This is a genomic window from Mycolicibacter kumamotonensis (genome assembly GCF_002086285.1).
GTDB classification, from domain to species: domain Bacteria; phylum Actinomycetota; class Actinomycetes; order Mycobacteriales; family Mycobacteriaceae; genus Mycobacterium; species Mycobacterium kumamotonense.
Genome location: NZ_MVHU01000028.1, coordinates 1 through 57,671, shown reverse-complemented (window position 1 = coordinate 57,671; position 57,671 = coordinate 1). Strand labels below are relative to the sequence as shown.

General features: G+C 68.4%; 51 protein-coding genes, 1 tRNA gene and 1 pseudogene (1 of these 53 running past the window's edge). 17 read left to right on the top strand and 36 right to left on the bottom strand.

All coding sequences use genetic code 11. The annotated features are described in order from the left end of the window. From BST28_RS17065 to argS, 20 genes are all read right to left on the bottom strand, one after another. Positions 1 to 265 carry the 5' portion of a F0F1 ATP synthase subunit epsilon gene (locus tag BST28_RS17065; protein WP_019735411.1) on the bottom strand. It extends 101 nt beyond the left edge of the window, so the window shows 265 of its 366 coding nt (coding positions 1-265); its start codon is at positions 263 to 265; its stop codon lies off the left edge, out of view. A gap of 34 nt (positions 266 to 299) precedes the next feature. Beyond that, complete coding sequence (gene atpD / locus BST28_RS17060; RefSeq protein WP_065289000.1) at positions 300 to 1,730, bottom strand: F0F1 ATP synthase subunit beta; 1,431 nt, start codon at positions 1,728 to 1,730, stop codon at positions 300 to 302. Between the two features lie 33 nt (positions 1,731 to 1,763). Beyond that, positions 1,764 to 2,687, bottom strand: coding sequence for a F0F1 ATP synthase subunit gamma (locus tag BST28_RS17055; RefSeq protein ID WP_065289001.1), 924 nt, complete (start codon positions 2,685 to 2,687; stop codon positions 1,764 to 1,766). Positions 2,688 to 2,694: 7 nt separating this feature from the next. Continuing rightward, positions 2,695 to 4,344, bottom strand: coding sequence for a F0F1 ATP synthase subunit alpha (gene atpA / locus BST28_RS17050; protein ID WP_019735414.1), 1,650 nt, complete (start codon positions 4,342 to 4,344; stop codon positions 2,695 to 2,697). A 60-nt stretch (positions 4,345 to 4,404) separates the two neighbouring features. Beyond that, positions 4,405 to 5,742 (bottom strand): F0F1 ATP synthase subunit B/delta, encoded by a 1,338-nt coding sequence (locus tag BST28_RS17045; RefSeq protein ID WP_083082069.1) that lies wholly within the window; start codon positions 5,740 to 5,742, stop codon positions 4,405 to 4,407. Positions 5,743 to 5,750: 8 nt separating this feature from the next. Further along, positions 5,751 to 6,272, bottom strand: coding sequence for a F0F1 ATP synthase subunit B (locus BST28_RS17040; protein ID WP_019735416.1), 522 nt, complete (start codon positions 6,270 to 6,272; stop codon positions 5,751 to 5,753). A gap of 8 nt (positions 6,273 to 6,280) precedes the next feature. Further along, a complete protein-coding gene (locus BST28_RS17035) occupies positions 6,281 to 6,541 on the bottom strand; it encodes a F0F1 ATP synthase subunit C (protein ID WP_019735417.1) in 261 nt (86 codons plus the stop codon). 61 nt (positions 6,542 to 6,602) lie between these two features. After that, positions 6,603 to 7,358, bottom strand: a complete 756-nt coding sequence (gene atpB, locus BST28_RS17030) for a F0F1 ATP synthase subunit A (RefSeq protein ID WP_083082068.1) — start codon at positions 7,356 to 7,358, stop codon at positions 6,603 to 6,605. After that, on the bottom strand, positions 7,351 to 7,797 hold the full coding sequence (locus tag BST28_RS17025) for an ATP synthase subunit I (RefSeq protein WP_083082067.1): 447 nt from the start codon (positions 7,795 to 7,797) through the stop codon (positions 7,351 to 7,353). Before BST28_RS17025 ends, atpB begins: the two co-directional genes overlap by 8 nt. Before the next feature lie 115 nt (positions 7,798 to 7,912). Next, entirely contained in the window at positions 7,913 to 9,091 is a 1,179-nt protein-coding gene (locus tag BST28_RS17020) for a glycosyltransferase family 4 protein (protein ID WP_083082066.1), read from the bottom strand. After that, the gene (locus tag BST28_RS17015; RefSeq protein ID WP_083082064.1) at positions 9,088 to 9,747 is read right to left on the bottom strand and encodes an L-threonylcarbamoyladenylate synthase; all 660 of its coding nucleotides are present in this window, start codon (positions 9,745 to 9,747) and stop codon (positions 9,088 to 9,090) included. The genes BST28_RS17020 and BST28_RS17015 overlap by 4 nt, the downstream gene beginning before the upstream one ends. Before the next feature lie 2 nt (positions 9,748 to 9,749). Beyond that, the gene (prmC, locus tag BST28_RS17010; protein ID WP_083082062.1) at positions 9,750 to 10,601 is read right to left on the bottom strand and encodes a peptide chain release factor N(5)-glutamine methyltransferase; all 852 of its coding nucleotides are present in this window, start codon (positions 10,599 to 10,601) and stop codon (positions 9,750 to 9,752) included. Then, positions 10,598 to 11,674, bottom strand: coding sequence for a peptide chain release factor 1 (gene prfA, locus BST28_RS17005; RefSeq protein WP_083082059.1), 1,077 nt, complete (start codon positions 11,672 to 11,674; stop codon positions 10,598 to 10,600). The genes prmC and prfA overlap by 4 nt, the downstream gene beginning before the upstream one ends. Positions 11,675 to 11,746: 72 nt before the next feature. Then, positions 11,747 to 11,992 carry a 50S ribosomal protein L31 gene (gene rpmE / locus BST28_RS17000; RefSeq protein WP_083082057.1) on the bottom strand — a complete coding sequence of 82 codons (246 nt, stop codon included), beginning with the start codon at positions 11,990 to 11,992 and terminating at the stop codon, positions 11,747 to 11,749. 140 nt (positions 11,993 to 12,132) lie between these two features. Beyond that, entirely contained in the window at positions 12,133 to 14,118 is a 1,986-nt protein-coding gene (gene rho, locus BST28_RS16995; RefSeq protein WP_083082055.1) for a transcription termination factor Rho, read from the bottom strand. Between the two features lie 261 nt (positions 14,119 to 14,379). Next, positions 14,380 to 15,336 carry a homoserine kinase gene (gene thrB, locus BST28_RS16990; RefSeq protein WP_083082053.1) on the bottom strand — a complete coding sequence of 319 codons (957 nt, stop codon included), beginning with the start codon at positions 15,334 to 15,336 and terminating at the stop codon, positions 14,380 to 14,382. Next, positions 15,336 to 16,418, bottom strand: coding sequence for a threonine synthase (gene thrC, locus BST28_RS16985; RefSeq protein WP_019735427.1), 1,083 nt, complete (start codon positions 16,416 to 16,418; stop codon positions 15,336 to 15,338). The genes thrB and thrC overlap by 1 nt, the downstream gene beginning before the upstream one ends. Then, positions 16,415 to 17,740, bottom strand: a complete 1,326-nt coding sequence (locus BST28_RS16980) for a homoserine dehydrogenase (RefSeq protein ID WP_083082051.1) — start codon at positions 17,738 to 17,740, stop codon at positions 16,415 to 16,417. Before BST28_RS16980 ends, thrC begins: the two co-directional genes overlap by 4 nt. A 2-nt stretch (positions 17,741 to 17,742) precedes the next feature. After that, positions 17,743 to 19,161 (bottom strand): diaminopimelate decarboxylase, encoded by a 1,419-nt coding sequence (gene lysA, locus BST28_RS16975; protein ID WP_083082049.1) that lies wholly within the window; start codon positions 19,159 to 19,161, stop codon positions 17,743 to 17,745. Next, positions 19,158 to 20,804 carry an arginine--tRNA ligase gene (gene argS, locus BST28_RS16970; RefSeq protein ID WP_083082047.1) on the bottom strand — a complete coding sequence of 549 codons (1,647 nt, stop codon included), beginning with the start codon at positions 20,802 to 20,804 and terminating at the stop codon, positions 19,158 to 19,160. Before argS ends, lysA begins: the two co-directional genes overlap by 4 nt. Positions 20,805 to 20,914: 110 nt before the next feature. On the opposite strand from argS, the gene BST28_RS16965 reads away from it, so the two are divergent. From BST28_RS16965 to BST28_RS16955, 3 genes are all read left to right on the top strand, one after another. Further along, positions 20,915 to 20,987, top strand: a tRNA-Arg gene (locus BST28_RS16965). Positions 20,988 to 21,151: 164 nt separating this feature from the next. After that, positions 21,152 to 21,922: an emopamil-binding protein gene (locus tag BST28_RS16960; protein WP_083082045.1), complete on the top strand. Its 771-nt coding sequence runs from the start codon at positions 21,152 to 21,154 to the stop codon at positions 21,920 to 21,922. 149 nt (positions 21,923 to 22,071) lie between these two features. Next, positions 22,072 to 22,989 (top strand): LLM class F420-dependent oxidoreductase, encoded by a 918-nt coding sequence (locus BST28_RS16955; RefSeq protein ID WP_019738554.1) that lies wholly within the window; start codon positions 22,072 to 22,074, stop codon positions 22,987 to 22,989. Between the two features lie 24 nt (positions 22,990 to 23,013). Here the strand turns inward: BST28_RS16955 and BST28_RS16950 are convergent, their stop codons facing one another. Then, a complete protein-coding gene (locus BST28_RS16950) occupies positions 23,014 to 23,655 on the bottom strand; it encodes a TetR/AcrR family transcriptional regulator (protein ID WP_083082043.1) in 642 nt (213 codons plus the stop codon). Positions 23,656 to 23,815: 160 nt separating this feature from the next. Here BST28_RS16950 and BST28_RS16945 point away from each other — a divergent pair, with 160 nt between their 5' ends. Together BST28_RS16945 and BST28_RS16940 are read left to right on the top strand one after the other, a co-directional pair. Next, positions 23,816 to 24,898 (top strand): DUF6670 family protein, encoded by a 1,083-nt coding sequence (locus BST28_RS16945; RefSeq protein ID WP_234808311.1) that lies wholly within the window; start codon positions 23,816 to 23,818, stop codon positions 24,896 to 24,898. Between the two features lie 36 nt (positions 24,899 to 24,934). Next, positions 24,935 to 28,018, top strand: coding sequence for an MMPL family transporter (locus BST28_RS16940; protein WP_083082039.1), 3,084 nt, complete (start codon positions 24,935 to 24,937; stop codon positions 28,016 to 28,018). Here the strand turns inward: BST28_RS16940 and BST28_RS16935 are convergent. Together BST28_RS16935 and BST28_RS16930 are read right to left on the bottom strand one after the other, a co-directional pair. Next, entirely contained in the window at positions 27,982 to 29,421 is a 1,440-nt protein-coding gene (locus BST28_RS16935) for a glycoside hydrolase family 183 protein (protein ID WP_083082037.1), read from the bottom strand. The two genes, BST28_RS16940 and BST28_RS16935, sit on opposite strands and share 37 nt — an antisense overlap. A 139-nt stretch (positions 29,422 to 29,560) precedes the next feature. Then, the gene (locus BST28_RS16930) at positions 29,561 to 30,457 is read right to left on the bottom strand and encodes an LLM class flavin-dependent oxidoreductase (RefSeq protein WP_083082035.1); all 897 of its coding nucleotides are present in this window, start codon (positions 30,455 to 30,457) and stop codon (positions 29,561 to 29,563) included. 46 nt (positions 30,458 to 30,503) lie between these two features. On the opposite strand from BST28_RS16930, the gene BST28_RS16925 reads away from it, so the two are divergent. After that, positions 30,504 to 30,893, top strand: coding sequence for a VOC family protein (locus BST28_RS16925; RefSeq protein ID WP_083082033.1), 390 nt, complete (start codon positions 30,504 to 30,506; stop codon positions 30,891 to 30,893). Positions 30,894 to 31,019: 126 nt separating this feature from the next. On the opposite strand, the gene BST28_RS16920 is transcribed toward BST28_RS16925, so the two are convergent. The 5 genes from BST28_RS16920 to BST28_RS16900 form a co-directional block, all read right to left on the bottom strand. Further along, positions 31,020 to 31,493 carry an Rrf2 family transcriptional regulator gene (locus BST28_RS16920; protein ID WP_019737053.1) on the bottom strand — a complete coding sequence of 158 codons (474 nt, stop codon included), beginning with the start codon at positions 31,491 to 31,493 and terminating at the stop codon, positions 31,020 to 31,022. 37 nt (positions 31,494 to 31,530) lie between these two features. Continuing rightward, positions 31,531 to 32,259 carry a 3'(2'),5'-bisphosphate nucleotidase CysQ gene (locus tag BST28_RS16915; RefSeq protein WP_083082031.1) on the bottom strand — a complete coding sequence of 243 codons (729 nt, stop codon included), beginning with the start codon at positions 32,257 to 32,259 and terminating at the stop codon, positions 31,531 to 31,533. Continuing rightward, positions 32,256 to 34,109, bottom strand: coding sequence for a sulfate adenylyltransferase subunit CysN (gene cysN / locus BST28_RS16910; RefSeq protein WP_083082029.1), 1,854 nt, complete (start codon positions 34,107 to 34,109; stop codon positions 32,256 to 32,258). Before cysN ends, BST28_RS16915 begins: the two co-directional genes overlap by 4 nt. After that, positions 34,109 to 35,047, bottom strand: coding sequence for a sulfate adenylyltransferase subunit CysD (cysD, locus tag BST28_RS16905; RefSeq protein WP_019737056.1), 939 nt, complete (start codon positions 35,045 to 35,047; stop codon positions 34,109 to 34,111). The genes cysN and cysD overlap by 1 nt, the downstream gene beginning before the upstream one ends. A 238-nt stretch (positions 35,048 to 35,285) precedes the next feature. Beyond that, positions 35,286 to 35,777 carry a beta-class carbonic anhydrase gene (locus tag BST28_RS16900; RefSeq protein ID WP_029249205.1) on the bottom strand — a complete coding sequence of 164 codons (492 nt, stop codon included), beginning with the start codon at positions 35,775 to 35,777 and terminating at the stop codon, positions 35,286 to 35,288. Positions 35,778 to 35,950: 173 nt separating this feature from the next. Here BST28_RS16900 and oppB point away from each other — a divergent pair, with 173 nt between their 5' ends. The 4 genes from oppB to oppA are packed head-to-tail and all read left to right on the top strand — an operon-like array spanning position 35,951 to position 41,347. After that, positions 35,951 to 36,928, top strand: a complete 978-nt coding sequence (gene oppB / locus BST28_RS16895; protein WP_083082026.1) for an oligopeptide ABC transporter permease OppB — start codon at positions 35,951 to 35,953, stop codon at positions 36,926 to 36,928. Beyond that, positions 36,925 to 37,806, top strand: a complete 882-nt coding sequence (gene oppC, locus BST28_RS16890; RefSeq protein WP_083082024.1) for an oligopeptide ABC transporter permease OppC — start codon at positions 36,925 to 36,927, stop codon at positions 37,804 to 37,806. The genes oppB and oppC overlap by 4 nt, the downstream gene beginning before the upstream one ends. Beyond that, positions 37,803 to 39,632, top strand: a complete 1,830-nt coding sequence (gene oppD / locus BST28_RS16885) for an oligopeptide ABC transporter ATP-binding protein OppD (RefSeq protein WP_083082022.1) — start codon at positions 37,803 to 37,805, stop codon at positions 39,630 to 39,632. Before oppC ends, oppD begins: the two co-directional genes overlap by 4 nt. Continuing rightward, the gene (oppA, locus tag BST28_RS16880) at positions 39,629 to 41,347 is read left to right on the top strand and encodes an oligopeptide ABC transporter substrate-binding protein OppA (RefSeq protein ID WP_083082020.1); all 1,719 of its coding nucleotides are present in this window, start codon (positions 39,629 to 39,631) and stop codon (positions 41,345 to 41,347) included. Before oppD ends, oppA begins: the two co-directional genes overlap by 4 nt. Positions 41,348 to 41,354: 7 nt before the next feature. Here the strand turns inward: oppA and BST28_RS16875 are convergent, their stop codons facing one another. Together BST28_RS16875 and BST28_RS16870 are read right to left on the bottom strand one after the other, a co-directional pair. Then, entirely contained in the window at positions 41,355 to 43,970 is a 2,616-nt protein-coding gene (locus BST28_RS16875) for an AAA family ATPase (protein WP_083082017.1), read from the bottom strand. Further along, positions 43,967 to 45,112 carry a metallophosphoesterase family protein gene (locus BST28_RS16870; RefSeq protein WP_083082014.1) on the bottom strand — a complete coding sequence of 382 codons (1,146 nt, stop codon included), beginning with the start codon at positions 45,110 to 45,112 and terminating at the stop codon, positions 43,967 to 43,969. Before BST28_RS16870 ends, BST28_RS16875 begins: the two co-directional genes overlap by 4 nt. 227 nt (positions 45,113 to 45,339) lie before the next feature. Here BST28_RS16870 and BST28_RS16865 point away from each other — a divergent pair, with 227 nt between their 5' ends. Continuing rightward, entirely contained in the window at positions 45,340 to 45,846 is a 507-nt protein-coding gene (locus BST28_RS16865; RefSeq protein ID WP_083082012.1) for a SixA phosphatase family protein, read from the top strand. Positions 45,847 to 45,879: 33 nt separating this feature from the next. Here the strand turns inward: BST28_RS16865 and BST28_RS16860 are convergent, their stop codons facing one another. The 3 genes from BST28_RS16860 to BST28_RS16850 all read right to left on the bottom strand — a co-directional run bounded on the left by BST28_RS16860 (position 45,880) and on the right by BST28_RS16850 (position 47,295). After that, complete coding sequence (locus BST28_RS16860; protein WP_109560722.1) at positions 45,880 to 46,086, bottom strand: excalibur calcium-binding domain-containing protein; 207 nt, start codon at positions 46,084 to 46,086, stop codon at positions 45,880 to 45,882. Positions 46,087 to 46,258: 172 nt separating this feature from the next. Next, positions 46,259 to 46,801, bottom strand: a complete 543-nt coding sequence (locus BST28_RS16855; protein WP_065288673.1) for a DUF3558 domain-containing protein — start codon at positions 46,799 to 46,801, stop codon at positions 46,259 to 46,261. After that, the gene (locus BST28_RS16850) at positions 46,798 to 47,295 is read right to left on the bottom strand and encodes a DUF3558 domain-containing protein (protein ID WP_065288688.1); all 498 of its coding nucleotides are present in this window, start codon (positions 47,293 to 47,295) and stop codon (positions 46,798 to 46,800) included. The genes BST28_RS16855 and BST28_RS16850 overlap by 4 nt, the downstream gene beginning before the upstream one ends. Before the next feature lie 173 nt (positions 47,296 to 47,468). Between BST28_RS16850 and BST28_RS16845 the strand changes: the two genes are divergently transcribed. Next, positions 47,469 to 49,211, top strand: coding sequence for an ABC transporter ATP-binding protein (locus BST28_RS16845; protein ID WP_065288690.1), 1,743 nt, complete (start codon positions 47,469 to 47,471; stop codon positions 49,209 to 49,211). A gap of 11 nt (positions 49,212 to 49,222) precedes the next feature. Continuing rightward, positions 49,223 to 51,094, top strand: coding sequence for an ABC transporter ATP-binding protein (locus BST28_RS16840; protein ID WP_083082071.1), 1,872 nt, complete (start codon positions 49,223 to 49,225; stop codon positions 51,092 to 51,094). 16 nt (positions 51,095 to 51,110) lie between these two features. Here BST28_RS16840 and BST28_RS16835 read toward each other — a convergent pair. From BST28_RS16835 to BST28_RS16825, 3 genes and pseudogenes are all read right to left on the bottom strand, one after another. Further along, positions 51,111 to 52,476 (bottom strand): annotated as a pseudogene (locus BST28_RS16835) (HNH endonuclease signature motif containing protein). Between the two features lie 269 nt (positions 52,477 to 52,745). Next, positions 52,746 to 53,723 carry an Acg family FMN-binding oxidoreductase gene (locus tag BST28_RS16830; protein WP_083082004.1) on the bottom strand — a complete coding sequence of 326 codons (978 nt, stop codon included), beginning with the start codon at positions 53,721 to 53,723 and terminating at the stop codon, positions 52,746 to 52,748. Positions 53,724 to 53,811: 88 nt separating this feature from the next. Next, positions 53,812 to 54,933, bottom strand: a complete 1,122-nt coding sequence (locus tag BST28_RS16825) for an adenylate/guanylate cyclase domain-containing protein (RefSeq protein WP_083082001.1) — start codon at positions 54,931 to 54,933, stop codon at positions 53,812 to 53,814. A gap of 32 nt (positions 54,934 to 54,965) precedes the next feature. On the opposite strand from BST28_RS16825, the gene BST28_RS16820 reads away from it, so the two are divergent. From BST28_RS16820 to BST28_RS25135, 4 genes are all read left to right on the top strand, one after another. Further along, entirely contained in the window at positions 54,966 to 56,117 is a 1,152-nt protein-coding gene (locus BST28_RS16820; RefSeq protein ID WP_083081999.1) for a MalY/PatB family protein, read from the top strand. Between the two features lie 17 nt (positions 56,118 to 56,134). Continuing rightward, positions 56,135 to 56,572 (top strand): HIT family protein, encoded by a 438-nt coding sequence (locus BST28_RS16815; protein WP_065288676.1) that lies wholly within the window; start codon positions 56,135 to 56,137, stop codon positions 56,570 to 56,572. Between the two features lie 4 nt (positions 56,573 to 56,576). Continuing rightward, the gene (locus tag BST28_RS16810; RefSeq protein WP_083081997.1) at positions 56,577 to 57,035 is read left to right on the top strand and encodes a nitroreductase family deazaflavin-dependent oxidoreductase; all 459 of its coding nucleotides are present in this window, start codon (positions 56,577 to 56,579) and stop codon (positions 57,033 to 57,035) included. Between the two features lie 130 nt (positions 57,036 to 57,165). Next, the coding region (locus BST28_RS25135) for a PGRS repeat-containing protein (RefSeq protein WP_337339092.1) at positions 57,166 to 57,671 on the top strand (506 nt) is incomplete at its 3' end.

Below are 57,671 nucleotides of genomic sequence, written 5' to 3'. Positions count from 1 at the left end.
CTTCGACGAAGTCCACCGACTCCGCCAGGATGCTCACCCCTTCTTCGGTGACCGACAGGAACCCGCCGTGGATGGCGATGCGCAGGTCATCCTCGTCCTGGCGCTCCACCTTCACCATTGCGTCGTCGACCAGCTGGGCGACCAGCGGAATGTGCCGCGGGTAGATCCCGATCTCGCCGACGGTGGTCCGGGTGAAGACGAACGTCGCCTTGCCCGCCCACACCTTGCGATCGACCGCGACGATGTCGACGTCAAGCTCGGCCACTACCCACCGCCTTTCGCCGCCACAAGATTCCGGGTCACAGCTTGGCGCCCAGGCTCTCGGCCTTCTTGGCCAGGTCGTCGAGGCCACCGATGAGGAAGAACGCCTGCTCGGGCAGGTGGTCGAAGTCGCCCTTGGTCAACCGGTCGAACGCCTCGATGGTCTCCTTGAGCGGCACCGTCGAGCCGGGCTGGCCGGTGAACTGCTCGGCCGCCATCATGTTCTGGCTCAGGAACCGCTCGATACGCCGCGCCCGGCCGACCAGCTGCTTGTCCTCTTCGGACAGCTCGTCGATACCGAGAATGGCGATGATGTCCTGCAGGTCCTTGTACCGCTGCAGGATCCGGATGACCTCCTGGGCGACGCGGTAGTGGTCTTCACCGACGATGGCCGGGTCCAGAATGGTCGAGCTGGAGGCCAGCGGGTCCACCGCCGGGAAGATGCCCTTGGAGAACACCGCACGGGACAGTTCGGTGGTGGCGTCCAGGTGCGCGAACGTGGTCGCCGGCGCCGGGTCGGTGTAGTCGTCGGCGGGCACGTACACGGCCTGCATCGAGGTGATGGACCGGCCGCGGGTCGAGGTGATCCGCTCCTGCAGCTCACCCATCTCGTCGGCCAGCGTGGGCTGGTAACCCACGGCCGAGGGCATGCGGCCCAGCAGGGTGGAGACCTCGGAGCCGGCCTGGGTGAACCGGAAGATATTGTCGATAAACAGCAGCACGTCCTGGCCCGCCTCGTCGCGGAACCACTCGGCCATGGTCAGCGCCGACAGCGCCACGCGCATACGGGTGCCCGGCGGCTCGTCCATCTGACCGAACACCAGCGCGGTGTCCTTGAGCACGTTGGCGTCGGCGAGCTCGACCCACAGGTCGTTGCCCTCACGGGTGCGCTCACCCACGCCGGCGAACACCGAGGTGCCTCCGAAGTTGCGGGCGATGCGGTTGATCATCTCCTGGATCAGCACCGTCTTGCCCACACCGGCACCACCGAACAGGGCGATCTTGCCGCCGCGCACGTACGGGGTGAGCAGGTCGACGACCTTCAGCCCGGTCTCGAGCATCTCGGTGCGCGGTTCCAGCTCGTTGAAGGCCGGCGGCTTGCGGTGGATGCCCCAGTGCTCGAAGTCCTCACCGTAGCCCGGCTTGTCCAAGCAGTGGCCGAGGGCGTTGAACACGTGGCCCTTGACCTCGTGGCCGACCGGCACCGAGATCGCCGCGCCGGTGTCGGTCACCTCGACGCCGCGCACCAGGCCGTCGGTGGGCTGCATCGAGATGCAGCGCACCAGGTTGTCACCCAGGTGCTGGGCCACCTCAAGGGTCAGCGTCTTCGCCAGCTCCTCGAAAGTGATGTCGGCGTGCAGCGCGTTGAACAGCTCGGGCACCGCGCCCCGGGGAAACTCGACGTCGACGACGGGGCCGGTCACGCGCACCACGCGGCCGGCGGTTGTCTTGTCAGCGGTAACAGTCATTATCTTCTTCGCTTCCTAGTGCTTAGCGGGGGCTTACCGGGCGGCGTCGGCGAGCGCGTTCGCACCACCGACGATTTCGCTGATTTCCTGGGTGATTTGGGCCTGGCGCTCGCGGTTGGCCTCCAGCGTCAACGCCTTGATCAAATCGTCGGCGTTGTCGGTCGCCGACTTCATTGCGCGCTGGCGCGAGGCCAGCTCCGATGCCGCCGAGTCGAGCAGCGCCGCGTACACGCGGGTGGTCAGGTACCGCGGCAGCAGCGAGTCGAACAGCGTGGTGGCGTCGGGCTCGAACGAGTACAGCGTCCGCGGACCGGTCTCCTCGCCGACATATTCCACCAGCATCGGGGCGATCCGGCGCGCCTCCGCCGACTGCGACAGCATCGAGCGGAAGTCGGTGGCGACGACGTGCAGCTCGTCGACGCCCAGCACCCCGTCGGCACCCGGATGGCTGCCGTCGTCGTCCACTCCGGCCAGGAACGCACCGACCAGGGTCGAGGCGATCGTGGCGGCGTTCTCATACGTCGGCTGCTCGGAGAAGCCGGTCCATGAGTCGGTGATCGTCCAGTTCCGGAAGCTGTAGTAGGCCAACGCTTTGCGGCCCACGACGTAGAGCACCGGGTCCTTGCCCTCGGAGCGCAGCAGGGCGAACAGCTCCTCGGCCCGGCGGAAGACGTTGGCGTTGTACCCGCCACACAGACCACGGTCGGACGACACGACCAGGACACCCGCCCGCTTGGGCTCGCTGCGCTCGACGAGCAGGGGGTGGTCCAGGGCCGCCTCGGCGGCCAACGTCGTGAGCATCCGGGTGATCTCGGTGGCGTACGGCCGCGCCGTCTCGAGCCGGGCCTGCGCCCGGCCGATACGCGAGGTGGCGATCAGCTCTTGGGCCTTGGTGATCTTCTTGATCGACCCGGCCGAGCGGATCCGCCCGCGTAGTTCCCGAAGTGTGGCTGCCATGGCGGAGTTACTTCTTCTTCGCCGGCGCGGCCTTGCGGACCTGCACCGCTTCCTTGCCGAGCTCGTCCTCGTCAAGCGCCTCAACGTGTTCATCGGGCACCACCGAACTTCCGTCGGTGGCGGCGAAGCCCTTCTTGAATTGGCTGATGACCTCGACCAGCTTCTCGCTGGCTTCCTCGGAGAGCTTCTTCGAGTCGCGGATACCGCTCAAGATGTCGCTCTCGGAGGCCCGGATGTGGTCCAGCAGCTCGGATTCGAAGCGGCCCACGTCCTCGACCGGCACCGAGTCCAGGTGCCCCTCGGTACCCAGGAAGATCGAGACCACCTGCTCCTCGACGGGCATCGGCGCGTACTGCGGCTGCTTGAGCAGCTCCACCAGTCGGGCACCGCGCTCCAGCTGCGCCTTGCTGGTGGCGTCCAGGTCGGAGGCGAAGGCGGCGAAGGCCTCCAGCTCGCGGTACTGCGACAGGTCCAGACGCAGCGAGCCGGCCACCTCCTTCATCGCCTTGATCTGTGCGGCGCCACCGACACGAGACACCGACACACCGACGTTGATGGCCGGACGGACACCCTGGTTGAACAGGTCGCTCTCCAGGAAGCACTGGCCGTCGGTGATCGAGATGACGTTGGTCGGGATGTAGGCCGAGATGTCGTTGGCCTTGGTCTCGATGATCGGCAGACCGGTCAGCGAACCACCGCCGAGCTCATCGGAGAGCTTCGCGCAGCGCTCCAACAGCCGGGAGTGCAGGTAGAACACGTCGCCGGGGTAGGCCTCGCGGCCCGGCGGGCGGCGCAGCAGCAGCGAGATGGCGCGGTAGGCCTCGGCCTGCTTGGTCAGGTCGTCGAACACGATCAGCACGTGCTTGCCCTGGTACATCCAGTGCTGGGCGATCGCCGAACCGGTGTAGGGGGCCAGCCACTTGAAGCCGGCGGAGTCCGACGCCGGGGCGGCGACGATCGTGGTGTAGTCCATGGCGCCGCCCTCCTCCAGCGCACGGCGCACGCTGGCGATGGTGGTGCCCTTCTGGCCGATCGCGACATACACGCAGCGGACCTGCTGGTTGGGGTCGCCGGTCTCCCAGTTCTGGCGCTGGTTGAGGATGGTGTCCACACACAGCGCGGTCTTGCCGGTCTTGCGGTCACCGATGATCAGCTGACGCTGACCGCGGCCGATCGGGGTCATCGCGTCGACGGCCTTGACACCGGTCTGCAGCGGCTCGCTCACGCTCTGGCGCTGCACCACCGAGGGCGCCTGCATCTCCAACGGACGGCGGGTCTCGGCCTCGATCTCGCCGCGCGCGTCGATCGGCTGCCCCAGCGGGTTGACCACGCGGCCGAGGAAGCCGTCGCCGACCGGCACCGAGAGCACCTCACCGGTGCGCTTGACCTGCTGGCCCTCTTCGATGTTCTCGAAGTTGCCCAGGATCACCGCACCGACGTTGTGCTCGTCGAGGTTCAGTGCCACGCCCAGCACCCCGCCGGGGAACTCCAGGAGTTCCTGGGTCATCACCGAAGGCAGGCCCTCGACGTGTGCGATGCCGTCGCCGGCGTCGATGACGGTGCCGACCTCCTCGCGCGCGGTGTCGGCGCTGAAGGAGCTCACGTACTCCTCGATCGCCCCCTGAATGTCGTCAGAGGAGATTGTCAACTCTGCCATGGCTTTTCGTCTTCCTGCCTTCGAAATTGGTTGTGGGCTCTGGGACCGGGTAGGTCTTGGTCAGTCGGGCAAGTGCGTCTTCGCGGCGGCCAGGCGCGACGACAGCGTCCCGTCGATCACCTCGTCGCCGACCGAGATCGTCAGCCCGCCCAGCAGTGCCGGGTCGACGCCGACCTGCACCCGCACCGGGTGGCTGTAGATCCGGCTCAACACGGTGTTCAGCCGGGCGCGCTGGGCGTCGCTGAGTTCGGCGGCGGCGCCGACGTTGGCGACCACCTCGCCGCGGCGCGCCACCGCGATCTGGGCGAGTTCGGTGACCGCCTGGTGGGCGGACTGGCCGCGCAGCAACTGGACCGTCTGCTCCAGCAGCGCGGTCGTGATCGAGTTGGCGCCGCTGCCACCGCCGATGACGTTGCGCAGCAACCCGACCCGGCTGGCGGCCGGTGTCGCGGTGTCACTGAGCAGGGTGTCGAGGCGGGGTTGGGCGTCGAGCACGCGAGAGAACCGGAACAGCTGGTCCTCCACCTCGTCGGCCGTGCCTTGATGCTCGGCGGAGAGCAGCAGGGTCTGCCGGGCGAGGTGTTCGACGGCAGCGATCAGGTCGGCCTCACTGGACCACCGGGTGGAGGCCGCGTCGGTCACCAGCTTCAGGGCGGGGGCGCCGATCTTGCCGGAGAACAGCCGCTGCACCAGGCGCACCTTCGGCGTGGCGTCTTCGGTCGGCGTGGTCAGGTGCCGGGTCACCACCGTCTCGCGTGCCAGCAGTTCGGCGACCGCGGTCAGGTCACCGGCCAGAGCGGACAAGCCCTGCTCGTCCAGGCCGCCTGCCGCCTCGCCGAACTTGTCCAGCAAGCCTGTCAGTGCCTCCCGGCTCGCGGAGCGCATCCGGGCCAGGATCGGCGATTCGACCTCGACCGACTTCGGGGCCATCGCGTCGAGTTCGTCGAGGAACCGGTCGACGGTGCTGGCCTGCCGTTGCGGGTCGGCGACGTAGTCGCGAACCAGGTCGGCCGCCCGCTGCACCGCTTCCGCGCCGAGGCCGGACCGCAGCTCACGGACCAGCTGGGCGCGCATCAGACCGACCTGCTGGCCGCCGGCGGACTTGACGCGTTCGGCCTCGACCTCGGCCTGAGAGCGCAGTTGCTCGGTGATCCGCTCGGCATCGGTGCGGGCTTCGGCGGTAACCCGCTTCGCCTCGGTCTCGGCCTTGGCCAGCGCGGTGGAGTGCGCCTGGCTGGCCTCGGCCAGTCGAGCGGACGCGGCCGCAGCCTCTTCCAGCTGCCTGCGCACCGACTCCTGCTGGTCGGCCATCAGCTTGCGCACCGGCGGAACCACGAACTTGACCAACAGCCAGACGATGACCGCAAAGCCGACCAGCTGCCCGATGAAAATCGACATCTCTGTTGCTACCGCCCCGTACTCGCCGCGGAAAGTGCCTCGACCTCAACGCCGAGGATCCGGCTGGCCAAGGTGGCAGACAGCGTCTCCACCCGGGCCTGCAGCTGCTCACTCACCGCATCGCCTTCTTGCTTGAGCTTGTCGGTGGCGGCCTGCAATGTCGAGGCCACCTCCGCCTCGGCCGCCGAGCGCTGCTCGTCGATCACCTTGCGCCCCTCGGCACGAGCTTCGTCGCGTGCCGTGCTGGCCTCAAGGCGCGCCGCCGCCATCTGCTTCTCGTAATCGGCATCGGCGGCCGCGAACTGCTCGGCAGACTCCCGGTTGTCGGCGAGCGTCTTGGTGACCATGTTCTCGCGCTCCCGCAGCACCTTCATGATCGGCGGCACCACGAAGGTACTGATCACGCCGAGCACGATCACAAAGATCGCGAGCACGACGAAGAAGGTGCCGTCGGGAATGAGGAAGCTCTTCTGCGGGCCTTCCTCAGCCGCCTCGCTCATAGCGAGAACAGCAACGCTCATGTCACCCATCTTGTGCGTTACTGCTGCGCGGCGATCGGGGTGGCGAAGACGAACAACGCCATGAAGGCCAGGTTGATGAAGTAGGCCGCCTCGACCAGACCAACGGTGATGAAGAACGGGGTGAACAGGCGACCCTGCGCTTCGGGCTGACGGGCGATGCCGGCGATCAGGGCGTTACCGGCGATACCGTCACCGATACCGGCGCCGATGGCACCGCCGCCCATGATGAGACCGCCGCCGATGAGGGCACCGAGTCCGATCAGATTGGGATCTGCCATTTCATTCCTCCTTGCTAGCTGGTAGTGCTCTACCAGGTCTGATGTGGTCGTGCAGGTACTACTAGTGGTGGTCTTCTTCGAGCTCCATGGCCTGGCTGAAGTACAGGATGGTCAGCAGCGCGAAGATGAACGCCTGGATCAGGCCGACGAACAGGTCGAAGGTCTTCCAGATCGCGTTCGGCGCCACCATGAAGTAGGGGCCGAGCAACGCGATCAGGCTGACCAGGATGCCGCCGGCGAAGATGTTGCCGAACAGACGCAGAGAGAGCGAAACCGGCTTGGCGACCTCTTCGACCAGGTTGATCGGAGCCAGGATCGCAACGTGGCCCTTGAGCAGCCGCAGCGGGTGGCCGAGGAAGCCACGGCGCCAGAACCCGGCCAGGTGGTAGCCGCAGAACACGAAGAGCGCCAGGGCCAGCACGAAGTTGATGTCGCCGGCCGCCGAGGTGATCAGCTCATGGATGCCGTGCTCGTCGGCGTACTGCACCGGCAGCACCGACAGCCAGTTACAGACCAGGATGAAGACGAAGATCGTCACCGCCAGGGGCAGCACGAACGGGGCGATCTTCATCCCGATGGCACCCTCGATCTGGTTGCGCATCTGAATGGTGATCGCCTCGAAGAACAGCTGCACGCCGCTGGGGACCCCGGTCGAGGTGACTTTGGCGCGCAGGAAAAGCGCCAGGGCGATCACGATCACCGCTGCGATCGCGGTGGAGGTGATGGTGTCGATGTTGACCTCACCGACCAGCGGCCATACCGCGGTCTCGTGGTGGCCGACCTCGATGGCCCCCTCAGCCAGGATCGACTCAGTCATTATTCGTCCCTTCAGCGCCGGACTCTGACGCTTGCGCGCGGAGCTTTTTTACCACTGGCAGCATGGTGGTCAGCACCAGCACTACCTCGAACAAGGCCAATCCGAACAGCGCGCCGAGGCCCTCTGGACGGAACTGGTAAGCGATCGCCAGGCCGATCACGCTGATGACCAGCAGACGAGACGCCGAGTTCAGCGCCATCTTCTTCTTCAGCGGATGGTCAGAGGCGGTGATCTTCAGCGCGGACCGGCGGATCAGCAGTGCATTGCCCAGGCCGAGCGCCAAGCCCAGCCCGAAGAACACTCCGAAGAGCGGTCGGCCGAATTGAGCGGCCGCAGCGATTGCGGCAGCGGTCAGAGCGACACAGATCAGTGACAGCCGAATCGGCTGGAACACCACCGACGGCAACACCAACGGCGCATCCTGCGCTGGTGTCGTCACCGCCTCACCCCAATCTCGACTTGCCCTGCGTCACTGTCGTGAAGTTGCCCGCCGAGCGTATCGGATGCCCGAACGCGCTACGGAACCACCTACAACACCATCGTAGACGGTGCTACTACCGCGCGTCGTAGGGGCTGTCTTCCAGGCCGTCCTCGCGACGCAGCAGCGGAATGAGCGTAACCACAATCGCGATGAGCATCGCGCCCAGCATCACCGCCCCGGTGTAGCGCGGGTCGAAGAAGATGGTGCCCGCGGTGCCGAACGCGACTATCGCCACCCACAGGTAGATCAACAGCACCACCCGACGGTGCGAGTGGCCGATCTGCAGCAACCGGTGGTGCAGGTGCATCTTGTCGGGGCTGAACGGGCTGCGTCCGGCGCGGGTGCGACGGATGATCGCCAGCAGCATGTCCAGCGCCGGCACACACACCACCGCCGCCACCAGCAGGAACGGAGACAGCAGCGCGAACACGTCGCGAGCGCCGTACGCGCTCTGCGAGATCGGCCCCGCCGCGGTCGTGGAGGCGGCGGCCAGCATCAGCCCGATCAGCATCGAGCCGGAATCGCCCATGAAGATCTTGGCGGGATGAAAGTTGTGCGGCAGGAAGCCCAGACAGGCCCCGGCGAGCACCACCGAGATCAGCGCCGGCGGGTAGAAGAGCACGTCGCCGCCGTGATCCTGCAGTAGGCCCACGGAGAACAGGCAGATCGCCAGTGCCGTGATCAGACCCAGCCCGGCCGCGAGCCCGTCGAGGCCGTCGACGAAGTTCATCGCGTTGACCACCGACACCGTCAGCGCCAGGGTGAGCAGGATCGACGACACCTGATCCAGCACCACCGTGCCGACGCCGCCCATCGGGATGTAGAGCACGCTCCAGGCGACGCCCATGGTGACCAGCACGCTGGCCGCGGTGATCTGGCCGGCGAACTTGGTCAGGGCGTCCAGGCCCCACTTGTCGTCGAGCAGGCCGATCCCCATGATGACGCCGCCGGCCAGCACCACCGCCGGCATGCCGGTGGAATAGACGAAGCCCCGGGTGAGCGCAGGCAGCTGGGATGCCAAGAAGATCGCGGCGACGATTCCGACATACATCGCCAGCCCGCCCATCCGGGGGGTCGGCTGCACATGAACGTCGCGTTCGCGCGGATAGGCGACCGCACCGAACCGCGTGGCGAGCCAGCGGACCGGCCCGGTAGTGAAGTAGGTGATGATCGCGGCGGTCAACCCGACCAGCGCGAGCTCACGCAGCGGCACTCCGGCGCCACGGTCGGCAAGCGCGAGCAGGCTGGTCACGGCGCCCCTGTCAGCGCGGCCGGGTCCAGCCCCAGCACCGCCCCGATCTGCTCGGCCGAGACCGGCCCGGCCCGGACGATGCGCGGCGCGGGCCCGGTCAGATCGACGATCGTCGAGGCCTGCCCCTGCTCGGCCGGGCCCGCGTCGAGGTAGACGTCGACGGCCTCGCCGAGTTGGCGGCGCGCCTCTGCGGCGTCGACGGCCGGTGCGCCGCCGGAGACGTTGGCGCTCGACACCGCCATCGGGCCGACGGCTTTGAGTACCTCAAGCGCCACCGGGTGCAGCGGCATGCGCACCATGACGGTGCCTTGGGCCTCCCCGAGGTCCCACTGCAGTGACGGAGCCTGGGTGACGATGATGCTGAGCGCCCCCGGCCAGAACGCCCGGATCAGCTCGCGGGCGGTATCGGGCACCACCAGGGCCAGCCCGTCGATGGAGTTCCACGACCCGACCAGCACCCCCACCGGCATCTCACGACCCCGCGCCTTGGCTGCCAGCAACGCGGTCACCCCGGCGGCGTTGAACGCATCGGCGCCGATACCGTAGACGGTGTCGGTGGGCAGCACCGTCAACCGGCCGCTGCGGACCGCGTCGATAGCCGCCGCGATACCCGCCGCGCGCTGATCGACGTCTGCACAGTCGAAAACCTCTGTCATGGTTAGCCGTTCCTGACCGCCGTCACGAACCGGGGCCGGCCGGTCAGGTCCGATCGGGACACCACGTGATCGAACGATCCGGTGCTGCACACGGTTTCGACCGTCGCCGCCGCGGTGGTGTCGTCGTGTTCGACAGCGAACAGGCCGCCGGGACGCAGCAGGCGTGCCGCCAGGGCCGCCAGCGGTGTGATCACCGACATGCCGTCCGGGCCGCCGAATAATGCATGCGCCGGATCGTGCTGAGCTACTTCAGGATCCAACTCCGCGCCTTCGGGGATGTAGGGCGGGTTGCTCACCAGTAGGTCTACCCGGCCGGCCAGCTCCGAGAGCACACCGGGCGCGGTGACATCCGCGCGGATCAATTCCACCGAGGTGTCCGCGCAGTTGCGTTGCGCGTAGCTCAGCGCGGTTAAGGAGTCATCCACGGCGAGTACCCGGGCGTCGGGAAGACTGGCGGCCAACGCGATCGCCAGCGCACCCGAACCGGTGCAGGCGTCGACGATCACCGAGGGCGGCGGAAATCCTTGGGTCCTAGCCGCTTTCAGCACCCATTCCAGCATCGCCTCGGTTTCCGGCCGCGGGATGAACACTCCCGGACCGACGTGCAGCGTGACCGGGCCGAACGCCGCGGTCCCGACCAGATGCTGCAACGGGATCCGGGATCGGCGCGCGGCGACCAATTCCCGGTAGCGGCCGAAGAAGACGTCGCCGGGTGGATCCAGCAGCGCCAGCCGGCCGCGATCGGTACCGGCGGCATGCGCGGCCAGTTCCTCGGCGTCGTATCGGGCCGAGTCGATTCCGGCATCGGCGAAGACCGCTGTGGCGGAGTCGATCGCGTCCCGGAGTGCGTTCACGACGTCCCCTGCAACCGGGATTCTTTGTCGGCGGCGGCCAGCGCGTCGAACAGCGCATCGAGGTCCCCGTCGAGGACCTGGTCGAGGTTGTGCGCCTTGTAGCCGATGCGGTGGTCGGTGATCCGGTTTTCCGGGAAGTTGTAGGTGCGGATGCGCTCGCTGCGGTCCACGGTGCGGATCTGGCTGGCCCGATCGGCCGAGGCATCCGCCTGGGCCTGCTCCTCGGCAACCGCCTGCAGCCGGGCCGCCAAAACCTGCAATGCCCGGGCCTTGTTCTGCAGCTGCGACCGCTCGTTCTGGCAGGTCACCACGATCCCGGTCGGCAGGTGTGTGATACGTACCGCGGAGTCGGTGGTGTTGACACCCTGGCCGCCCTTGCCGGAGGACCGGTAGACGTCGATACGCAGATCCGACTCGTCGATCTGGACCTCGCCGACCTCTTCGGGCTCGGGGTAGACGAGCACGCCGGCGGCGGAGGTGTGGACGCGGCCCTGGGATTCGGTCACCGGCACTCGCTGCACGCGGTGCACCCCGCCCTCGAACTTCATCCGCGACCACACGCCGTCGGCGCTGTCGCCCTTGCTGGCGATGGTCAGGGTGGCGTCTTTGTATCCGCCGAGGTCGGAGGTGGTCTCGTCGAGGACGGTCACCTTCCAGCCCTGACGTTCTGCGTAGCGGATGTACATGCGGGCCAGATCGGCGGCGAACAGTGCCGATTCCTCGCCGCCTTCGCCGGATTTGACCTCGAGCACGATGTCGTCGGCGTCGTGCGGGTCGCGGGGCGCCAGCATGTCGGTGAGGGCGGTGTCCAGTTCGGCGACACGGGCCTCGAGTTCGGGTACCTCGGCGGCGAACGACGCGTCGTCGGCGGCCAGTTCCCGGGCGGCCTCGAGGTCTCCGCGGGCCGACTCGAGCTTGCGGTGGGTGGCGATGATGGGGGCCAGTTGGGCGAAGCGCCGACCGGCGCGACGCGCCTCGACCGGATCGTTGTGCAGTTCAGGATCCGACAGCTGCGTTTCCAGGGCGGCGTGCTCGGCCAGCAGGGCGTCGATCCCCTGAATGCTTTGAGTCATCTCACCTCCATCCCCGAACGCAAGCCGACGCCCGGATGACGTGCTGGCACGTTCCGGGCGTCGGTGAGGGAGCTACTTGTCGTCGGCTGCTGCAGTTGCAGCGGCACCGGCGTTGCGCTTGCCGTAGCGCTTCTCGAAGCGTGCGACCCGGCCGCCGCTGTCCAGGATCTTCTGCTTGCCGGTGTAGAACGGGTGGCACTGCGAGCAGACCTCGACCACGATGTGGCCGCTCTCCTTGGTGCTGCGGGTGGTGAAGCTGTTGCCACAACCGCAGACCACGGTGGTCTCGCCGTAGGCAGGGTGAATGCCAGATTTCATGATGTCCTCTTCGATCGTGGGTCGCCGGGTCGCCCGCCTGTGGGCTGGACGTGAACCGGAACCTGAGGTGTTCGATTATGCCAGCTGCGCTGTCGGCTCCCAAAACGCCGGGAGCCTCCCCCGCTATTCCGTGCGCTCGGTCAGTCGTTGTCCATGCCCGGCGTGGTCTTGGACACCTGGACCAGGAACTCGTAGTTGTTCTTGGTCTTGCGCAGCTGACTCATCAGCAGGTCGATGGCCTGATGCGAATCCAGGCCCGAGAGCAGCCGACGCAGCTTGTGCACGATCGCGAACTCGTCCGGCGAGAGCAGCAGCTCGTCCTTGCGGGTGCCCGACGGGTTGACGTCGACGGCCGGGAACACCCGGCGCTCGGCGATCTTGCGGTCCAGCTTGAGCTCGGCGTTGCCGGTGCCCTTGAACTCCTCGAAGATCACCGTGTCACCGGTGGAGCCGGTCTCGACCATCGCGGTGGCGATGATGGTCAGTGAGCCGCCGTCCTCGATGTTGCGGGCCGCGCCCAGGAACCGCTTGGGCGGGTACAGCGCGGTGGAGTCCACACCACCGGACAGGATGCGGCCCGACGCCGGCGAGGCATTGTTGTAGGCACGCCCCAGCCGGGTGATCGAGTCCAGCAGCACCACGACGTCCTTGCCCTGCTCGACCAGGCGCTTGGCCCGCTCGATGGCCAGCTCGGCGGCCTGGGTGTGGTCCGACGGCGGCCGGTCGAAGGTCGAGGCGATGACCTCGCCCTTGACCGAGCGCTGCATGTCGGTGACTTCCTCGGGCCGTTCGTCGACCAGCACCACCATCAGGTGGCATTCCGGATTGTTGCGGGTGATCGCGTTGGCGATGTCCTGCATGATCGTGGTCTTACCGGCCTTGGGCGGCGACACGATCAGCGCACGCTGCCCCTTGCCGATCGGCATGATCAGGTCGATGACGCGGGTGGTCAGCTTCTCGCTGGTGGTCTCCAGCCGCAGCCGCTGGTTGGGGTACAGCGGGGTCAGCTTGGAGAACTCGGGGCGCTTCTTGGCGTCCTCGACGGGTCCGCCGTTGACGGAGTCCAGCCGCACCAGCGGGTTGAACTTCTGCCGCTGGTTGGGCTGTTCGCCGTCGCGGGGCACCCGCACCGCGCCGGTCACCGCGTCGCCGCGGCGCAGCCCGTTCTTGCGCACCATGTTCATCGACACGTAGACGTCGTTGGGTCCGGCCAGGTAGCCCGAGGTGCGCACGAACGCGTAGTTGTCCAGCACGTCGAGGATGCCGGCCACGGGCTGCACGACGTCGTCTTCGCGCAGTTCGGCGTCGCCGCCCTCCCCGCCCCGTTCGCCACGGCGGCGACGGTCCCGGAAGCGCCGGCCGCGTCGGCCACCGCGTCCGTCGTCGTCGTCGGCGTTCTGCTGGCCGCCGCCCTGCTGGCCCCGGTTCTGCTCGTCGCCCTTGGACTGAGACGAGTCCTCGGACTTGGCGCCCTCACGGCGGCCACCGGCCTGGTCGGCCTTCTCGTCGGGCTTGTCCTGCTTGCGGGACTCGTCCTGCTTGCGGGACTCGCCCTTGTCCTGGTCTGCGCCGCCGTCGACGGAGGGCGCGCCGGTACCGCGGCTGGCGCTGCGCCGCTCGCGACGCGGCGGCGCCTCGGGCGCTCGGGCCTCGCCGGTCTCGGCGGCCTCGGCGCGCGCCGGCTCAGCACCGTTGGCCGCGCCGTTGGCAGCGGACTCGGTGCGGGTGGCCTCGGCGTTCTGGGCTTCGGTGTTCGGGGCTTCAGCCTTCGGGGCTGCGGCGTTGCCGCCATTGCCACCATTGCCGCCGCTGCCGCCGACCTCGCGGATCGCGGCGATCAGCTCGCTCTTACGCATCCCGGAGGTGCCTTTGACGCCGACGCGGTTGGCCAGCGCCCGCAGCTCGGGCAGCACCATCGCCGACAACGAGGGCTCCGGCGTGGTTGTTGCGGCACCGTTGTCCGGCGCCGCAACGGGGGCCGACTCGGTGGTGGGCGCAGCGACGCCGCCGCTGGTAGTGGAGGCCTCAGCGGCCACCTGGCTCGGGTTCTCGGGAGCGCTCTGGGCAGTCGGCAGTGAAGCCTGCCCAGTGCCGCCTTCAGCCGTGAAGAGGTCCGTTTCGGTCACGGATTTCCTTTCTTCCCTCGTCGGTTTTGTCACGCGAGGGGTTGGGTGCATTCAGCGGAGTCGCCGAGTGCGTGTCACCGTCGACGGTGTAACGGTGATACCCGTATCGACGGCATCGAATCGCAAGCCGTCAGCTACGGGAAGAATTTGGTGGCATCCCAGTGACATCGCAGTCTGATCCAGGTGCTGATGCCGCGAATGCGGGACGGGACCGAGGATAACGCGCTTCGGAGCCTGACGCAACAAGAACCGCGGCGTGCCTCACCCGGGCACCACCACCCCGCTGTTCCACTTGACCGCGTCGCCGACCCGCATCTCGGCCACCGTGAACGCCCGCGCCGCCGGAGCCTCGAGCACCTCAGCGGGCAATTCGGCCGCGGTGCTCAGCGCGATCACCGCCGGCCCGGCGCCGGAGAGCACCGCGGCGATTCCATGCTCGCGCAGCAGTTGCAGGAACTGCGCCGACTCGGGCTGCGCCGTGGCGCGCTGCGGCTGGTGCAGCAGGTCCTCGGTGGCCGCCATCAGCAGGTCCGGCCGCTCGGTCAGCGCCACCACCAGCAGCGCGGCGCGACTGACGTTGAATCGGGCGTCGCGATGACTGACCTGCTCGGGCAGCAGCATGCGCGTCTCCGCGGTCGACGATCGCAGTTCCGGTATCGCCGGGAACAGATGGATGTCGGGGTGCAGGCGCAGCCCTGCCGCCGCATAGGTCACCTGTTCTGCCGCACCTTCGCCGCTGCTCTGGGTCCAGGAGACCACCGCACCGCCGAGCACCGCGGCCGCGGCGTTATCGGGGTGGCCCTCGAACTCCGAAGCCAGCTGGATCAACTGGGATTCCGACAGCCCGGGCCGATCAAGTTGCGCGACAAGGCCGTTGACCGCGGCCAAGCCCCCGACCACCGCGGCCGCCGACGAGCCCAGCCCACGCTGGTGCGGGATGGCGTTGCGGCAGCGCACCACCATCCCGGGGACATCGACACCGAGTTCCCGCAGACCCCGCTGGATGCCTTGGACCACAAGGTGATCCGACGTCAGTGGAACCTGGCCGGCGCCCTCCCCCTCGACGTGGACCACCAGCCCGGACTCGACCGTCTCGACGATGACCTCGTCGTAGAGGCCCAACGCCAAGCCGAGACTGTCGAAGCCGGGACCCAGATTGGCGCTCGACGCCGCCACCGCGACGCTGGCCGTCAACCCGGTCGGCAACAACTGAACCACTAGGCCAGCCCCAATTCGGCGACCACCGTGGCCGCATCGACGGGAACCGCGGTGACCTCGGGCAGATCCCTCAGCGCGGTGTCGGGATCCTTGAGCCCATTTCCGGTGACCGTGCACACGATGGTCGACCCACGCGGCACCCAGCCGTCCTGCACGGATTTGAGCAACCCGGCGATGCTGGCCGCCGACGCCGGCTCGACGAAGACGCCCTCGGACTGGGCCACCAGGTGGTAGGCGGCCAGGATCTCCTCATCGGTGGCGGCCAGGAACCGTCCACCGGAGTCCTGCTGTGCTTCGACGGCCTGCGTCCACGACGCCGGCGAGCCGATGCGGATCGCGGTGGCGATGGTCTCGGGGTTCTTGACCGGTTCGCCGAGCACCAGCGGCGCGGCACCGGCGGCCTGGGTACCCAGCATCTTCGGCAGCTTCTCGGTCAGGCCGTCGGCGTGGTACTCGCGGTAGCCCTTCCAGTACGCGGTGATGTTGCCGGCGTTGCCGACCGGCAGCGAGTGGATATCGGGTGCGGTGCCCAGCGCGTCGACGATCTCGAAGGCCGCGGTCTTCTGGCCCTCGATGCGCACCGGGTTCACCGAGTTCACCAGGGAGATGGTCGGGAAGTCGGTGGCCATCTTGCGGGCCAACTCCAGGCAGTCGTCGAAGTTGCCGTCGATCTGGATGATCCTGGCGCCGTGCATGACCGCCTGCGCCAGTTTGCCCATCGCGATCTTGCCCTGCGGGATCAGCACCGCGCAGGTGATGCCGGCGCGTGCGGCGTACGCCGCCGCCGAGGCCGAGGTGTTTCCGGTCGAGGCGCAGAGCACCGCCTGCTGGCCGCGGGCCACCGCTTCGGTGACAGCCATCGTCATGCCGCGGTCCTTGAACGAACCGGTCGGGTTGAGCCCCTCCACCTTCAGGTGCACCGTGCACCCGATCTGTTCGGAGATCCGCTTGGCATGTATCAGCGGGGTGCCGCCCTCGTGCAGGGTGATGGCCGTCCAGTCGTCGCCGACGGGAAGACGGTCACGGTAAGCACCGATCAAGCCGGGCCAGGGGCGATGGATCGGTGTCCGGGTGGAGCTCACTGGTCTGTTCCTTCCAGTCGTAACACGCTGGCGACCTGCTGGACCGCATCCAGTTCGGCCAGCGCCGCAACGGTTTCCGACAATGCCGATTCGGCGGCGCGGTGGGTGACCACCACGATGCGGGCACCGGTCAATTGGCCCTCGTCGTCGGACACGCCTTCCTGGCGCACCTCGGCGATGCTCACCTCGTGGGCGGCGAATTCGGCTGCCACCGTGGACAACACACCCGGCTTGTCGGCGACGTCCATGCTCACGTAGTAGCGGGTCTGCACGTCGCCGATCGGCGCGATGGCCAGTTGGGCGTACTTGGACTCGCGCGGCCCGCGACCGCCCTGCACCCGGTTGCGGGCGGCCATCACCAGATCGCCCATCACGGCCGAGGCGGTCGGCGCACCGCCGGCGCCCTGGCCGTAGAACATCAGCCGGCCGGCCGCCTCCGCCTCGACCACCACGGCGTTGAATGCGCCGTTGACGGTCGCCAGCGGGTGCTCCAGCGGTACCAGAGCAGGGTAGACCCGAGCCGAAACCCGCTGTTGGCCATCACGTGTGGTGATGCGTTCGCAGATCGCCAGCAGTTTGATCGTGCAGCCCAGGGCGCGCGCCGCGGTGAAGTCTTCGGGGGTGATGTTGGTGATGCCCTCGCGGTAGACGTCGTCGGCGGTGACCCGGGTGTGAAAGGCGATCGACGCCAGGATCGCGGCCTTGGCGGCGGCGTCGTAGCCCTCCACGTCGGCGGTGGGGTCGGCCTCGGCATAGCCCAGCGCGCTCGCGTCGGTCAGGGCGCTGGCGTAGTCAGCGCCGGTGGAGTCCATTTCGGACAGGATGTAGTTGGTGGTGCCGTTGACGATGCCGGCCACCCGCAGCACGGTGTCCCCGGCCAGCGACTGGGTCAGCGGCCGGATCACCGGGATCGCACCGGCGACACTGGCCTCGAAATACATGTCCACGCGTGCCGCCTCGGCCGCCTCGGCCAGCGCCCCGGTGGACCGCGACAGCAGGGCCTTGTTGGCGGTGACGACCGACTTGCCGTGCGTGATCGCCCCCAGGATCGCTTGGCGGGCGGGCTCGACCGGCCCCATCAACTCCACGACGATGTCGACGTCGCTGCGCGACACCAGGCTGTCGATGTCGTCGGTCAGCAGTTCGACCGGCACGCCGCGATCAGCGGCCACCCGGCGCACGCCGACGCCGCGCAGCACCAGCGGAGCACCGATCCGGGCGGCCAGGTCATCAGCACTGGCCTCGATGATCCGGACGACTTCACTGCCGACGTTGCCCAGCCCGAGGACGGCGACGCCCACCGGACTCGCGGAATCGGACACGCTTACCTCACCTCCAGGCTGATCAGGTCATCGACGGTTTCCCGGCGCAGCATAAGGCGAGCCTTCCCGTCACGCACCGCCACCACCGCCGGGCGGGTGAGCAGGTTGTAGCGGCTCGACATCGAGTAGCAGTAGGCGCCGGTGGCGGCCACGGCGATCAGATCGCCGGGAATCAGGGTCTCGGGCACCCAGGTGTCGCGGACGATGATGTCGCCGGTCTCGCAGTGCTTGCCGACGACACGCGCCGGCACCGGGCCGGCATCTGTCGTCCGCGACACCAGCCGGACGTCATACTGCGCGTCGTAGAGCGCGGGGCGGATGTTGTCGCTCATGCCCCCGTCGACGCTGACATAGCGGCGGTGGGCGGTGGCGCTGACATCGACATCTTTGACGGTGCCGACCTCATAGAGCGTGACGGTGCCCGGCCCGGCGATGGCACGGCCGGGTTCGACGACCAGGGTCGGGGTGGGCAGGCCCACGGCGGTGGACTCCTCGCGCACGATCGCGGTGAGTTTCGCGGCGAGCTCGGCCATCGGCGGCGGGTCGTCCTGCGGCAGATAGGAAATACCCAGTCCCCCACCCAGGTCGATGACCGACAGCTGGGCGGTCTTGTCGACACCGAACTCGGCGACCACGTCGCGCAGCAGTCCGATGACCCGGTGGGCGGCCAGCTCGAAGCCGTCCACGTCGAAGATCTGCGACCCGATGTGGCTGTGCAGGCCGATCAGCCGCAGATGGTCGGCGGCGAACACCTTTCTGATGGCCTCCATCGCCGCACCGCTGGCCAGCGACAGACCGAACTTCTGGTCCTCGTGGGCGGTGGAGATGAATTCGTGGGTGTGGGCCTCCACGCCGACGGTCACCCGGACCAGCACGTCCTGGGTGACACCGGCCTCAGCCGCCACCGCTTCGAGGCGTTCGATCTCGATCATCGAGTCCAGCACGATGTAGCCGACGCCGGCCTCGACCGCGGCGGTCAGCTCTGCGACCGATTTGTTGTTGCCGTGCACCGTGATCCGCTCCGCCGGGAAGCCGGCGTGCAGCGCGACCGCCAGCTCTCCCCCGGTGGCGACGTCCAGACCCAGGCCCTCCTGGTCGATCCAGCAAGCAATCTCGCTGCACAGGAAGGCCTTGGCGGCGTAATGCACGTTGTCGCCCCCACCGAACGCCTCGGCGATCTCGCGGCAGCGGCTGCGGAAGTCGTCCTCGTCGATGACGAACAGCGGGGTGCCGTACTGCTGCGCCAGGTCGGTGACGGCCACACCGGCGATCCGCACCACGCCGCCGTCGTCGCGAACGGCGTTGCGCGGCCACACATTCGGTGCCAGTTCCAGCAATTGCTGCGGGGTCTGCGGCCGCGGCGGCAGACCGTCGTGGTGAATCCCCTCGGCGTGGCGCGGCCCGGCGGGGTGGACGTTCACATCCGCTCCGGTGCGCTCACACCCAGGATGCCCAGGCCGTTGGCGACGACCTGGCGGGTGGCCTGGCACAGCGCCAGCCGGGCGGTGTGCAGATCATTGGGCTGCTCGTCACCCTGCGGCAATACCCGGCAGCTGTCATAGAACCGGTGATAGTCACCGGCGAGGTCTTCCAGATACCGGCACACCCGGTGCGGCTCACGCAGCGCGGCAGCGGTTTTCAGCACCCGCGGAAACTCCCCCAGGCTGCGGATCAGCGCGCCCTCCTTCTCGTGGGCGAGCAGCCCGAGATTGGCGGTGTCGGCGCTCATGCCTAGTTCGGCGGCGTTGCGGGCCAGCGCCGAGAGCCGGGCGTGGGCGTATTGCACGTAGTAGACCGGGTTTTCGTTGCTCGCCGAGGACCACAGCGCCAGGTCGATGTCGATCGGGGTGTCCACCGAGGAGCGGATCAGGCTGTAGCGGGCGGCGTCCACGCCGATGGCCTCGACCAGGTCGTCGAGGGTGATCACGGTGCCGGCCCGCTTGCTCATCTTGACCGGTTGGCCGTCGCGCACCAGGTTGACCATCTGGCCGATCAGCACCTCGACTGCTGCCGGGTCGTCGCCGAAGGCGGCCGCGGCGGCCTTGAGCCGGGCGATGTAGCCGTGGTGGTCGGCGCCGAGCATGTAGATGCACAGGTTGAAACCGCGCTCGCGCTTGTCCAGGTAGTAGGCCAGGTCGCCGGCGATGTAGGCGGGCTTTCCGTCGCTTTTGATCACGACGCGGTCCTTGTCGTCGCCGTAGGCGCTGGTGCGCAGCCAGGTGGCGCCGTCTTTCTCGTAGATGTTGCCGTTGGCGCGCAGCCGCTCGATGGCCTGCTCGACGCGGCCGGAGGTATGCATCGAGTCTTCGTGGGTGTAGACGTCGAAGTCGGTGCCGAACTCGTGCAGCGATTCCTTGATGTGGGTGAACATCAGGTCCACGCCGATGGAGCGGAACGTCTCCTGCGCGTCGGGACTGTTGAGCGCGTCGGGCACCTTGGCCTGGATTTGTGCCGCGATATCGGTGATGTAGGCGCCGGCGTAGCCGTCCTCGGGGGCCGGCTCGCCCTTGGCGGCGGCGATCAGCGATTTGGCGAACCGGTCGATCTGGGCGCCGTGGTCGTTGAAGTAGTACTCGCGGGTGACCGCCGCACCCTGGGTGGACAGCAACCGGCCCAAGGCGTCGCCGACCGCGGCCCAGCGGGTACCGCCGATGTGGATGGGGCCGGTGGGGTTGGCCGAGACGAACTCCAGGTTGACGTTGAGCCCGTCGAACTCACTCGAGTGGCCGTAGTCGGTCCCGGCTGCCACGATGTTGGCCACGATGGTGCCCTGCGCCGAGGCGTCCAGGCGGATGTTGACGAAGCCGGGACCGGCGGTTTCGGCCGAGGCGACCCCGTCGGCTTGTGTCACGGCGTCGGCCAGCCAACCGGCCAGCTCACGCGGGTTGACACCGACTTTCTTGCCCAGCTGCAGGGCCAGGTTGGTGGCGTAATCGCCGTGCTCGGGGTTGCGCGGCCGCTCGACGGTGACCGCCGCGGGCAGCGCGGCGGGGTCCAGGTCATGCTCGGCCAGCACCGCGGCGGCGGTGGTCTTGAGCAATTCGGCCAGATCGGCGGGGGTCACGAGGCTCCATCCTATGGTCTGACGTGGTCAGGACCCGAATCCGTCCGGTTCTTGGGCATCGACTCTCATGCGCTAGTCTGTCAAAGCCCACACGGCGCCGTAGTACGTGCGCCCCCGTAGCTCAGGGGATAGAGCGTCTGCCTCCGGAGCAGAAGGCCGCAGGTTCGAATCCTGCCGGGGGCACTTCCAAAATCGCCTCTGCCGTGCGTTACGGGCCGGCGTCGAGCAGTCCCCGGAAGGCACCGCGCCGCGCCGAGCCTCAGCCCCAAAGCCATACCGCCACCGGCGGTTCGGGATAGGCTGCGTCGCGATAGCAAGTAGTTGAGATTGCGCCGCGAGGGACGACGATGACTGCTGTGCAGGACCACGAGACGGATTTCGCCCGGCCCTGGGCCCCGCACCGGTTGCGCATTTACACCGGCACTGCCCTGTTCGTGCTGGGCATGTTCCTGCTGCTGACCATCGCGATCGGCCTGCGCATCATTCCGGCCAGCTTCCGGGTGGATGTGATCGCCAACATGATCTTCGGGATCCCGGTGATGCTGCTGCCCTTCGTGATCCTGTGGGCGGCACCCGGCGAGCATCGCGGTCGGCTGGACCGGGCTGCCGAGCTGACGCTGTTCTACATCCCGTTCACCGCGGCCAGCCAGATCGGCTACGAGCTGATGTTCCTGATCGGTCAACCGCTGGGCTGGTGGGCGCCCACCGACGATCCGGGCTGGAAGTGGCTGTGGTGGCAATACGGACTGGCCGACACCCGCTACGTCAGCGGCAATCCGTGGGTGTTCGCCCTTGAGGTGGTCGGGGTCAGCACCGGCATCACCGTCTTCGTGATGTGGACCAAGCTGCTGAGCTCGACGCTGCCGCTGGAGTCCCGGATCCGCTGCCTGTGGGTGGTGTTGGTCGGCATCTCCATGTTGATGAGCAGTACCGCGGTCTACTTCCTCAGCGAGCTGGGGGCGGGGTTCGCCGACATCGGGCAGGACAGTTGGGGCTTCTGGTTCAAGTTCATCGGGGAGAACGTGCCGTTCATCGTGTTGCCGCCGCTGGTGATCTATGCGACGTACCTGCAGATCGACCACCTGACCCGCCAAGCGGGCGCCCGCGACGCTGATTAGCGATCGCTCAGCGCCAGCCGTTCGGCGCGTGCATTCACCAGAACATCACGGCCGCGGGAAATAGAAGACCTAGGCGCTCTCGCTATTCCGCTCTTCGCGGATAGCGGAATCACCTCCGGTAGGCCTTCCACGCCCCTAGGGTCGACCACGTGACGATTCGACTTGGCTTCCAGATCCCCAACTTCTCCTACGGCACCGACATTTCAAAGCTGTTCCCCACCGTTATCGCCCAAGCCCAAGAGGCCGAGGCCGCCGGGTTCGACGCGGTGTTCTTGATGGACCACTTCTACCAACTGCCCATGCTGGGCTCTCCCGACCAGCCGATGCTCGAGGCCTACACGGCTCTGGGTGCACTGGCGACCGCGACCGAACGGGTCCAGCTGGGCACGCTGGTCACCGGCAACACCTACCGCAACCCGACGCTGCTGGCCAAGATCATCACCACCCTGGACGTCGTCAGCTCCGGCCGGGCGATCCTGGGCATCGGTACCGGGTGGTTCGAGCTCGAACACGACCAGCTGGGTTTCGAGTTCGGCACCTTCACCGACCGGTTCAACCGGCTCGACGAGGCGTTGCAGATCATCCTGCCGATGCTCAACGGCGAGCGCCCGACCTTCGAAGGCAAGTGGTATCGCGCCCGTGAGGCGATGGCCGAACCCCGCTTCCGCGACCACATTCCGCTGCTGATCGGCGGCAGCGGTGAGAAGAAGACGATCCCGCTGGCGGCTCGCCACTTCGACCATCTCAACCTCATCACCGGATTCGACGAGCTGCCGGGGAAGGTCGACGCGGTCCGGCGTAGCTGCGAGGAGGTGGGCCGCGACCCGGCCACCCTGGAGACCACCATGTTGCTCACCGCGCTGGCCGGCGACGCTGTCAGCGCCGACCAGATCCCCGCCGAGATGAGTCAGCGGATGGTGGTCGGCAGCCCGGAATCGATCGCCGAGCAGATCAAGACCAAGGTCCTTGATGCCGGCGTGGGCGGGGTGACCATGAACATCCCCGGCTACACCCCCGGGGTGATCGCCGAGGTCGGTGCGGCGTTGCACGCGGTGCTCGACGCCTGATCCCACCGTGCTCGGCCCGGTCAGTCACGACGACAAGCGGTGAATGGCAGCGAAGATTCGCTGTGAGCGCGCGGTCATGTCGGCAGCGCTCTCGCCGGGGTTCTGCCGCCACCAGGCCACCAGAGCCGAGACCACGTTCTCCCAGACCAGCGTGATCGCCGACAGGTCCTGCGGGTCGGTGACCCCGAGGCCGGCCAGAGCCGACGCCACACCCTCGGCAGCCTGCCGGCGCAAGGCACGTCGTTGTTCACGGGCCGCATCGCGAGCGGGCCCGGCGGGCACGGTCCGGTCGTAAATCACCGGCCAGTCGCTGGGCCGGCGAGCCAAGCACTCGAAAATCGCTGCCAACACCCGTGTTCCGCTCACCACACTCACGGGCGTCTCGGATCGCTCACCCGACTCAACGGTGCCGGGCGCTGTCATGGCGCCGCCGATCGCGTCGATCAGCGACCTGCCCGCACGGCGCACGCACGCTATGTAGACACCCTCTTTGGACCCGAAATAGCTGAGCACAAGGGTTTTCGAGACGTTGACGCGCGCCGCGATCGATCCGACCACGGCGCCGGCATACCCCCGTCGTTCGAATTCCTCACCGGCAGCGTCCAAGATCGCCGTCTCCCGCACCTCGCGCGGAACGCCCTTGGTTCCACTACGGTGATTCGCCACCCGGCAACCCTAGCGATGTGAGAGCTATCACTTTGACCGAGGCGTGCACGAATGCCAATGTTACCGCCAGGTCACTTCAGGGGGTTTGCATGTCCGGGTTGCTCAACGTGATGCCGCTACCGCGGGTCGGTGACCGGTCGGGCGCGCAGTGAGCGCCGCAGTGCCGGACCGACGAAGCCGGGTGCTCGACGCCGGCGGGCGCGGCCTCGTCCGCCGGGTGCTGCCGCTGCTGGACCGCCGGCTTACGGCCTCGGTGCAGCCGTTCACCCAGGCCGCCCAGATGCGTCCCGAGCTGGACAGTCGCCGATGGGCCTGGACCCATTACGGATTCTTCGTCGCCGATCTGCCCGAGCCGTATCGCTACGTCAACACCATGACGCTGATCGGAACCACCGGCACCGTGATCTTCGACAATGGTGTGGTCGCCGCAGCTGATGCCCGGGACAACACGACCGTCTTCTCGTCGACCGCAGCGGGAAACCATCATCACTACCGCGCCTACGACGCCCGTAACGAGTGCCGGTTCGCCGCCGACGGGTCGTCGCTGCGCTGGGGTGAGGATCTGCAGGTCCATGCCGATCACCCCCGCTATCGGGTGCGCGGCAGCTACGGCACCTTCGGGGTCGAGCTCGAGTTCGACGCCGCCGAGCAGGTCTCCTATTTCGTGAAAACTCCGATCTACGACCATTTCAGTCTGCTGGCCCCCTACAGCGGCACCCTTGAGGACGGCACCGCGAGAATTCCGGTATCGGGAATCGGGACCGTGGAATACGCCCGTTGCATCAGCCCGCAAGCGCTGACTTCGCGTCCCCTTCCGGCGGCGGCTCGCCTGCCGGTCGATTTCTTCACCTACCAGATCATCGTGTTGCCCGACGGCACCCAGCTCTTACTCACCGACGTCCGCGCTTCCGGCGCCTCCGCGTGCCGGCTGGCCCAGGTGCGCTCGACCGACCGGCCGGCCGTCGTCCATACCGACACCCATTTCGCGGTCCTCGAATACGGCGAACCCGAAGTCGATCCGATGGGCCGCGCCATGCGCGTCCCGCGCCGGTTCCGCTGGACCATCCGCGACCGGGATCGCGAGATCGGCTCCATTACCGGCACCGTCGACGCTCCCCTTCGCTTCGGTCACGGCCGCGGCTATTCGGGTGCGTACAGCTACGACGGAAGCTGGTGCGGCAACCACGTCAAGGGCTCCGCATATCTCGAGTGGGTCGATTGCGAGCGACGAGACCGACCATGACCAGATCCGTGGGTACCACACGATCGGGGGGCCTCCGTGGCGCACAACCATGAACTCAAGTTTTTCGGCAGCGTCTCGCGGTTCGCCGCCCGGCACGCCTGGTGGGTCCTCACCGCCTGGCTGATCGGTGCGGGCGCACTGAATATGCTTGTGCCACAGCTGGAACACACGGTGGCTGAGCATTCCGCCCCGTTCATCCCGGAGAACGCGGCTACCGAGACACTGCGTCAAATGTCGCAAGAGTTCGGTGTTCCGGCCTCAACGGCCGTCGGCAGCATCGTGCTTTCCAGCGAACGCGCCTTGGACGGCGCCGATTTCGAGTATTACCACGAACTGGTGCAACGATTGGTCGCCGACAAGGACGACGTCGCCTACGTCATGGACACATTCAGCAACCCCGGGCTCGGCGGCCTGGGAATGAGTCCGGATCGCAAGTCACTGCACCTACTGCTCGCCACCATCGGTGATGTGGGTTCGACCCGCGCACACCAATCAACGGAGAATATCCGTGCCGAGATCACCGGGTTGGCGCGCCCGGACGGCCTTGAGGTGAACTTCACCGGCCCGTCGCCGACGCTGTCGGATCTGTTCGCCGCGATCGACACCTCCCTACTGATCATCACCGCGGTCTCACTGCTGTTGATCACCGCGATGCTGCTGGCGGTGTATCGATCGCTCGCGACAGCGTTGATTCCGATGCTGACGGTCGGCATCTCGCTGGCCGTCGCGCGCCCGATCGTTTCGTGGCTGGGCGCCCGGGAACTGCTGTCGATCTCGAATTTCACGATCGCACTGGCCACCGCCATGGTCTTGGGCGCGGGCACCGACTACGCGATCTTCCTCCTGGCCAACTACCACGAGGGCCGGCGCAGGGCGGTGCCCGTCGACGACGCAGTGGCCCGCTCCGGCTCGCGCACCGCCGCCATCATCATCGCCTCGGCGCTGACCATCGCCGGTGCCGGAATGGCGATGATCTTCACCAAGGTGGGAATGTTCCGCACCGCCGGCCCACCCATCACACTGGCCATCGCGATCACGGCCGCCGTCAGCTTGACTCTGACCCCGGCGCTGGTCGGGCTGTGGGGCCGGCACGGATATGCCGAACCGCGAGCTCTCAACGAGCGCGCCTGGCGTCGGCGTGGCGCCACCATCGTGCGCCATGCCCCGGCGCTGGCCGCCGCTTCACTGGCGTTCCTCATCGCGACCAGTTCGGTGCTGCTCACGTTCCGGCCGAACATCGACGAGAACGCCATGCAACTGCGCAGCACCGACAGCAAACGCGGATACGAACGGGTATACCGCCACTGGGGAGTCAACGAAGCCGCCCCGGAATTCATCGTCGTCCGAGCCGACCACGATATGCGCAATACCAGCGACCTGGCCGCCCTGGACCTGATCGCCAGGGCGGTCGGCAACCTACCCGAGATCGCCTACGTCCGCTCGATCACGCGCCCTGACGGAAACCCGTTAGCCGAAACGGCCGTGGGGTTTCAGACCGCACGGGTCGCCGACGGTCTCGCCGAAGCGGACCGCAGGGTAGGGACCGCATTGCCCGAGTTACGGCGCCTGGCTTCGGGAGTCACCCAACTGCGCGACGGATCCGGTGATGCGGCTGCACGTATCCCGCAACTGACCACCGGCGCCCACCAGGTGGTCACCTTGGCCCGGACCCTGCTGAGCACACTGGAATCGGCGAACCGACTGGTGTCGATTATCTCCGATGGTTCACTCGACGTCGCGACGCTGGTGCACAACGTCTCGACCGCAACCGCGGCCCTTGACGCCGTCGCCGCTGAGATCGACAGCGGCCGCGACAAGATCGCCGCATCAACAGCGGGGTTGCACGCGGTGTTCGATCCGCTGACTACCGCGACCGCGTCGCCGATGTGCGCAAGTGACCCGGGGTGTATTCGTGCCCGCGCGGCATTCGACGAACTCAACGACGCCACTGGCGGTGCCGCACTGACCGCGATCACCGCCGCCCAGATGGTGGCCCCGATCGTCCCCGACAACGCCGTAGCCAGCGCGCTGTCAGTCCTGCCCGACCTGCGCGACACCGCCAACGGCTTACGTTCGTTGCTCGACCAACTCGGCTCTCGCACCCCCGAGCAGGCGCGCACGGACCTTAACGCCCTGACCGCCGGGATCGAGGAACTCGCCAGCGGCATCGGGCGCCTCCACGACGGACTCAACCAGGTCAAAGCCGGCACCGACACCATGGTCGAGCTCACCGGGGAACTCAGCGACGGACTGAGCCGGGCGACACAGTATCTGCAGGGACTGTCGGCGAACACCACCGACGGCGCCGGTCGGGGCTTCTATCTGCCTCCGCAGGCGCAGCACGATCCGCGGTTCACCGCCGGTCAGCAGTTGCTCATCTCACCTGACGGACGTACCGCACGGATGCTGGCGGTATGGGCGGTGAATCCCTACTCGTCGCAGGCGCTGCAGGCAGTACCCCGGATCGTCGAGACCGCGCGCAACGCCGCCACCGGGACCGTGCTGCAGAACGCCGGCATCGAGACCACGGGCCTGGCATCGCTGTCGCAGGGGCACATCGATCAAACCTGGCGAGACTTCGCGCTGTTCGGCGTGGTCGCCGTCATCGCCGTGCTGCTGGTGTTGATCGTCATATTGCGCAGCCTTGTCGCACCGCTGGTGATGATCGCAGCCGTCGTGTTGTCCTTCGCCTCCGCGGCCGGGGTGTCCACCTTGATCTGGCAACACCTCATCGGCATCGACGTGGACTGGTCGGTGCTGCCGGTCTCGTTCATGGCGCTGGTCGCCGTCGGCGCCGACTACAGCATGCTGTTCGCCGCACGAATCCGAGAAGAGTCCCACAGCGGCGTGGTCAGCGGAATCATCCGAGGGTTCGGCAGCACCGGCAGTGTCATAACCACCGCCGGGATCGTCTTCGCGATCACCATGTTCGCGCTCACCAGCGGAACGGTCCTCAACCTTGTCCAGATCGGTTCCACGGTCGGTATCGGCCTTCTGCTCGACATCACCGTGGTGCGCACCTATCTGGTTCCGGCGGCCATGAGCCTGCTCGGCGAACGCATGTGGTGGCCGTCCCGGCCGGCTCAGCCCAGCACCGTGCGCATCAGCATCACGTCGTAGGCGTTCCACAGCGACAACGTGAAGTACACCTCTTTGCCTGTCGACCAGGGGTGCAGGTAGGGCGCGTAGATGCCGCCGGGAATCTGACCGGTGGGGATCAGCGTCTGCTCGGCGCTCCACGGGCCCTGCGGCGTGGGGGCGAATCGGGCCACCACGTCATTGCCGCCGTTGCCGTACAGCGCCAGATACTGCCGCAGGTAGGTGTTGTACTGCACCGACATCTCACCCACCGGCCCGGGAATCACCGGGGTAGCCGCAGCCGGATTGTTCGGCACCCACGATCCGCTGTCACCATTCCAATACTGGTACGTCGTGAGGTCGGGAATCGTGCGCTCGGGCACCCGCGACAGGTACGCCGAGCCGCCGCGACCAGCGGGGGTCCCGTAGGAGTACAGGTAGCCGTCGCCCCCGCGCAGGAACGCGCCCATCTGGAATTTCTCGTTACCGGGGACGAAGCGCGCCCGGGGGACGTTCTCCGGCGACGTCGAACGCACCGTGCCCGGATAGACCCCCCACGTTTCGCCGTTGTCGTTGGAGACCGCGATCGCCGAGTAGTTGGTGGACCATTCGCCGTCGCGGCCCCACTGCTTGATGGACATGAAGTTCATGTACTGGTTGCCGGCGATCCCGATGGCGGCGGTGGGGATCATGCCCTCCTGGTGCGGAGACAGCTTGACGGCGGGCAAGATCTGCTTGGAGAAGTTCGCTTGGCGCAGTGGCGAACCCGAGTGCCTGTTGCCGACCGCGCCGGGGCCCACGGTGATTCCGTCGGCCAGGTTGTTGTCCGCACTGCGGAACAGCACGTTCTGCCGCCACTGTTTGCCTTGGATGCGGCAGTAACCGAAGGTGTCACCGAACGCGTAGAGGACCTGGCGATTGGCGGGATCGCCGTTGTCCCAGGGGATTCCAAGGTCGGTTCCGGAGATGCCGAAGCGTTGCAGCGTTTGGTTGGGGCTGTTGGGTCCGGTCACCCACTCCACCAGCGACGTCTGGGAACCCGCGATCGCCCCGGCGGCATCCGCGGTCGACAGCCCCGGATCGGCGCCGGCGTTCGGAACGGGCTGAACCGGTTGGGCGGCGTTCGGCGCGACCTGACCACCCGGGTACGGCGCCGGAGGCACCACCGCGGCCTGCTGTTTGACGGTGCCGTTGGGGTTGATCAATGCGGCGATCAGCGGGCCCAGTTTGGGCAGTGGCGCACTGTCATTGGTGCCGCGGGGCCGTCGCCCGCTCGGCAGTTGGCCGGCTCCGGTCGCCGGCGAACCCGGCGGCGGATCGATGTTGGCCTCCGGCGCGTTACAGGTCGCCGCCATCGCCGGGGGTGCTAACTCGGTGGCGAGCACCATCCCGAGCGCGACCGCCGGCACCATCGCCGCCGAGACGATTCGACGCGTCGCCGCCATGTCACACCTTTCCGGGACCGCTCCGGGCCTCGCCTGTTGTGACGATAGATGCTGGTGAGGCGGTTGTGACTAGTGAGCTATCGATAGAGACGCTTCCGTAACCGTGTCGCAACGGCCGACGGACGGCTGCCCGGGCGCCTCAGCGGCCGAACTCGGCGACCACCTCCGCGGCGCGCCGCAGCTGGTCAGGGTCGGAACTGGTGGGAATCAAATGGATCTCATCGGCACCGATCGCCTGGAAGCTGCGCAGCAGGCCGAGAAGCTCGTCCTCGCTGCCGGCCCAACCCGTGGTCGGGGCCATCGCCTCGACGTACTCGGCGGGAATCCAGTTCATATAGCGCAGCAGGTGCTCGCGCACCTGGTTGCGGGCGGTGTTGTGCTCGCCCAGCGCGAACCAGAACGAGGTCGCCAGATACGGTTTCGCCTTGCCCGCCTGCTGCCACGCCTGCCGGGCGACATCGAAGAGCTCGTTCTGCTTGGCCACGTCGAGGTCCATCGTGATGCCGGCCAGACCCTCGGCCCACGTGGCCGCGCTGCGCAGGGTCTTGGGGCCGATGGTGCCGACCACCAGCGGCGGGCCGCCGGGCTGCGCCGGCGCCGGCCCGACCGGCAGCACCGACTCGGTGAGCTTCTCCCCCGCCCAGACCCGCTTCATGATCGCGACCCGCTCGGCCATGTCCCGCATCGTCTGCGTCGCCGGATCAGCGCCCACCGCGCAGTAGTCCTCATGACGGCCGCCCACACCGACGCCGACGGTGAGCCGCCCGCCGCTCAGCAGGTCCGCGGTGGCCAGCGCCTTGGCCAGCATGACCGGATCGTGCAGTTGCGGAACGATCACCGTCGTCACCAAGCGCACCCGCTCGGTCCACGCCGCCAGCGCCCCCAGCAGGGTCAGGCTGTCGGGGTTGGTGAAGGCGATCCGCTCGCCCCAGGCCAGCGATGCGAACGGTCCCGCATCTATCGCACACGCCCAGTCCCGCAGCAGCGTGGCATCCAGATCCGGCTCCATTACGGGCATGGTCATTCCCACCTGCATGCCCGCGATTGTGGCATGGACGACACGCGGGACCGACACTGGAGGAATGAGCATTTCCTTCAACCACACGATCGTCGCCACCCACGACAAGCACGCCTCCGCGGCGTTCCTCGCGGAGCTGTTCGGCCTGCCCGACCCGCAGCCGTTCGGTCACTTCATGGTCGTCGGGCTCGATCACGAAGCCAGCCTCGATTACGCCGACGTGCCCGACAGCGAGGAGATCCGGCCGCAGCATTACGCATTCCTGGTGTCCGAGGACGACTTCGACGCCATCTACGGCAAGATCTCCGCGCGCGGCATGGAGCACTGGGCCGACCCGCGCGCTGAACGCCCCGGCGAGATCAACCGCCGCGACGGCGGCCGTGGCGTGTATTTCCGAGACCCCAGCGGCCACGCGATGGAGATCCTCACCCGCCCGTACGGCTCGGGTTCGTAGCACTCAGCCCGAATCAGCCCCCGGCGGTCAGCGAGGCTCGACGAAGGAGAGGCGAAGCTGGACCGCCGAATCAGCCCCGGCGGTCAGCGAGGCTCGACGAAGGAGAGGCGAAGCTGGACCGCCGAATCAGCCCCCATGGCCGCGCTGGCGCTCCTGGGTGCGGTAGTCGGCGGCGAACTCCGCGACGTGCGCGGGCAATTCCCCCGAGGCCACGTCGGCCAGGCTGGTCTGCTCGAGCACCGAACGCATGCTGGCCCGCAGCGCCCGCCACACGTCGGTCAACGCGGCGGTCGGGCCCGAGTAGGGCAGGTCGCCCAAGCCGATGTCGCGGACGCTGGCCAGTGGGCCGTCGATGCAGCGCAGCACGTCGGCGACGCTGATCTCGGTGGCCGGGCGGGCCAGCTCGTAGCCGCCGTCGCGGCCGCGCTGGCTGCGCACCAGCCGGTCGGTGCGCAGATCGGAAAGGATGTCGACGAGAAACTGCGCCGGGATGCCCTGAGCAGCCGCAATATCGTCGGTCTTGACCAGCGTGCCCGGCTCGGCGGTGGCAAGCTGAACCATCGCCCGCACCGCATATTCCGCCTTGGCCGACATCCGCATCCTGGGGATTCTGCCATCCGGCCGGATTCCGGCGATGTCAGCCGATCGCGGCGAGCACCGCTGGGGCGTATTCGGGGCGGCACACCACCAGGTCGGGCATCAGTGGATCGGGCCGGTTGTAGGCCAGCGGCGAGCCGTCGATGCGCGAGGTGTGCAGGCCGGCGGCGCGCGCGACGGCCACTGGGGCGGCCGAGTCCCATTCGTATTGCCCGCCGGCGTGCACGTAGACATCGGCGATGCCCTGCACGACGGCGGCGACCTTTACCCCGGCCGAGCCCATCGGCACCAGCACACCGTTCAGGTGCTCGCGGACGGCTTCGGCCAGCGCCGGGGGCCGGCTGCGCGACACCGCGATGCGAGGCGCCCCGGTGTGTTCGGGTGGGGCGGGCACAGTCGGGGTGGCCAGGGTGATGCCGCGGGCGGGCAGGGCGATCGCGCCGGCTATCAGTTCTCCGGCCTGCCACAGTGCGACGTGCACGGCCCAGTCGTCACGGTCGGGTTCGGAGAATTCCCGGGTGCCGTCCAGGGGGTCGACGATCCACACCCGCTCGGCCTGCAGCCGCACCGGGTCATCGGCGCCCTCCTCGGACAGCACCGCGTCGTCCGGGCGTTCGGTGCCCAGCGCGGTCATCAGGTAGTCGTGAGAGCGCTTGTCGCCGGCCGCTTTCCGCTCCCCCTGCGGCGCATCGGCCAGCTCGTCGCGAACCGTCAGCAACAGGCGGCCCGCGTCGGTGGCGAGCTGGGCGGCGAGCTCGTGGTCGTTCACCGGCGGGAATCGATGGCGGCGATGACCTGGCGGGCCTGCGTGTCGACGCTGTCCTGCGGGGTCAACCGCACGTCCGGGTTGCGTGGCCGCTGGTAGGGGCTGTCGATCCCGGTGAAGTGGGTGATCAGCCCAGCTCGCGCCTTTGCGTAGAGCCCCTTGGGGTCTCGCTGCTCGCAGTCCTCCAGCGGGGTGTCGCAGAACACCTCGATGAAGTCGAACCCGGCGTCGGTGTGCACCTGGCGGGCCAGCTGGCGGTGTTCGATCAGCGGGCTGATCGCCGGCACCAGCACGATCTGGCCGGAGTCGGCCAGCAGGGTGGCCACGTGTGCCAGCCGGCGCAGGTTCTCGGCACGGTCGGCCATCGAGAACCCGAGGTCGGCGTTGAGGCCGTGCCGCAGGTTGTCGCCGTCGAGAACGTAGGCGGGCGTTCCCCTTTCGAGCAGCAGCTGCTCGACCCGCATGGCCACCGACGACTTGCCGGCGCCGGACAGTCCGGTCAGCCAGACCGTGCGGCCCTTCGACAACCTGTCCGCCGCGGTGACCAGAGACTCGTGGCGCACCGTGTTCGGGCTGGCTACGCGGCCCGACACGTCACGCAGCACCATCCCGGCCGCCACGGTTCCGTTGGTGGCCTGGTCGATGAGGATGAACGAGCCGGTGGCATCGTTGTGGCTGAACTCATCGAGCATCAACGGCACTTGGGCGCGCAGCGAGACACGTCCGAGTTCGTTGAGCTTCAACTCCTCGGCGTCCTTGTCGCGGTGCAGTGTGTTGACGTCGAGGCGGTAGTCCAACGCCATCACCCGCACCCGGGTGGTACGCGTGGTGTGCTTGATGATGTAGTCGTTGCCCGGCTGCAGCGAGGCGCCGTCGGCCATCCAGCACACGGTGGCGTCGAAGTCCTGGGCGACGCGTGGCTGGTTGTTGGTGCGGGCGATCATGTCGCCGCGGGAGATGTCGATGTCGTCTTCGAGCATGACCGAGACCGCCATCGGCGGAAACGCTTCGTCCACTGCACCATTGGGGCCCTCGATCGCGGCGACCCGGCTTGGTTTCCCGGACGGCAGCACCACCACGTCGTCACCGGGACGAAGCACCCCGCTGGCCACCGTGCCGGCGTAGCTGCGGTGGTCGGCGTGTTCGTGGGTCTGCGGGCGGATCACGTACTGCACCGGGAACCGCACGTCGACTAGGTTGCGGTCACCGGCGATGTAGACGTCTTCGAGGTGTGACAGCAGCGCGGGACCGTCGTAGTAGGGGGTTTTGTCGGACTTGGTCACCACGTTGTCGCCGAGCAGCGCCGACATCGGGATGGTGGTCACGTCGTGCACGTCCAGGCGGGTGGCGAACGAATGGAAGTCATCGCGGATCGCCTCGAATCGTTCGGCGTCCCAGTCGATCAGGTCCATCTTGTTGACCGCGAGCACGATGTGGCGGATCCCGAGCAGCGACGCCAGGAAGGTGTGCCGGCGGGACTGCTCCTGCAGACCGTGCCGCGCATCGACCAGCACGATCGCCAGCTGGGCGGTCGAGGCGCCGGTGACCATGTTGCGGGTGTACTGGATGTGCCCTGGCGTGTCGGCGATGATGAATTTCCGCTTGGGCGTGGCGAAGTAGCGGTAGGCGACATCGATGGTGATGCCCTGCTCGCGCTCGGCGCGCAGGCCGTCGGTGACCAGCGCCAGGTCGGTGTAGTCGTGGCCGCGCTCGCGGGAGGTGCGCTCCACCGAGGCCAGCTGGTCTTCCATGACGGCCTTGGAATCGAACAGCAGCCGCCCGATCAGGGTGGATTTGCCGTCGTCGACCGATCCGGCCGTCGCGATCCGAAGCAGTGTGGTGGCCGCACTCATCAGAAATACCCCTGCCTCTTGCGGTCTTCCATGCCCGCTTCGGAGATCCGGTCATCAGCGCGGGTAGCTCCGCGCTCGGTCAGCCGCGACACCGCGGTCTCGGCGATCACCGCCTCGACGGTGGCGGCCGTCGACTCCACACAGCCGGTACAGGTGACGTCGCCGACGGTGCGGAAGCGCACCGAGGTCTCGAAGACTTCCTCGCCGTCGGCGGGCCGCAGGAACTCGTGGTCGGCCAACAGCATCCCGTCCCGGCGGAAGACCTTGCGCTGATGCGCGAAATAGATTGTCGGCAGGGCGATTTCCTCGGCACCTATGTAGGACCAGATGTCGAACTCGGTCCAGTTCGACAGCGGGAACACCCGGATGTGTTCGCCGGGCCGGTGCCGGCCGTTGTAGAGGTTCCACAGCTCGGGGCGCTGCGCCTTGGGGTCCCACTGGCCGAACTCGTCGCGGAAGCTGAACACCCGCTCCTTGGCGCGCGCCTTCTCCTCGTCGCGCCGGGCACCGCCGAACGCCGCGTCGAACTTGTTCTCGCGGATGGCCCGCAGCAAGGTGACGGTCTGCAGGGGGTTGCGGGAGGGACCGTCGTCGACCACTCGCCCGGCGTCGATGTCGTCCTGCACCGAGGCGACCACCAGTCGGACCCCGGTCCGCTCGACGAGCTCGTCGCGCGCGGCGATGACCTCCTCGAAGTTGTGGCCGGTGTCGACGTGCATCACCGGGAACGGCAGCCGGCCCGGCGCGAACGCCTTCACCGCCAGATGCAGCATGACGATGGAGTCCTTGCCGCCGGAGAACAGCAGCACCGGACGCTCGAACTCCGCGGCCACCTCGCGGATGATGTGGATGGCCTCGGCCTCCAGGGTGCGCAGGTGCGTCAGCTGATAGTGCCCGGCCGTAGTGGCGGCCGGCGGCGCGGTGATGTTACTGGTCATGATGTCCTTGCCGGGATATCCGATAATCCTGGTGAGATTTACCAGATTAATGATTATAGCCGGGTATATAACCAGGCGCTCGGGGTGCTGTCAACGTGATCCCGGCTTCCCCGCGATGTGATCCCGGCTCCCCCGCGAGGGTGCGTAGTTGTACGCCATAACCGGCGTGTTGGCGCGCAAACACGCACGCTCGCGGGATGGGAGAAGGGGGAAGGGGGAAGGCTCGCGGGAAGAAAGGTCAGAGGGTGATTTCGCCGAGCTTGCCGGTGGCGACGTCGAAGACGAACCCGCGCAGCGACGTAGTCGCCGTGATGAACGGGCTGGCCTTGACCCTGCGCAACGACTGCTTGACGTCCTCGGCCGGGTCGGGGAACGCCTCGGCCGCCCAGCCGGGACGGATGCCGGTCTCCTCCAGGATGGAGCGCTTGAACTCGTCGTCGGTGAAGGTGAGCATCCCGCAGTCGGTGTGGTGGATCAGGATGATCTCCCGGGTGCCCAGCAGGCGCTGGCTGATCGCCAGCGACCGGATCGCGTCGTCGCTGATCACGCCCCCGGCGTTGCGGATGCAGTGCGCTTCACCCTCGTTGATGCCCAACGCGCGGTAGACGTCGAGCCGGGCGTCCATGCAGGCGACGATCGCCACGTGCTTGCTCGGCGGCATGGGCAGCGGACCTTCGAAGGTCTTCGCATACTCCGCATTGTTGGCCAGGTAGTCGTCGGTAACAGTCACAAAGTTCTCCATCTGTCGCAGTCCGCATGACGAGCCTAGTAAAAGTTCCCCGGGAATCCAGGATAAAAATCATCGGAATTCGTGCGCTGCGGGCGACGCCTCACCCGGCTCACCCCGACGTCACCGCCCACCCTTTACCCTGTGCTGATGCCGGACGTCTGCGAGGCCGCGCCGTGATGCGGTTCCTGGCCGGCCGAGCGCTGAACTACCTGGTGCTGCTGGGCCTGGCATCGTTTCTGACGTTCTGCCTGACCTCGCTGGCGTTCGCCCCGCTGGACTCCTTGATGCAGCGCAATCCCCGTCCCCCGCAGGCCGTCATCGACGCCAAAGCCGCTGAACTGGGCTTGGATAAGCCCATTCCGCTGCGCTACGCGCACTGGGCCTCGCACGCCGTCCGCGGCGATTTCGGCGTCACCGTCACCGGCCAGCCGGTTTCGGGGGAACTGGGGCGGCGCATCGGGGTCAGCCTGCGGCTGCTGGTCGTCGGCTCGCTGGCCGGCACCGTCATCGGCGTGGTGGCCGGCGCCTGGGGGGCGGTGCGTCAGTATCGCCTTTCCGATCGGGTCATCACCCTCGCGGCGCTGCTGGTGCTGTCGGTGCCGACCTTCGTGCTGGCCAATCTGGTGATCCTCAGCGCGCTGCGGGTCAACTGGGCACTGGGCGCCCAGCTGTTCGACTACACCGGCGAGACCTCGCCGGGGCTGATCACCGGCTTCTGGCCGGGCCTGGCCGACCGGCTGCAGCACCTGGTTTTGCCGTCGCTGACCCTGGCGCTGGGCGCCGCGGCCAGCTTCAGCCGCTATCAGCGCAACGCGATGCTCGACGTGCTGGGCCAGGACTTCATCCGCACCGCACGCGCCAAGGGTTTGACGCGCCGGCGCGCGCTGTTCAAACACGGGCTGCGCACCGCGCTGATCCCGATGGCCACGCTGTTCGCCTACGGGGTGGCCGGGCTGGTCACCGGGGCGGTGTTCGTGGAGAAGATCTTCGGCTGGCACGGCATGGGCGAATGGGTGGTGCAGGGCGTGGCCACCCAGGACACCAACATCGTCGCGGCGATCACGGTGTTCTCCGGTGCGGTGGTGTTGGCCGCCGGGCTGCTCTCCGACGTGATCTATGCGCTGCTCGATCCCCGGGTGCGGGTGTCATGACCGCCGAGATCGAGTTCGCCTCCCGGCGCACCCTGGTGCTGCGCCGCTTCTTGCGCAGCCGCACCGCGGTGGGCGCGCTGGCGCTGCTGGCGGTGATGTTCCTCGGCTGCTACACGCTGCCGGGCCTGCTGCCCTACTCCTACACCGACCTGGATTACGACGCCCTACTGGTTCCGCCGGGCGCTCGGCATTGGTTGGGCACCAACGCTTTAGGCCAGGATCTGCTGGCGCAGATCCTGCGCGGCATGCAGAAGTCGATGCTGATCGGGGTGTGCGTGGCGCTGATCTCCACGGTGATCGCCGCGACGGTGGGGGCGATCTCGGGGTATTTCGGCGGGTGGCGCGACCGGATGCTGATGTGGCTGGTGGACCTGCTGCTGGTGGTGCCGGCGTTCATCCTGATCGCGATCATCACCCCGCGCACCAAGAACAGTGGCAACATCGCGCTGCTGGTGCTGCTGCTGGCCGGATTCAGCTGGATGATCAGCGCCCGAATGGTGCGCGGGCTGACCATGAGCCTGCGCGAGCGTGAATTCATCCGGGCCGCACGGTATATGGGGGTGTCCAGCCGGCGCATCATCATCGACCACATCGTGCCGAACGTGGCGTCGATCCTGATCATCGACACCGCACTCAACGTCGCGGTCGCGATCCTGGCCGAAACCGGCTTGAGCTACCTGGGTTTCGGCATCCAGCCGCCGGACGTCTCACTGGGCACCTTGATCGCCGACGGCACCGCCTCGGCGATCACCTTCCCGTGGGTGTTCCTGTTCCCGGCCGGCGTGCTCATCACGATCCTGGTCTGCGCCAACCTCGCCGGGGACGGCCTGCGCGACGCCCTGGACCCCGACGCCGCGAGTCTGCGGGGCCGCGGATGAGTGCCCTGCTGGAAGTGACCGACCTGGCCGTGACGTTCGGCACCGGCGCCGAGGCGGTGAATGCGGTGCGCGGCATCAGCTACCGGGTCGACCCGGGCGAAGTGGTGGCGATGGTCGGCGAATCCGGCTCCGGCAAGTCCGCGGCGGCCATGGCGGTGATGGGGTTGCTGCCCGAGCATGCCCGGGTGTCCGGGTCGGTGCGCCTTTCCGGAACCGAACTGATCGGCCTGGGCGACACCGCGATGTCGAAGTTCCGCGGCGCCTCGATCGGCATGGTGTTCCAGGACCCGATGTCGGCGCTCACGCCCGTCTACACCGTCGGGGATCAGATCGCCGAGGCCATCGAGGTGCACAATCCCCGGATCGGGCGGGCCGCGGCCCGGCGCCGAGCCGTGGAACTGCTGGAGCTGGTCGGGATCGCACGGCCGCAGGAGCGGGCGCGGGCCTTCCCGCACGAGCTGTCCGGCGGGGAACGCCAGCGGGTGGTGATCGCGATCGCCATCTCGTGCGACCCCGACCTGCTGATCTGCGACGAGCCCACCACCTCACTCGATGTCACCGTGCAGGCCCAGATCCTCGAGGTGCTCAAGACCGCGCGCGACGTGACCGGCGCCGGGGTGCTGATCATCACCCACGACCTCGGGGTGGTCGCCGAATTCGCCGACCGGGCACTGGTGATGTACGCCGGGCGGGTGGTGGAAGCCGCACCGGTCGAAGCGCTGTACCGCCGGCGCAAAATGCCGTACACGGTGGGGCTGTTGGGTTCGGTGCCACGCCTGGACGCTGCCCAGGGCACCCGGCTGGTGCCGATCCCCGGCGCGCCGCCGTCGCTGGCCGGCATCGAGCCCGGCTGCCCCTTCGCGCCGCGCTGCCCTTTGGTCACCGAGGAGTGCCGTGCCCAGGAGCCGGAGCTGCTGACGGTCGGGCCCGAGCATTCCGCCGCCTGCATCCACACCGATCAGGTGGGCGAGCGCAGCGCCGCCGACATCTATGGCGTTCGCACCGCCGTTACCGTATCCGAGCCCGGTGACTCCCCCACCGTGGTGCGGGTGCGTGACCTGGTCAAGACCTACCCGCTGACCAAGGGCGTGCTGCGCCGCAGTGTCGGGGAGGTCCGCGCGGTCTCCGGCGTGAGCTTCACCTTGGAGCAGGGCCGCACGTTGGCGATCGTCGGCGAATCCGGATCCGGTAAATCCACTACGCTGCACCAGATCCTGGAACTATCAGCGCCGCAGTCGGGTTCGATCGAGGTGCTCGGCACCGACGTCGCCACCCTCAAGCGCGATGACCGCCGTGCCCTGCGGCGGGATCTGCAGGTGGTGTTCCAGGATCCGGTGGCCTCGCTGGACCCGCGGCTGCCGGTCTTCGAGGTGCTCGCGGAGCCCTTGCGCGCCAACGGTTCCGACAAGTCCTCGACGCATGCCCGGGTGGCTGAGCTGCTGGAGCTGGTCGGGCTGCGGCGCAGCGACGCCGCACGGTACCCGTCGGAGTTCTCCGGCGGCCAGAAACAGCGGATCGGTATCGCCCGCGCGCTGGCATTGCAGCCGAAGATCCTCGCGCTGGACGAACCGGTGTCCGCGCTGGATGTGTCGATCCAGGCCGGCATCATCAACCTGCTCCTGGACCTGCAGCAGCAGTTCGGGCTGTCGTATCTGTTCGTCTCCCACGACCTGTCGGTGGTCAAGCATCTGGCGCACACCGTGGCGGTGATGTTCGCCGGGTCGATCGTGGAACAGGGCGAGGCGGATCAGGTTTTCGGTGCCCCGCAACACGATTACACGCGCCGGCTGCTGGCCGCCGTGCCGCACCCGGAGCCGGCCCCATGACGTTGACTCTGCGCTCACGGCGACATTGCGCGAGAAGGGCCCGCCCTGGGCGCAGAGTCAATCGGGTTGCGGCCCTGGTGACGGCTGTCGGGCTGGTGTTGAGCGGGTGTGCGGCCGTCGACATCACCGCCCCGGAGGGCGCATCGAAGGTCGGCAGCGCCAGCGACATCAACCCGCAGGATCCGGCCACACTGCGCGACGGCGGGAGCCTGCGGCTGTCGATGAGCCAGTTCCCGCCGAACTTCAACCCGCTGCACATCGACGGCAACCTCGCCGAGAACGCCGCCATGCTCAAAGCCACCATGCCGCGGGCGTTCATCATCGGCGCCGACGGCTCGGCCACGGTGGACACCGACTACTTCACCAATGTGGAGTTGACCGGCACCAACCCGCAGACGGTCACCTACACCATCAACCCGAAGGCGAAGTGGTCCGACGGCACCCCGCTGTCCTGGGCCGACATCGCCAGCCAGATCCATGCCACCAGCGGCGCCGACGGCGGGTTCGCGATCGCGACCACCAACGGCGCCGAACGAGTCGCCTCGGTCACCCGCGGCGTCGACGACCGCCAGGCGGTGGTGCGCTTCGCCAAGCCCTACGCGGAGTGGCGGGGCATGTTCGCCGGCAACTCGATGCTGCTGCCGGCCAGCATGACCTCCGATCCGGACACCTTCAACAAGGCACAGCTGAGCCGGCCGGGCCCGTCGGCGGGGCCGTTCATACTGTCATCGCTGGACCGCACCAGCCAGCGAATCACGTTGGTGCGCAACCCCGCCTGGTGGGGCAAGCGCCCGAAGCTGGACACCATCACCTACCTGGTGCTCGACGAGTCGGCGCGGATGCCGGCGTTGCAGAACCACACCATCGACGCCACCGGAGTGGCCACCTTAGATCAGCTGACAATCGCGCGGCGCACCGAAGGCATCGCGATCCGTCGCGCACCGACGCCGGCCTGGAATCACTTCACCTTCAACGGGGCGCCGGGGGCGATCCTGTCCGACAGGGCGCTGCGGCTGGCGGTGATGCGCGGTATCGACCGGACCACGATCGCCAAGGTGACCCAGCGCGGGCTGACCGCCGACCCGGTGCCGCTGAACAACCACATCTACGTCGCCGGCCAGGAGGGCTACCAAGACAACTCCGCGGTGGTCGCCTACGACCCGGAGCGGGCCAAACGCGAGCTCGATGAGCTGGGCTGGAAACTGCACGGGAAGTTCCGGGAGAAGGACGGGCGCCCGCTGGTGATCCGGCACCTGTTCTACGACGCGTCGAGCACCCGGCAGTTCGCCCAGGTGGCCCAGCACAATCTGGCCCAGATCGGGGTGAAGCTGCAGCTGGACGCCAAGGCCGGTGGCGGCTTCTTCACCGACTACGTCAATGTCGGCGACTTCGATATCGCCCAGTTCAGTTGGGTCGGTGACGCTTTCCCACTGGCTGGGCTGACGCAGATCTCGGCGTCCTACGGCGAGGCCAACTTCGGCAAGATCGGCAGCCCGGCCATTGATGCAAAGATCGAGGAGACCCTGGAGGCGCTGGACCCGGCGGTGGCCCGCGCCCGGGCCAACGAGGTCGACGCGCTGCTGTGGGCCGAGGGGTTCAGCCTGCCGCTGATCCAGACCACCGGCAATGTGGCGGTGCGCAGTTCCCTGGCGAACTTCGGCGCGCCGGGCCTGGCAGATCTGGACTACACGGCGATCGGGTTCATGAAAGACTGATGACCGCTCAGGCGCTCAAGTCGATGCGGTGGGCGTCGGTGACGCTGCGGTAGCGGTCCGGGCTGCAGGTCAACACGATCACCTGGCCGTCCGAACCGACCGCGTCGAACACCGCGCCCATCTTCTCCAGCCGGTCGGGGTCGGTGAAGCCCAGCGCGTCGTCGATCACCACCGGGACGCTGTCCTCCTTGGCAACCAGCGCCGCCCCGGCCAGCCGGGTCAGGATGCCCAGCTGTTCCTTGGCGCCCCCGGAAAGTGACTCATAGGGCACGGTGCGACCGTCGAGGGTGCGCGCGCAGATCTTCAGATCGGTGTCGACGTCGACTTCGAAATCGGCGCCGAACACCTTCGCGCCGAGCCGCTGGATCTCGGCGCGGAACGGCTCGACGTAGCGGCGGCGGGTGTCGTCTCGGTGGCGGTTCATCGTGGAACGCAGCAGCGCGGCGGCGCGTGCCCTTCGCCCGATCCGATCATGTTCGGCCGCAACGTGTTCCCGTGCCGTCTCTGCGGCGTCGAGCTGGCCCCGGCGGCCCTGGGTGCCGAAGACGGCGAGTTCGACCTCCACCTCGTGCAGCGCGCGGGCGGTCTCGGCGTGCCGGGCGCCCAGGTCTTGCGCCGCGGTCTGCGCCGCGACGAGTTCGGCGTCGACCGCATCGGGCGCCGCGGCGCCCAACTGTTCGGTCAACTCGGCCACCCGCTGCTGCGCGGTGCGCACGGCCTGCGCGTTGGCAGCAGCGCTGGCCGCCAGGTCGTCATCCCTGATCTCCGCCCGCTGGTCGGCGAGACGCTGACTGACCGACTCCAGCTCAACGCGTTGCGCGGCCACCTTTTCCCGCAGCAGCGTCAACCGGGTGGCGGCCTCGGTGCGACGCGCGGCAGCCTCCTGGGCCGTTCGGCGCAGGGCTTCGCAGTCGGTGTCGGCCTGCACCCGCAGCGCCTCGGCCGCGTCACGGTCGGCGCGGGCCTGTTCGGGGGTGATCCCGTCGGGGATCGCGCCGTGCTCGTCGCGCAGCCGCGCTAGCCGGGCACGCAGTTCAGCGACGTCGTCGTCGCCGCGCAACGCGGCCAGCGCGGCGCTCAATTGGTCGCGGCTGCCCTCTAGTTCGCGGCGCCGCTGGTCGGCGTGACGCGCCTGCGCAGGTTCGGACACGCCCGCTGCCGCCAAGGCATCGGCCAGCTCGGCTTGTGCCGCAGCATGTTTGGCACTGGCCGCCCGCGCGCTGTCGCCGGGCCGGACACGCACGCTGAGCAGGCCGGGCAAACCGACCTCAAGGCCGTCGGTGACAGTGGCCGACCAGCTCTGACCGGCGGACAGCGGGGTGTGCTCGCCGGCGATCACCAGATCGATGTCGGCGACCGCGGTGAGCTCCAGCGTCGCCGAGATCGCGGCCAGCGACGCCTCGCTGCGGTCGCAGGCCGCGACCGCGTCTTCGATCCGGCGCAGCATCGGCTCGGTCACCACGATCTGCGCCAGCTCCGCCGCCACCTGGGCGAGCTGGCCTTCGGTGTCATCGAGGCGCTCGAGCCGGGCGGCCAGCCGGTCCGCCTCGTCGCGGGCGGCGAGTTGGTCGACGACCCGACGAGCCGAAACGGCGCGTTCGGTGGCGGCGGCCAGCCTGTGGGCGGCGCCGGCCGCGGCGGCCTCTGCCGCGGTGGCCTCGGCCTCGGCGGTGGCCTGCGCCTGCGCGGCGGCGTCGATCTCGGTGTCCAGCAGGGCGATCGCGGCCGCGCGGGATTCGAGGTCGTCGCGCAGCCGCTGCCGCTGGGCCTGGACGCTGTCGGTCGCGGCGCAGGTGCCTTCGGCCCCAGTGGCCACCAACTGCGCGTCGCGAAGCCGGCTGCGCAGCTCGGCGATCGCGGCGCCGGCTTTCTGCGCCGCGCTGTGCCGGGCATCCGCGGCGGCCTGCTCCTCGGTCAAGGCCGCCAACTGCTCGGACAGCTCGGCGTGCCGCTGCACCCGCTCGTCCACTTCGGCGAGCAGCTCGGCGCACCGCGCCACCTCGGCGTCGGCGTCGGCCACTGCGGCGATGGCGCTTGCCCACTCCCCGGTGGGGCGTCCGGTCGCGGTGAAGTACCGCGCGTACTCGGCATCGATCCGCTCGATCAGCAGCGGCTCGGTTCCGCTGAGGGTGGCGGTGTCACCGGCGGCGACGTCCAGCGCCCTGGACAGCGCATCGCACCCGGACAGGTCCACCGCCGCGGTCGAGGCCGCCTGCAGCACCCGTTGCGCCTCCCACAGGCCGGTGTCCATGGTCTCGTCCAGCATCGCGCGGACCCGGTCGTGTGCCTCGTCTCCGGTGAGCTGCTCGCGGCGCGGCTCCAGAATGGTCAGTTGCGTCCGGGGCGCCTTGTGGAAGCGTTTGTGATAGACGAAACGGTAAGGGCCGGTGCTGATCTCCGCGGTGACCTCGGCGCCGACGTCAGCGTGAGTCGGCTTGACCTGTTTGACGTCCTTCTTGGCGGAGCGGTCCTTGGACTCCAGCAGCAGGTCCAGCGCCTCGATCATCGAGGACTTGCCGATCTCGTTGGCGCCGCACACCACCACCACGCCGTGGTCGGGGAAGTCGATCTCCCGATGGGCCACGCCGCGGTAGTTGGTCAGCGCCAACCGGTGCAGCCTCATGCCACCCCCCGATCGACCAGGCGCAGCAGCAGCGCCAGCGCAGCTTGGGCGTCTTCGGAGGCGCCGGTGTCGTCCGCGCGCGCGGCGGCGACCAGTTCCTCGACCGCGTCCGCGGCGAAACCGCCGAATCCCAGGTCGGAGAATTCACCGTCGGCGGGAACCACCACCAGGTGGGTATGACGTTTCCAGGTGCCCACCCAGGCGAACAGCCGCGAATAACGGTCCAGGCAGACATCGAGGGCAGCCCTGTCGGTGACGCTGAGCGAACCCGTCAGGGCCAGCTGGACGACCGTGCGTTCCTTGTCCGGCAGCTGGTCGAGGTTGATGTCCAGGTCGGTGACGTCACGGCCGGTGTCGAGTTGGCGGTGCAGGGTCAGGAAACGCCACCGGCCGACGTGGCGGGAGTCGACGCTCACGGTGCCGTCGGTCTCGTCGATGTCGACCACCAGCACGTGGCCGGGGTCGGATTCGATGTCGTCGAAGTTGGTGGGCTCCGGGGAACCGGAATACCAGATGCGGCCCGTCTCCCCGACTCGGGTGCGGGAGTGCTTGTCCCCCAGGGCGACATAGTGGATCGCGCCGCGGTCCAGGGCGTCCTGCAGGGCCGCAAGCCGAATCAGCGCGGGGTTGTTCGGGTCGGGGTCCAGCGCGTCGACGCCGCCGTGGGCAACCAGGACTCGGATGGTGCCGTCGGCGGGCAGGCCGTCGAGCACGGCGCTGGCCAGGTCGGTGGTGGGCCGTTTGGATCGCCACGGCGCGGCGACGATCTCCAGGCCGGGGCGCACCCGATGCACGCCGGCGGTGTCGAGCACGACGACGTTGTCGGGGCACTCTGCGGTGAACAACGCGCTGGTGTAGACCGACGCGGCATCGAGCGGATCGTGGTTTCCGGGTAGCAGGTAGACCGGGATTCCGATGGTGCGCATGGCCTCCAGGGACAAACTGATGACCTCGGGGGCTAATTGATTGTCCTCGAACACGTCCCCGGCGACGACGACGAACTCCGCACCGGTCTCCTTCGCCAGCGCCCCCAGCCCGGCCACCGCGTCGCGCCGGGCCGCCGAGTAACGCGGCTGGGCGTCGCCGGCCAGGAAGTGCCGGGTCATGCCGAGCTGCCAATCGGCGGTGTGCACGAATCGCATGTCGGTCCTGTCCCTTTCCGCCGGTCCGTCAGCCGGGCATCGCGAGTGTATGGCCGGTCACCGACAAGCCCGCGGACCTTGCCCGGCAGGTCCGGGCGGCGCATGACGACGTGACCACGGAGGTCACACGCGCCACATCGGTAACGCCAACCGGGGGGTGAGAGGAGTTCGAATCGGATATCGCATGCGCTACTTCGGCGATCGCCGACGGCCCTACCCTTGGGCCAATGAGCAACGAGCACCGCACCCTGATCCTGCTGCGGCACGCCAAGTCCGACTATCCGCCCGGGGCCCTCGACCATGAACGCCCGCTGGCCAAGCGCGGAATCCGGGAGGCCGGGCTGGCCGGCGACTGGCTGCGCGCCCGGGACCCCGAGATCGACGCGGTGCTGTGCTCGACGGCCACCCGCACCCGGCAGACCCTCGAGCAAACCGGGGTGAGCGCACCGGTCCGGTACCTCGACGACCTCTACGAGGCGGCGCCGGGAACCGTGATCGCGACGATCAACACCGTCGGCGACGACGTGCACACCCTGCTGGTGATCGGCCATGAGCCGGCCATGTCGAGCGTCGCCCTCGGGCTGGCCGGCGCGCCGGGAACCGATGCCGCTGTTGCCCAGCAGATCTCAGCGAAGTTCCCGACGTCGGGGATCGCGGTGCTGCACGTGAGCGGTGGTTGGGCGGGCGTGGAGCTCGGGACGGCGGCCCTGGTGGACTTTCACGTGCCACGCTGATCGCCCGAGGCTGCGGCGCGCTCGGGGCCGGGCTCAGCGCTTTGGTTCGCAGGCGAGCCCGTCACCGTCGCGGTCGAGTTTCGCCGAGTAGGCGGGATCGTCCTGGGTGATGTTGTAGCGGCCATCCGCGTGGGCTTCGGAGCAATTCTTGTAGGGCGGGTCGGCCACGGCCACGGGGGCGACTGCCACACCGGCAGTCGCTGCACCCACGACAACGGCGACCAGAAGACGGTGACGCATCATCCTTGCCCTCTCCTTGGGAGTCAAACCTGCACAACGACAGTGAATCTGACAGTTACCAGAGGGTGACTCTAGCCACCGGCAGGCCCAATTGTCCTGGAATCGGCATGAGGTCGCCCCCCTCGCGGGTGCGCGGGTGCGCGAACACCGTTCGGCTACGGCCCTGGTCTCGCTAGGAGTTCGTCGCGAGCGTGAGCTCCATCAGCTTGATCGCCTGCTCGCACGCGTCGATACCGGGCGCCTGCGGGTTGACCCACCAGCCGACCACGCCGGCGGCGTCGCTGGCCACTCCGCACGAGCCGTTCGGGTCCGCGGGGCGCATCACGATCGACGGCACGCCCACGATCGTCTTGTTCTCGATCTGATACTGCAGGAACTCGGCGACCTTGCGCTCGTTGTCCAGGCTGCCCTGCTCGAACCAGAACCGGGTGATGTCGATCAGCCCGGCCGGGTTAGCCGCCTGCCAGCGGCAGATCGCGCCGACGAAGGTGCTCTGGATGTCCAGCGGGTCCGCCCCCACCGTCTTGGCCAGAATGTCGGTGGTCAGCACCTCGCACTCCTTGAGCAGGTTGGGGTACTGCCGCTCGGAGTTGTTGTTGCGCTGAGTATCGCCGGAGCCCGCCTTGACCGCGGTGCCGCCCACCTCACGCGAGCAGGCGGTCGGTGCGATCAGCACGGCCAGCAGCGCGAGCGCGGCAAAAATCCGGCGGCTCATTTGGCGTTCGCAATCGACTGGCGGGTCAGCTCTTTGGCGACGTCGCACGGGTCCGGGAACGGCTTCTGGGCGAAACTCACCGACCACTCGATGAAGTCGTCCTTGAACTGGATGCCGATCTCGCACAGGTTGTCGCCCATGGTCGGGGCGGTGCCGATCGCGATGAAGCCGCTGTGGCCGTCGATGTTGATGTCCTCCACCGACGTGCGCGACACCTCCTCGGTCTTGCGTTCACGCCCGATCGGGCTGCCCCGGTACCAGGAGAAGGAGAAGTGCGGGCCCATGATCCCGCCGCGGGCCAGCCACTGGCAGCCCACCGAGTTCTGCGCGGTGTTGACCAGCCCCGACACCCGGGTCAGGTTGGTGACGGTCTCGTCGCTGATGCCCCCGCACTGCGGGAAGGACGGCCCGTGAGTGCTCTGATCGGACTTGGACGCCGGGGACTCGCCGGACTGGGCTTCGGTCGAGCCGGAGTCGGAACACCCGGCGAGCATCGGAATCACGGTAGCGACCGCCAGGGCCGGGACCGTCAGTTTGAGCCGCACACGATGCACTGTAGCGGCACCACCGCCGGGCAACCACGACACACCGGGTGACCAGTCGGTTTGTGTCGCCCCGGCAGCCTCACCAGCAGGTGCGGCCGGCCCCGGTGTGCGACAGTAACCCCATGCTCCTGGCGCTGCTGCGCTGCTACCTCAGGCCGTACCGGTGGCCGGTCGCGGCGGTGATGACCCTGCAGCTGATCAGCACCCTGGCCTCGCTGTACCTGCCGACCGTTAACGCCTCGATCATCGACGACGGGGTGGTGCGCGGCGACACGGGAGTCATCACCCGGCTGGGCGCGGTGATGCTCGCCGTCACCGGAGTGCAGGTGCTGTGCGCGGTCGCGGCGGTCTACTACGGCGCGCGCACCGGGACCGGCTTCGGCCGGGACCTGCGCCGGGCGGTGTTCACCCGGGTGATCGGCTTCTCCGAGCGCGAGACCACCCGGTTCGGCACGCCGACGCTGCTGACCCGCACCACCAACGACGTCCGCCAGATCCAGCTGGTGGTGCAGCTGGGCGCCACCGTGCTGGTCGCCGCGCCGATCATGAGCATCGGCGGGCTGCTGATGGCGCTGCACCAGGACGTCGGACTGTCCTGGCTGCTGGCGGTGGCCGTGCCGGTGCTGGCGGGGGCCAACTACGCGATCGTGGTGCGGATGCTGCCGTTGTTCCGCCGGATGCAGATGCTGATCGACAACATCAACCGGGTGCTGCGCGATCAGCTCACCGGGATCCGGGTCATCCGCGCCTTCGCCCGCGAAGCCCATGAGCAGGACCGGTTCGCCCGCGCCAACCTGGCCCTGTCGGACACCTCCATGACCGTCGGCAACCTGCAGGCGCTGATGCTGCCGGCCACCACGCTGATCATCAACGCCTCCAGCGTCGCGCTGATCTGGTTCGGCGGGCTGCGCATCGACGCCGGGCAGATGCAGGTCGGATCACTGATCGCGTTCCTGTCCTATTTCATGCAGATCCTGATGGCGGTGCTGATGGCCACCATGGTGGTGGCGATCCTGCCCCGCGCCGCGGTGTGCGCCGAGCGGATCACCGAGGTGCTGTCCACCGAGCCGGCGCTGAGCACGCCGATGAACCCGGTGACGCCGTCGTCCAGCACCGGCGAGGTCCGGCTGGCCGCGGTCGGCTTCGCCTATCCCGGCGCCGACCGGGCGGTGCTGCACGACGTGTCGCTGACCGCCCGGCCCGGCTCCACCACCGCGGTGGTCGGCTCCACCGGGTCGGGAAAGTCCACCCTGGTGTCGCTGATCTGCCGGCTGCGCGACGTGACCGAGGGCGCGGTGCTCATCGACGGCGTCGACGTGCGCGACCGCGACCCCGAAGAGCTGTGGTCGGGGATCGGGCTGGTGCCGCAGCGCGGCTATCTGTTCTCCGGGACCGTCGCCGACAACCTGCGCTACGGCGCCCCGGCCGGCGCGCAGGTCGGCGACGAGCAGATGTGGGAGGCGTTGCGGGTGGCCGCCGCCGACGATTTCGTCGCCGCGCACCCCGACGGGCTGGCGATGCCGGTGGCCCAGGGCGGGATCAATCTGTCCGGTGGGCAGCGGCAACGGCTGGCGATCGCCCGGGCCGTGATCCGCCGGCCGTCGATCTATCTGTTCGACGACGCGTTCTCCGCGCTGGACACCGGCACCGACGCCGCCGTGCGGGCGGCACTGCGCGAGGTGGCCGCCGATGCGACGGTGATCATTGTGGCGCAGCGGATCTCGACGGTCGCCCAGGCCGATCAGGTGATCGTCATCGATGACGGTCGGGTGGTCGGCGCCGGCACCGACCAGCAGTTGCTGACCGGGTGTCCCATCTACGCCGAGTTCGCCGAATCCCAATCACTGGCCGGAGGGCTGCGGTGACGGCCCCGGTGATGGATTCGACCGCGCGGCCCATCGACTTCTCGGCGACCGCGATGCGGCTGGCGCGGCGGATGGGCCCGCAGCGCAGGTTGATCGCCGCGGTGATCGCATTGTCGCTGGGCGGCATCGCGATCGGGGTGGCCGGCCCGCGGATCCTCGGCCATGCCACCGATCTGATTTTCAACGGGGTGATCGGCCGCGGCCTGCCGTCGGGCATGAGCAAGCAGCAGGCCGTCGAGGCCGCCCGCGCCGCGGGACGGGGCACCTACGCCGACATGTTGTCCGGGATGGATGTGGTGCCGGGCGCCGGCGTCGACTTCACCGCGGTCGCGCGCACGCTGGCCCTGGCGATGAGTTTGTATCTGGTTGCCGCGGTGATGGTCTGGACCCAGGCACGGCTGCTCAACGTGATCCTGCAGCGCACCCTGCGCACCCTGCGCCGCGACGTCGAGGACAAGATGCACCGGCTGCCGCTGCGCTACTTCGACACCCAGCGCCGCGGCGAACTGTTGAGCCGGGTCACCAACGACGTCGACAACACCGCGACGTCGGTGTCGATGACGATCAGCCAACTGTTCTCCTCGGTGCTGACCGTGCTGGTGGTGCTGGCGATGATGCTGTCCATCTCGCCGCTGCTGGCCGCGATCACGCTGCTCGGCGTGCCGGTGTCGCTGCTGGCGGTACGGGCGATCACCCGGCGCTCGCAGCGACTGTTCGCCGCGCAGTGGGCGGCCACCGGACGGCTCAACGCCCACCTGGAGGAGACCTACAGCGGCTTCACCCTGGTCCGCACGTTCGGTCACCGGGACTGGGCGCAGCAGCGCTTCGACGAGTGCAACGACGAGCTGTACCGGGCCGGGTTCGGCGCCCAGTTCCTCTCCGGTCTAGTGGCACCGGCGACCGGAGTGATCGCCAACCTGGGCTACGTCGCGGTCGCGGTGATCGGCGGTTTCCAGGTGGCCACCGGCCAGATCACCCTGGGCAGCATCCAGGCGTTCATCGCCTATGTCCGCCAGTTCAACCAGCCGCTGGGCAACCTCGCGGCTATGTACAACACGCTGCAGTCCGGGGCGGCCAGCGCCGAGCGGGTATTCGCCTTCCTCGACGAGCCCGAGGAGCCGGCGGCCCCCGCGGTGCCACTGTCGCTCAACGGTTCCGGGCTGCGCGGGCGAGTCGAGTTCCGCGATGTCAGTTTCGGCTACCGGCCCGGGGTTCCGGTGATCGAGGATCTGTCGCTGGCCGTCGAGCCGGGCAGCACGGTGGCGATCGTCGGGCCGACCGGGGCGGGCAAGACCACCTTGGTCAACCTGCTGATGCGGTTCTACGACGTGGATCGTGGGCAGATCCTGATCGACGGCGTCGACATCACCTCGGTGGATCGCTCGACGCTGCGTTCCTCGATCGGGATGGTGTTGCAGGACACCTGGCTGTTCACCGGGACGATCGCCGACAACATCCGCTACGGGCGGCCCGACGCCTCGGAAGACGAGGTGCTGGCGGCCGCCCGCGCCGCGCACGTCGACCGCTTCGCCGAAGCGCTTCCGGACGGTTACGCCACCCGGGTCAGCGACGACGGGGCGGGGATCAGCGCCGGAGAAAAGCAGCTGATCACGATCGCCCGGGCGTTCCTGGCCCGCCCGCAACTGCTGATCCTCGACGAGGCCACCAGCTCGGTGGACACCCGCACCGAGCTGTTGATCCAGCGGGCCACACGCGAATTACGCCGGGACCGCACCAGTTTCATCATCGCCCACCGTCTTTCGACGATCCGTGACGCAGACCTGATCCTGGTGATGCAGGCCGGCCGGATCGTCGAGCAGGGCACCCACACCGAGCTGCTGGCCCGCCGGGGGGCGTATTGGGCGATGGCCGAAGGCAATTGACCTTGCGATCCTCGGGTTAGGGATCTTCGTCGTCTTCGCGGTCGCGTAGGAGTTTTTCTCCGGTGGTGGTAGGTGTTGGTGCGGGGTCGGCCGTGGTCGAGGTGGGGTGGGGGCAGGGTTTCGGTGGTGCCGTCGTGGCGTTTGCGGGTTTTCCAGCCGTGTGAGGTGATCAGTTGGTGATGCGGGCCGCAGCGCAGGCTCAGGTCGTCGATGTCGGTGCGGCCGGTTTTGGCGTAGTCGGTGTCGTGGTGGACTTCGCAGTAGTAGCCGCCGATGGGACAGCCCGGGTGGCTACAACCCCGTTCTTTGGCATAGAGCACGATGCGCTGGCCCGGTGAGGCCAGACGTTTGGTGTGCAACAGTGCGAGTTCTTTGGCGCCGTCATAGATCCGCAGGTAGTGATGGGCGTGGGAGGCCATCGCCACGACATCGCGGATCGGTAGCCAGGTACCCCCGCCGGTGTGGGCCTTGCCGGTACCGGCCTGCAGATCGGCCAGGGTGGTCGAGACGATGATGGTGGCCGGCAGCCCGTTGTGCTGGCCCAGGTCCCCGGAGGCCAGCAGGGCACGGCCCATCGCGGTCAGGGCGTCGTGGTTGCGCTGCGGTGCGCTGCGCGCATCGGCCTCGATCTGGGCTTGGCTTGGTGTGCCGGCGATGCACGGCACCGGGTCGTCGGGATTGCACATACCCGGAGCCGCCCAGCGGGCCAGCACCGCATCGAAGGTGGCGCGCGCTTGCGGGTCCAGATAGCCCTTGATGGCACTCATGCCGTCGCGGTCCTGGGGGCCCAACACCAGGCTGCGGCGTTTGGCGCGTTCCTCGTCGGTGTAGTTGCCGTCGGGGTGCAGGTGATCGGCCATGCGGTGGGCCAGGGTGGCCAGTTGATCGGGCCGATAGCCCGCGGCCAGCTCGGCCAGTTCCGCTTCGGCACGCGCCACGGTGTCGGTGTCGATATCGTCGGGCAGGTAGGTGAAAAACGAGCGGATCACCGCGATATGCGCCGCGCCGATCTGCCCCTTTCGTTGGGCGGCGGCGACCGCGGGACGCACCGGGTCGAGGGGTTCACCGGTCAGGCTGCGCCGCGGCCCCAATTCGGCGGCCTCGGTGATGCGCCGCCCGGCCTCACCACGAGTCAGGTGTAGTTCATCGGCGAGCACCCAGCGAGCCTTGCCGCCCACCTCGGCCGGATCCGCCGCGGCCACCCGATTCACCAGCGGGTGTTCCACCGCCGGCAGCCGGCGACGCAGCATTTCGCAGCGCCGCAGGATCGCCACACACTCCCGCGGGGTCAACGCCTCGAAATCCAGCTCCAGCGCCCGATCCAGTCCTGCGGCCAACGCGTCGAAGACCCCGACGACCACCTCGCGACCGTTCGAACACATGTGCTAATCATAGCCACGCCCCCCGACAGTCCGCCGAAACCATCCACAAGCAAAACCACAGTGACACAAGTGAATACAGTGACCAACAACCCCGAAGAATCCGCTGCGGATCAGCCATTGCCGACCGGTGGTCACCGGCGTAGATTCGACCGCGAAGCAGGCCCGGAAATGACCGAACCGAAGAGCTGGTCAGTGGATGAAAGCCAGCCGCGCAGGAAGTGTAAGACGCTCCCCACGTCAGCCGGGCCTGCCCTATTGTGTGCTGCCGGTCAATATTTCAGCTGCAGTACATCGGCCAGCTGACGTCGCGGCGTCGGCGCCGGAACCTTCTCCAACACCGGCGTGCCACCGACCCGGATCAGAACTTGCGGCAGGTCGTCACGGCCAGCCAGCCCGGCCAGCATCGCCCGGCTGGCCGGTACCTCCGTCAGATGCGTGACCGGGCAGGTGGCCAGACCGGCCATGGTGCACTCCAGCAGCACGGTCGAGAGCGCCTCACCGCAGGCCAGCGCATCGGCCGGCTCATCGGTCTCGGTGGACAGCAGCACGATCTTCGAGTGGTCGTCGCCGACCTCGATGCGCCGCTCCCGGTTGTTGGTGACCGGAAAACTCCGCCCGATATCGACCCGGTCGCTCTCCGCGGCCGAAACCAGCGCGCTCTGCGGGATTCCGTCGGAGACCTCGAACGGCGCTGTCCACCAGCTGAGTTCGGCGTGGTACGACGAGTCATAGAGTCTCAGCGCCTCGGTGACCTGGGAGGCCTCCGCGAGTTGGGAACGCACGTCGTCGGGAAGCACGCACAGCCGCACCGGCCCCTCGACGCTGCTGTGCAGCACGGCCTCGAAGGGCGCCCAGGCGCTCGGTTCCAGAAACGGCAGTCGATCGGTGCGCCGCATCAGGATCGCGTTGGCGCGGTAGCGCTGTAGATCGGTGACCCGGTCGGAGGCGGTGAAGCCGATCGAGGCGAGGTGCTCGGGTCGCTGCGGATCCGGGAATCGCTGCACCTCGGCCGTCCATCCGGCGACGTCCATCGCCACCCGCAGGTGATCGAGCACCGCTCCGCAACTGATCAGCGCCTCGCGCGCGGATTGATCGCCGTGCACCGCGCGGTTGGGATCCAAGAACAGGTCCAGCCGGCCGGGCTCAGCCACCCACCGCCAGGGCTGGCTGTTGTGCAGCGACGGCGCGCGGCATGCCAGCCGCACCGCTTCGGCTACTACTTCGGACTTCACCAATGTTCCCACCACGACTCACCTCCACCTCACCTCACAGGTTCCCCGGAGGGCGGGCCTCCCGACAGGGCCGTTAGTCCTCGCCACGGTCGGCATTGGACCGTCAGCCCTCGGCGTCTTCGCCGCAGCGCCGGACCCGGAAGACGCTCACCTCACCCTTGATGCCCTTGAGGTGCCGCGCTCCCGCGAACGACCAGCGGAATGCGTCGTCGTCGGCGAGCGCGGCCTGCACCGGCCCGGTGACCAGCACCGAACCCGGACGCGCCACCCCGGTCACCCGACTGGCCAGATTCACCGGGCTGCCGAACCAGTCCCCGACCCGGCTCACCGCCTCCCCGGAGGCGATACCGGCGCGCAGCCGCGGTAGCTCGCCGTCGGCCTCGGCGGCGTCGATCAGCCTCAGCACCGCATCGACCATGGGCGCCGGCTCCGGGCTGACGAACATCACCGCGTCGCCGATGGTCTTGATGAATCGCACCGGCGGGACGGCGATCTCACGGCCCAGCACCGCCAAACGCTCGGCGAGCTGCACCAGCTCCTCGGGCGGCACCATCTCCCCGAGCCGGGTGAACCCGACCAGGTCGGCGAACGCCACGGTGACCTGCCGCGCCCCCGGCAGCGGCGCGCCCGCCATGCGCTCGCTGGCGGTCACGGCATCGATGTCGAGCTGGTGACGCAGCTGCAGCATCAGCATGTCCTGAACGAAGGGGCCCAGCATCGGCGCCAGCGCCGCCACCAGGTCCCGCGACCGCTGCGCGATCTGCAGCTCGGTGACGCCCGGCTCACCGATCGCCGACAACACCGTGAAGCGCATGAAATCAGCGGTGTGCGACAGCCCGTCGGCCAGCACGCGGGCCGTCTGCAGGGCGTGTTCGGCGTCGATACCGGCCTCGATGAAGCGGCGGGCATGCACGGCGATGCTGGCGTCGGCACGCATCAGCGCGGGGGCGTCCGGATCGTCGACCCAGGGCAGCCCGACCGCCCGCAACAGCCGCTGCAACTGCTCGAGGTCCACCCCGGTCGACTCACTGATCTCGCGCGCCGACACGTAGGTGCCGTCATCGCCGACCAGCCGGCGTGACGCCAACAGCATCGGCGAGACGTTCCCGCGAATCTGATCAGCGGTGATGCCCTGTCCTAGCAGCCATTCGATCAATTCGGCGCGTTCGGCGCGCGCAGGGCCGTCCAGCCCGTCGAGCAGTTCGTCGATCTTGGGATCAGCCACGCCGCAAACGTATCTCCCGGCAGACTGTCGGGGTGGCTGAAGTCTTCGATGCGCTGACCGACGACCAACTCCGCGCGCGCGGGACGATCAAGTGGAACCACTTCGAGCCGGACGTGTTGCCGCTGTGGATCGCCGAGATGGATTTCCCCACCGCGCCGGCGGTGCTGGACGGTATCCGCGCCTGTGTGGCCGCCGAGGAGTTCGGCTACCCGGCGTTCGGGTCCGATGCGCTGCCGGTGGCGGCGGCACGCTGGTGCGAGCGGCGCTACGGCTGGGCCGCCCGCCCGGAGTGGGTGCGGGTGGTGCCCGACGTGCTCAAGGGCATGGAGGTGGTCATCGCGTTCCTCACCCGCCCGGAGAGCCCGGTGGTGCTGCCGGTGCCGGCCTACATGCCGTTCTTCGATCTGCTGCTGGTCTCCGGCCGCCAGCGGGTGGAAATCCCGATGACCCAAGATGACTCGGGGCGCTATCTGATCGACCTGGATGCGCTGGACGCGGCGTTCGCCGCCGGCGCGGGGTCGTTGATCCTGTGCAACCCGAACAATCCGCTGGGCACCGCGTTCACCGCCGAGGAACTGCGCGCGATCGTGGAGATCGCCGCCCGCCACGGCGCCCGGGTGATCGCCGACGAGATCCACGCCCCGCTGGTCTACGACCGTCCCCACGTCGCGGCCGCCTCGGTGTCCGACGTCGCCGCCGACACCGTCGTCACGCTGATGTCGGCGTCCAAGGGCTGGAACCTGCCCGGCCTGATGTGCGCCCAGGTGATGCTGTCCAACCAGCGCGACGCCGACGCCTGGGACGGGATCAACATGATGCACACCATGGGCGCCTCCACCGTCGGCATCCGCGCCAACATCGCCGCCTACACCGACGGCGGCGACTGGCTGGACCGCCTGCTGGTCTATCTGCGGAGCAACCGCGACCACCTGAGCCGTGTCCTTCCCGAGGCGGTGCCGGGGCTGCGGGTCAGCCACCCGCAGGCCACCTACCTGGCGTGGCTGGACTTCCGGGCGCTGGGGTTGGCGGTCGAACCGGCCGACTACCTGCTGGGCCACGCGCGGGTGGCGCTGAGCCCGGGCATCCCGTTCGGCGGCGGCCCGGGGTTCGCCCGGCTGAACTTCGGCACCACCCGGGCGATCCTGGATCGGGCGATCGAGGCGATGGCCTTGGCGCTGCGCTGAACCGCTACCGTGGCGGAATGTCCTGCGTGTTCTGCGCCGTGGTGGCCGGCGACGCCCCGGCCGTGCGGATTTTCGAAGACGACGACTATCTGGCGTTCCTCGACATCCGGCCGTTCACCCGCGGCCACACGCTGGTGATCCCCAAGCAGCACAGCGTGGACCTGACCGACACCCCGCCCGAGACACTGGCCGGCATGCTCGCGGTCGGTCAGCGGATCGCCCGGGCGTCCCGCGACTCCGGGCTGCACGCCGACGGCAACAACCTGGTGATCAACGACGGCCGGGCGGCCTTTCAGAGCGTGTTCCACATCCATTTGCACGTGGTGCCGCGCCGCAACGGCGACAAGCTGTCCTTCGCCAAGGGCATGGTGGTGCGGCGCGACCCGGACCGGGAGCGCACCGGGGAGCTGCTGCGGGCAGCGCTGGCCGACGCCGACTCGGCGCAGTCAGACTGAAGCGATGGGCATTTCCAGCTGGGTCGAACGACAGGTCGGGGGGCGCCTGCTGCGCCTGCACAACACGCTGTACCAAGGCACCGGCGGGCGCATCGGCCACCGGTTCCCTGGCCTCCCGCCAAGCGTGCTGCTGCACACCGTCGGCGCCAAGACCGGGCAGGCCCGCACCAACGCGCTGACCTACGCCCGCGACGGGGACGACTACCTGATCGTCGCGTCGTTGGGCGGCGCTCCCCGCTCTCCCGGCTGGTACCACAACCTCAAGGCGCACCCCGACGTCGAGATCAACGTCGGCCCCAAACGCTTCGCCGTCACCGCGCGGCCGGTGCTGCCCGACGACCCCGACTACGCCCGGTTGTGGCGGCTCGTGAACGCCAACAACGCCAATCGCTATGAGGCCTACCAGCGACGCACCGCCCGGCCGATCCCGGTCGTGGTGCTCACTCCCGCGACGTCCACTTAACCGGCTGACTTTCTTCCTACGGAAACCACTTGTCCGTTGTTAAGCGCCTGCTTAGGTAGTACTTTGGCTTGATCACGCACCTGCGCGTGGGCTGTCGGGCGGGGTTCGCCCTCGAGACAAGGTAGGGCCGATGAGCCGACGAGGTAACCCGCGGTCGACTCGCCGGCGCGGGGCACGCGCTGCGATCGGGGCCTTCGCCGCCGCCGGGACCATCGGCGGGGCGTTCGGGCTCAGCCCCCTTGCCCCCGCCCCACCGGCGCACGCCGACGCCGACCTGGACTGGCTGGTCGAACTGTTCGCGCCTGCCGCGGGCCTGGCCGCTGGTTCGGACCCGCTCGAGGCCTCCGACGTGTTTGGACTGGACCTCTACACCGTGCTGCACGACCAGATGCAGACCTGGATCACCAGCCCGCTGGGCATCCAGATCGACACCACCATCAACCAACTCGCCGGGGCCTATCTCATCGGCAACGGGATCGACGGGACCGCCGACAACCCCAACGGCGGCGCCGGCGGCCTGTGGTTCGGCGACGGCGGCGACGGATATGACCAGACCCTGGCCGCCGTCACCACCGGCCTGCGGCGTGCCGTCGGCCTGCACGAGGCCGGTGCCGCCGGTACCACCCGCGCCGCCGT

Excerpts from the sequence above, each read along its gene's own strand:
- BST28_RS16925 (WP_083082033.1), top strand. The coding sequence starts at position 30,504 with ATGAGCATTTCCTTCAACCACACGATCGTCGCCACCCACGACAAGCAC.
- BST28_RS17045 (WP_083082069.1), bottom strand. The coding sequence starts at position 5,742 with ATGTCGATTTTCATCGGGCAGCTGGTCGGCTTTGCGGTCATCGTCTGG.
- BST28_RS17015 (WP_083082064.1), bottom strand. The coding sequence starts at position 9,747 with ATGACAGAGGTTTTCGACTGTGCAGACGTCGATCAGCGCGCGGCGGGT.
- BST28_RS16930 (WP_083082035.1), bottom strand. The coding sequence starts at position 30,457 with ATGCAGGTGGGAATGACCATGCCCGTAATGGAGCCGGATCTGGATGCC.
- BST28_RS16935 (WP_083082037.1), bottom strand. The coding sequence starts at position 29,421 with ATGGCGGCGACGCGTCGAATCGTCTCGGCGGCGATGGTGCCGGCGGTC.
- BST28_RS16855 (WP_065288673.1), bottom strand. The coding sequence starts at position 46,801 with ATGAGCCGCCGGATTTTTGCCGCGCTCGCGCTGCTGGCCGTGCTGATC.
- rpmE (WP_083082057.1), bottom strand. The coding sequence starts at position 11,992 with ATGAAATCTGGCATTCACCCTGCCTACGGCGAGACCACCGTGGTCTGC.
- oppA (WP_083082020.1), top strand. The coding sequence starts at position 39,629 with ATGACGTTGACTCTGCGCTCACGGCGACATTGCGCGAGAAGGGCCCGC.
- BST28_RS17035 (WP_019735417.1), bottom strand. The coding sequence starts at position 6,541 with ATGGCAGATCCCAATCTGATCGGACTCGGTGCCCTCATCGGCGGCGGT.
- BST28_RS16860 (WP_109560722.1), bottom strand. The coding sequence starts at position 46,086 with ATGCGTCACCGTCTTCTGGTCGCCGTTGTCGTGGGTGCAGCGACTGCC.
- cysD (WP_019737056.1), bottom strand. The coding sequence starts at position 35,047 with ATGACCAGTAACATCACCGCGCCGCCGGCCGCCACTACGGCCGGGCAC.
- oppD (WP_083082022.1), top strand. The coding sequence starts at position 37,803 with ATGAGTGCCCTGCTGGAAGTGACCGACCTGGCCGTGACGTTCGGCACC.
- atpB (WP_083082068.1), bottom strand. The coding sequence starts at position 7,358 with ATGACTGAGTCGATCCTGGCTGAGGGGGCCATCGAGGTCGGCCACCAC.
- BST28_RS16845 (WP_065288690.1), top strand. The coding sequence starts at position 47,469 with ATGCTCCTGGCGCTGCTGCGCTGCTACCTCAGGCCGTACCGGTGGCCG.
- BST28_RS16810 (WP_083081997.1), top strand. The coding sequence starts at position 56,577 with ATGGGCATTTCCAGCTGGGTCGAACGACAGGTCGGGGGGCGCCTGCTG.
- atpD (WP_065289000.1), bottom strand. The coding sequence starts at position 1,730 with ATGACTGTTACCGCTGACAAGACAACCGCCGGCCGCGTGGTGCGCGTG.
- BST28_RS17055 (WP_065289001.1), bottom strand. The coding sequence starts at position 2,687 with ATGGCAGCCACACTTCGGGAACTACGCGGGCGGATCCGCTCGGCCGGG.
- BST28_RS16815 (WP_065288676.1), top strand. The coding sequence starts at position 56,135 with ATGTCCTGCGTGTTCTGCGCCGTGGTGGCCGGCGACGCCCCGGCCGTG.
- BST28_RS16875 (WP_083082017.1), bottom strand. The coding sequence starts at position 43,970 with ATGAGGCTGCACCGGTTGGCGCTGACCAACTACCGCGGCGTGGCCCAT.
- BST28_RS17040 (WP_019735416.1), bottom strand. The coding sequence starts at position 6,272 with ATGGGTGACATGAGCGTTGCTGTTCTCGCTATGAGCGAGGCGGCTGAG.
- cysN (WP_083082029.1), bottom strand. The coding sequence starts at position 34,109 with ATGAGTGCGGCCACCACACTGCTTCGGATCGCGACGGCCGGATCGGTC.
- atpA (WP_019735414.1), bottom strand. The coding sequence starts at position 4,344 with ATGGCAGAGTTGACAATCTCCTCTGACGACATTCAGGGGGCGATCGAG.
- oppC (WP_083082024.1), top strand. The coding sequence starts at position 36,925 with ATGACCGCCGAGATCGAGTTCGCCTCCCGGCGCACCCTGGTGCTGCGC.
- BST28_RS16870 (WP_083082014.1), bottom strand. The coding sequence starts at position 45,112 with ATGCGATTCGTGCACACCGCCGATTGGCAGCTCGGCATGACCCGGCAC.
- prfA (WP_083082059.1), bottom strand. The coding sequence starts at position 11,674 with ATGACTCAAAGCATTCAGGGGATCGACGCCCTGCTGGCCGAGCACGCC.
- BST28_RS16960 (WP_083082045.1), top strand. The coding sequence starts at position 21,152 with ATGACTGCTGTGCAGGACCACGAGACGGATTTCGCCCGGCCCTGGGCC.
- BST28_RS16850 (WP_065288688.1), bottom strand. The coding sequence starts at position 47,295 with ATGCTCGCCGGGTGTTCCGACTCCGGCTCGACCGAAGCCCAGTCCGGC.
- BST28_RS16920 (WP_019737053.1), bottom strand. The coding sequence starts at position 31,493 with ATGCGGATGTCGGCCAAGGCGGAATATGCGGTGCGGGCGATGGTTCAG.
- BST28_RS16840 (WP_083082071.1), top strand. The coding sequence starts at position 49,223 with ATGGATTCGACCGCGCGGCCCATCGACTTCTCGGCGACCGCGATGCGG.
- BST28_RS16865 (WP_083082012.1), top strand. The coding sequence starts at position 45,340 with ATGAGCAACGAGCACCGCACCCTGATCCTGCTGCGGCACGCCAAGTCC.